At 59.8% G+C, this 57,671-nt stretch carries 53 protein-coding genes and 1 pseudogene (1 of these 54 running past the window's edge); 21 read left to right on the top strand and 33 right to left on the bottom strand.

Annotation, left to right across the window (positions count from 1 at the left end):
* On the bottom strand, positions 1 to 6 hold the 5' end (the start) of the coding sequence (locus AC1DNW_RS22525) for an acid phosphatase (protein WP_477854426.1). 1,899 nt of this gene lie to the left of the window's left edge; only the first 6 of its 1,905 coding nucleotides appear in the window; it begins with the start codon at positions 4 to 6; the stop codon falls past the left edge of the window.
* 180 nt (positions 7 to 186) lie between these two features.
* On the opposite strand from AC1DNW_RS22525, the gene AC1DNW_RS22520 reads away from it, so the two are divergent.
* Both AC1DNW_RS22520 and AC1DNW_RS22515 read left to right on the top strand, forming a co-directional pair.
* Positions 187 to 3,570: a hybrid sensor histidine kinase/response regulator gene (locus tag AC1DNW_RS22520; RefSeq protein WP_477854425.1), complete on the top strand. Its 3,384-nt coding sequence runs from the start codon at positions 187 to 189 to the stop codon at positions 3,568 to 3,570.
* A complete protein-coding gene (locus AC1DNW_RS22515; RefSeq protein ID WP_477854424.1) occupies positions 3,563 to 4,474 on the top strand; it encodes a response regulator in 912 nt (303 codons plus the stop codon). Before AC1DNW_RS22520 ends, AC1DNW_RS22515 begins: the two co-directional genes overlap by 8 nt.
* A gap of 20 nt (positions 4,475 to 4,494) precedes the next feature.
* Here AC1DNW_RS22515 and AC1DNW_RS22510 read toward each other — a convergent pair whose 3' ends face one another.
* The 7 genes from AC1DNW_RS22510 to AC1DNW_RS22480 all read right to left on the bottom strand — a co-directional run bounded on the left by AC1DNW_RS22510 (position 4,495) and on the right by AC1DNW_RS22480 (position 11,144).
* Positions 4,495 to 5,463: a 2-hydroxyacid dehydrogenase gene (locus AC1DNW_RS22510; protein ID WP_113311265.1), complete on the bottom strand. Its 969-nt coding sequence runs from the start codon at positions 5,461 to 5,463 to the stop codon at positions 4,495 to 4,497.
* Between the two features lie 159 nt (positions 5,464 to 5,622).
* Positions 5,623 to 6,747 (bottom strand): branched-chain amino acid ABC transporter substrate-binding protein, encoded by a 1,125-nt coding sequence (locus tag AC1DNW_RS22505; protein ID WP_477854423.1) that lies wholly within the window; start codon positions 6,745 to 6,747, stop codon positions 5,623 to 5,625.
* Between the two features lie 120 nt (positions 6,748 to 6,867).
* Positions 6,868 to 7,221 carry a DUF6867 family protein gene (locus tag AC1DNW_RS22500; RefSeq protein ID WP_113299774.1) on the bottom strand — a complete coding sequence of 118 codons (354 nt, stop codon included), beginning with the start codon at positions 7,219 to 7,221 and terminating at the stop codon, positions 6,868 to 6,870.
* Positions 7,222 to 7,246: 25 nt separating this feature from the next.
* On the bottom strand, positions 7,247 to 7,975 hold the full coding sequence (locus AC1DNW_RS22495) for an ABC transporter ATP-binding protein (protein WP_113299775.1): 729 nt from the start codon (positions 7,973 to 7,975) through the stop codon (positions 7,247 to 7,249).
* The gene (locus tag AC1DNW_RS22490) at positions 7,975 to 8,841 is read right to left on the bottom strand and encodes an ABC transporter ATP-binding protein (protein ID WP_477854422.1); all 867 of its coding nucleotides are present in this window, start codon (positions 8,839 to 8,841) and stop codon (positions 7,975 to 7,977) included. Before AC1DNW_RS22490 ends, AC1DNW_RS22495 begins: the two co-directional genes overlap by 1 nt.
* Complete coding sequence (gene livM / locus AC1DNW_RS22485) at positions 8,841 to 10,238, bottom strand: high-affinity branched-chain amino acid ABC transporter permease LivM (protein WP_477854421.1); 1,398 nt, start codon at positions 10,236 to 10,238, stop codon at positions 8,841 to 8,843. The genes AC1DNW_RS22490 and livM overlap by 1 nt, the downstream gene beginning before the upstream one ends.
* 3 nt (positions 10,239 to 10,241) lie before the next feature.
* Positions 10,242 to 11,144, bottom strand: coding sequence for a branched-chain amino acid ABC transporter permease (locus AC1DNW_RS22480; protein ID WP_477854420.1), 903 nt, complete (start codon positions 11,142 to 11,144; stop codon positions 10,242 to 10,244).
* Positions 11,145 to 11,636: 492 nt separating this feature from the next.
* On the opposite strand from AC1DNW_RS22480, the gene cysQ reads away from it, so the two are divergent.
* Together cysQ and AC1DNW_RS22470 are read left to right on the top strand one after the other, a co-directional pair.
* Positions 11,637 to 12,434 (top strand): 3'(2'),5'-bisphosphate nucleotidase CysQ, encoded by a 798-nt coding sequence (gene cysQ, locus AC1DNW_RS22475; RefSeq protein WP_477854419.1) that lies wholly within the window; start codon positions 11,637 to 11,639, stop codon positions 12,432 to 12,434.
* A gap of 688 nt (positions 12,435 to 13,122) precedes the next feature.
* Positions 13,123 to 13,839, top strand: coding sequence for a sugar transferase (locus tag AC1DNW_RS22470; RefSeq protein WP_113299780.1), 717 nt, complete (start codon positions 13,123 to 13,125; stop codon positions 13,837 to 13,839).
* Positions 13,840 to 13,863: 24 nt separating this feature from the next.
* On the opposite strand, the gene AC1DNW_RS22465 is transcribed toward AC1DNW_RS22470, so the two are convergent.
* Complete coding sequence (locus AC1DNW_RS22465) at positions 13,864 to 14,610, bottom strand: helix-turn-helix transcriptional regulator (RefSeq protein ID WP_113311263.1); 747 nt, start codon at positions 14,608 to 14,610, stop codon at positions 13,864 to 13,866.
* A 398-nt stretch (positions 14,611 to 15,008) separates the two neighbouring features.
* On the opposite strand from AC1DNW_RS22465, the gene sciP reads away from it, so the two are divergent.
* Positions 15,009 to 15,284: a CtrA inhibitor SciP gene (sciP, locus tag AC1DNW_RS22460; RefSeq protein WP_477854418.1), complete on the top strand. Its 276-nt coding sequence runs from the start codon at positions 15,009 to 15,011 to the stop codon at positions 15,282 to 15,284.
* A gap of 20 nt (positions 15,285 to 15,304) precedes the next feature.
* On the opposite strand, the gene AC1DNW_RS22455 is transcribed toward sciP, so the two are convergent.
* A complete protein-coding gene (locus AC1DNW_RS22455; protein ID WP_113311262.1) occupies positions 15,305 to 15,769 on the bottom strand; it encodes a paraquat-inducible protein A in 465 nt (154 codons plus the stop codon).
* Between the two features lie 103 nt (positions 15,770 to 15,872).
* On the opposite strand from AC1DNW_RS22455, the gene AC1DNW_RS22450 reads away from it, so the two are divergent.
* Entirely contained in the window at positions 15,873 to 16,151 is a 279-nt protein-coding gene (locus AC1DNW_RS22450) for a GNAT family N-acetyltransferase (RefSeq protein ID WP_113311261.1), read from the top strand.
* A 115-nt stretch (positions 16,152 to 16,266) separates the two neighbouring features.
* Here AC1DNW_RS22450 and AC1DNW_RS22445 read toward each other — a convergent pair whose 3' ends face one another.
* Entirely contained in the window at positions 16,267 to 16,617 is a 351-nt protein-coding gene (locus AC1DNW_RS22445; RefSeq protein WP_477854417.1) for a flagellar export protein FliJ, read from the bottom strand.
* A 435-nt stretch (positions 16,618 to 17,052) separates the two neighbouring features.
* On the opposite strand from AC1DNW_RS22445, the gene ctrA reads away from it, so the two are divergent.
* A complete protein-coding gene (gene ctrA, locus AC1DNW_RS22440; RefSeq protein ID WP_007815188.1) occupies positions 17,053 to 17,754 on the top strand; it encodes a response regulator transcription factor CtrA in 702 nt (233 codons plus the stop codon).
* A gap of 127 nt (positions 17,755 to 17,881) precedes the next feature.
* Here ctrA and AC1DNW_RS22435 read toward each other — a convergent pair whose 3' ends face one another.
* Both AC1DNW_RS22435 and chpT read right to left on the bottom strand, forming a co-directional pair.
* Entirely contained in the window at positions 17,882 to 18,244 is a 363-nt protein-coding gene (locus AC1DNW_RS22435; protein WP_113299784.1) for a response regulator, read from the bottom strand.
* A gap of 113 nt (positions 18,245 to 18,357) precedes the next feature.
* The gene (chpT, locus tag AC1DNW_RS22430) at positions 18,358 to 19,005 is read right to left on the bottom strand and encodes a histidine phosphotransferase ChpT (RefSeq protein ID WP_113311260.1); all 648 of its coding nucleotides are present in this window, start codon (positions 19,003 to 19,005) and stop codon (positions 18,358 to 18,360) included.
* Between the two features lie 181 nt (positions 19,006 to 19,186).
* Here chpT and AC1DNW_RS22425 point away from each other — a divergent pair, with 181 nt between their 5' ends.
* Together AC1DNW_RS22425 and AC1DNW_RS22420 are read left to right on the top strand one after the other, a co-directional pair.
* Positions 19,187 to 19,777, top strand: a complete 591-nt coding sequence (locus AC1DNW_RS22425; RefSeq protein ID WP_113299824.1) for an EipA family protein — start codon at positions 19,187 to 19,189, stop codon at positions 19,775 to 19,777.
* 129 nt (positions 19,778 to 19,906) lie between these two features.
* Complete coding sequence (locus AC1DNW_RS22420) at positions 19,907 to 21,064, top strand: hypothetical protein (RefSeq protein ID WP_113311259.1); 1,158 nt, start codon at positions 19,907 to 19,909, stop codon at positions 21,062 to 21,064.
* Between the two features lie 6 nt (positions 21,065 to 21,070).
* On the opposite strand, the gene AC1DNW_RS22415 is transcribed toward AC1DNW_RS22420, so the two are convergent.
* Entirely contained in the window at positions 21,071 to 21,895 is an 825-nt protein-coding gene (locus tag AC1DNW_RS22415) for a TrmH family RNA methyltransferase (protein WP_113311258.1), read from the bottom strand.
* 7 nt (positions 21,896 to 21,902) lie between these two features.
* On the bottom strand, positions 21,903 to 22,295 hold the full coding sequence (locus tag AC1DNW_RS22410) for a hypothetical protein (RefSeq protein WP_113311257.1): 393 nt from the start codon (positions 22,293 to 22,295) through the stop codon (positions 21,903 to 21,905).
* 43 nt (positions 22,296 to 22,338) lie between these two features.
* On the opposite strand from AC1DNW_RS22410, the gene AC1DNW_RS22405 reads away from it, so the two are divergent.
* A complete protein-coding gene (locus AC1DNW_RS22405) occupies positions 22,339 to 23,364 on the top strand; it encodes an RluA family pseudouridine synthase (RefSeq protein WP_113299789.1) in 1,026 nt (341 codons plus the stop codon).
* 12 nt (positions 23,365 to 23,376) lie between these two features.
* Here the strand turns inward: AC1DNW_RS22405 and AC1DNW_RS22400 are convergent, their stop codons facing one another.
* Positions 23,377 to 23,538 (bottom strand): entericidin, encoded by a 162-nt coding sequence (locus AC1DNW_RS22400; RefSeq protein ID WP_113299790.1) that lies wholly within the window; start codon positions 23,536 to 23,538, stop codon positions 23,377 to 23,379.
* A 268-nt stretch (positions 23,539 to 23,806) separates the two neighbouring features.
* On the opposite strand from AC1DNW_RS22400, the gene rpoH reads away from it, so the two are divergent.
* On the top strand, positions 23,807 to 24,715 hold the full coding sequence (rpoH, locus tag AC1DNW_RS22395) for an RNA polymerase sigma factor RpoH (RefSeq protein ID WP_477854416.1): 909 nt from the start codon (positions 23,807 to 23,809) through the stop codon (positions 24,713 to 24,715).
* Between the two features lie 93 nt (positions 24,716 to 24,808).
* Here rpoH and AC1DNW_RS22390 read toward each other — a convergent pair whose 3' ends face one another.
* Together AC1DNW_RS22390 and AC1DNW_RS22385 are read right to left on the bottom strand one after the other, a co-directional pair.
* A complete protein-coding gene (locus tag AC1DNW_RS22390) occupies positions 24,809 to 27,190 on the bottom strand; it encodes a hypothetical protein (protein ID WP_477854415.1) in 2,382 nt (793 codons plus the stop codon).
* A 60-nt stretch (positions 27,191 to 27,250) separates the two neighbouring features.
* Positions 27,251 to 28,549, bottom strand: coding sequence for an adenylosuccinate synthase (locus AC1DNW_RS22385; protein ID WP_113299793.1), 1,299 nt, complete (start codon positions 28,547 to 28,549; stop codon positions 27,251 to 27,253).
* Between the two features lie 188 nt (positions 28,550 to 28,737).
* Between AC1DNW_RS22385 and AC1DNW_RS22380 the strand changes: the two genes are divergently transcribed.
* The gene (locus AC1DNW_RS22380) at positions 28,738 to 29,655 is read left to right on the top strand and encodes a DMT family transporter (RefSeq protein WP_477854414.1); all 918 of its coding nucleotides are present in this window, start codon (positions 28,738 to 28,740) and stop codon (positions 29,653 to 29,655) included.
* Here AC1DNW_RS22380 and AC1DNW_RS22375 read toward each other — a convergent pair.
* Positions 29,652 to 30,500, bottom strand: a complete 849-nt coding sequence (locus tag AC1DNW_RS22375; protein ID WP_477854413.1) for a GNAT family N-acetyltransferase — start codon at positions 30,498 to 30,500, stop codon at positions 29,652 to 29,654. The genes AC1DNW_RS22380 and AC1DNW_RS22375 overlap by 4 nt on opposite strands.
* 268 nt (positions 30,501 to 30,768) lie before the next feature.
* Positions 30,769 to 31,107 carry a hypothetical protein gene (locus AC1DNW_RS22370; protein WP_477854412.1) on the bottom strand — a complete coding sequence of 113 codons (339 nt, stop codon included), beginning with the start codon at positions 31,105 to 31,107 and terminating at the stop codon, positions 30,769 to 30,771.
* A 265-nt stretch (positions 31,108 to 31,372) separates the two neighbouring features.
* Between AC1DNW_RS22370 and AC1DNW_RS22365 the strand changes: the two genes are divergently transcribed.
* Both AC1DNW_RS22365 and AC1DNW_RS22360 read left to right on the top strand, forming a co-directional pair.
* Positions 31,373 to 31,582, top strand: a complete 210-nt coding sequence (locus AC1DNW_RS22365) for a KTSC domain-containing protein (RefSeq protein WP_113311253.1) — start codon at positions 31,373 to 31,375, stop codon at positions 31,580 to 31,582.
* A gap of 188 nt (positions 31,583 to 31,770) precedes the next feature.
* A complete protein-coding gene (locus AC1DNW_RS22360) occupies positions 31,771 to 32,550 on the top strand; it encodes a DUF6030 family protein (protein ID WP_477854411.1) in 780 nt (259 codons plus the stop codon).
* On the opposite strand, the gene AC1DNW_RS22355 is transcribed toward AC1DNW_RS22360, so the two are convergent.
* Positions 32,551 to 33,084, bottom strand: a complete 534-nt coding sequence (locus AC1DNW_RS22355; protein WP_477854410.1) for a hypothetical protein — start codon at positions 33,082 to 33,084, stop codon at positions 32,551 to 32,553. It abuts the gene before it with no gap.
* A 268-nt stretch (positions 33,085 to 33,352) separates the two neighbouring features.
* On the opposite strand from AC1DNW_RS22355, the gene AC1DNW_RS22350 reads away from it, so the two are divergent.
* Positions 33,353 to 33,553 carry a KTSC domain-containing protein gene (locus AC1DNW_RS22350; protein ID WP_113299799.1) on the top strand — a complete coding sequence of 67 codons (201 nt, stop codon included), beginning with the start codon at positions 33,353 to 33,355 and terminating at the stop codon, positions 33,551 to 33,553.
* A 130-nt stretch (positions 33,554 to 33,683) separates the two neighbouring features.
* On the opposite strand, the gene AC1DNW_RS22345 is transcribed toward AC1DNW_RS22350, so the two are convergent.
* From AC1DNW_RS22345 to AC1DNW_RS22320, 6 genes and pseudogenes are all read right to left on the bottom strand, one after another.
* Positions 33,684 to 35,522, bottom strand: coding sequence for a bifunctional diguanylate cyclase/phosphodiesterase (locus tag AC1DNW_RS22345; protein ID WP_477854409.1), 1,839 nt, complete (start codon positions 35,520 to 35,522; stop codon positions 33,684 to 33,686).
* A gap of 103 nt (positions 35,523 to 35,625) precedes the next feature.
* Positions 35,626 to 37,410 carry an IlvD/Edd family dehydratase gene (locus AC1DNW_RS22340; protein WP_477854408.1) on the bottom strand — a complete coding sequence of 595 codons (1,785 nt, stop codon included), beginning with the start codon at positions 37,408 to 37,410 and terminating at the stop codon, positions 35,626 to 35,628.
* Positions 37,407 to 38,324, bottom strand: a pseudogene (locus tag AC1DNW_RS22335) (NAD(P)-dependent oxidoreductase); the annotation flags it as partial. The gene AC1DNW_RS22340 and the pseudogene AC1DNW_RS22335, both read right to left, overlap by 4 nt.
* Before the next feature lie 189 nt (positions 38,325 to 38,513).
* Positions 38,514 to 41,711, bottom strand: a complete 3,198-nt coding sequence (locus tag AC1DNW_RS22330) for an efflux RND transporter permease subunit (RefSeq protein WP_477854407.1) — start codon at positions 41,709 to 41,711, stop codon at positions 38,514 to 38,516.
* A gap of 122 nt (positions 41,712 to 41,833) precedes the next feature.
* Positions 41,834 to 43,024 (bottom strand): efflux RND transporter periplasmic adaptor subunit, encoded by a 1,191-nt coding sequence (locus AC1DNW_RS22325; RefSeq protein WP_477854406.1) that lies wholly within the window; start codon positions 43,022 to 43,024, stop codon positions 41,834 to 41,836.
* A 48-nt stretch (positions 43,025 to 43,072) separates the two neighbouring features.
* On the bottom strand, positions 43,073 to 43,885 hold the full coding sequence (locus tag AC1DNW_RS22320) for an alpha/beta hydrolase fold domain-containing protein (protein ID WP_477854405.1): 813 nt from the start codon (positions 43,883 to 43,885) through the stop codon (positions 43,073 to 43,075).
* 164 nt (positions 43,886 to 44,049) lie between these two features.
* Between AC1DNW_RS22320 and AC1DNW_RS22315 the strand changes: the two genes are divergently transcribed.
* Positions 44,050 to 44,961 carry a LysR family transcriptional regulator gene (locus AC1DNW_RS22315; protein WP_477854404.1) on the top strand — a complete coding sequence of 304 codons (912 nt, stop codon included), beginning with the start codon at positions 44,050 to 44,052 and terminating at the stop codon, positions 44,959 to 44,961.
* A 239-nt stretch (positions 44,962 to 45,200) separates the two neighbouring features.
* Here AC1DNW_RS22315 and AC1DNW_RS22310 read toward each other — a convergent pair whose 3' ends face one another.
* Positions 45,201 to 46,103 (bottom strand): SDR family oxidoreductase, encoded by a 903-nt coding sequence (locus tag AC1DNW_RS22310; RefSeq protein ID WP_113311245.1) that lies wholly within the window; start codon positions 46,101 to 46,103, stop codon positions 45,201 to 45,203.
* Positions 46,104 to 46,184: 81 nt separating this feature from the next.
* The gene (locus AC1DNW_RS22305; RefSeq protein ID WP_477854403.1) at positions 46,185 to 46,925 is read right to left on the bottom strand and encodes an SDR family oxidoreductase; all 741 of its coding nucleotides are present in this window, start codon (positions 46,923 to 46,925) and stop codon (positions 46,185 to 46,187) included.
* Between the two features lie 121 nt (positions 46,926 to 47,046).
* Between AC1DNW_RS22305 and AC1DNW_RS22300 the strand changes: the two genes are divergently transcribed.
* Both AC1DNW_RS22300 and AC1DNW_RS22295 read left to right on the top strand, forming a co-directional pair.
* Entirely contained in the window at positions 47,047 to 47,961 is a 915-nt protein-coding gene (locus tag AC1DNW_RS22300) for a LysR family transcriptional regulator (RefSeq protein ID WP_477854402.1), read from the top strand.
* 19 nt (positions 47,962 to 47,980) lie between these two features.
* Positions 47,981 to 48,301, top strand: coding sequence for a hypothetical protein (locus AC1DNW_RS22295; protein ID WP_113311243.1), 321 nt, complete (start codon positions 47,981 to 47,983; stop codon positions 48,299 to 48,301).
* Between the two features lie 21 nt (positions 48,302 to 48,322).
* Here the strand turns inward: AC1DNW_RS22295 and AC1DNW_RS22290 are convergent, their stop codons facing one another.
* Entirely contained in the window at positions 48,323 to 48,643 is a 321-nt protein-coding gene (locus tag AC1DNW_RS22290) for a hypothetical protein (RefSeq protein WP_113299811.1), read from the bottom strand.
* Between the two features lie 83 nt (positions 48,644 to 48,726).
* Here AC1DNW_RS22290 and AC1DNW_RS22285 point away from each other — a divergent pair, with 83 nt between their 5' ends.
* Entirely contained in the window at positions 48,727 to 49,341 is a 615-nt protein-coding gene (locus AC1DNW_RS22285; protein ID WP_113311242.1) for a DNA-3-methyladenine glycosylase, read from the top strand.
* 79 nt (positions 49,342 to 49,420) lie between these two features.
* On the opposite strand, the gene AC1DNW_RS22280 is transcribed toward AC1DNW_RS22285, so the two are convergent.
* From AC1DNW_RS22280 to AC1DNW_RS22270, 3 genes are read right to left on the bottom strand one after another with little or no spacing between them, the layout of a single operon-like run.
* Entirely contained in the window at positions 49,421 to 50,962 is a 1,542-nt protein-coding gene (locus AC1DNW_RS22280) for a DHA2 family efflux MFS transporter permease subunit (protein ID WP_113311241.1), read from the bottom strand.
* A 5-nt stretch (positions 50,963 to 50,967) separates the two neighbouring features.
* Positions 50,968 to 52,191, bottom strand: coding sequence for an HlyD family secretion protein (locus AC1DNW_RS22275; RefSeq protein WP_113299814.1), 1,224 nt, complete (start codon positions 52,189 to 52,191; stop codon positions 50,968 to 50,970).
* On the bottom strand, positions 52,184 to 52,648 hold the full coding sequence (locus tag AC1DNW_RS22270; protein WP_113299815.1) for a MarR family transcriptional regulator: 465 nt from the start codon (positions 52,646 to 52,648) through the stop codon (positions 52,184 to 52,186). Before AC1DNW_RS22270 ends, AC1DNW_RS22275 begins: the two co-directional genes overlap by 8 nt.
* A 490-nt stretch (positions 52,649 to 53,138) precedes the next feature.
* Here AC1DNW_RS22270 and AC1DNW_RS22265 point away from each other — a divergent pair, with 490 nt between their 5' ends.
* Complete coding sequence (locus tag AC1DNW_RS22265) at positions 53,139 to 54,314, top strand: efflux RND transporter periplasmic adaptor subunit (protein WP_113299816.1); 1,176 nt, start codon at positions 53,139 to 53,141, stop codon at positions 54,312 to 54,314.
* Positions 54,311 to 57,490, top strand: coding sequence for an efflux RND transporter permease subunit (locus AC1DNW_RS22260; RefSeq protein WP_477854401.1), 3,180 nt, complete (start codon positions 54,311 to 54,313; stop codon positions 57,488 to 57,490). The genes AC1DNW_RS22265 and AC1DNW_RS22260 overlap by 4 nt, the downstream gene beginning before the upstream one ends.
* The last annotated feature ends 181 nt before the right edge of the window (positions 57,491 to 57,671 follow it).

Genomic DNA, 57,671 nt, shown 5'->3' with positions numbered 1-57,671 from the left:
AGACATGGGCGACACCCGAAATCGTTGAACGAACGGCAGGAGAGTTAGAGCCCTTATGTGACGGACCGGTTTCAAAAATATTGCCGTTCTGTGAATCTGCCAGGGCTCCGCCTCTTGCCTTTCCCGCCCGTCCCGCCAAAAGTGGCATGGAGACGATGAGCCCAACCAGGATGCCGGAAAGAGGGCATGACAGCGCGCCAACGCATCATTCCGGTGAGACGCGAATATAATCGCTGGGTCGCCAACCAGACGCTGGAAGACTACGCGCTGCGCTTCACGGCCAAGAGCGCCCGGCGCTTCTCCTCCCAGCGCATCTCGCAGACGGCGATCGGCGCAATCTCCTTCCTGGCGCTGGAAGCGATCGGCGGCGCCATCACACTGTCCTACGGCACGACCAATGCCTTCTTCGCCATCGTCGTCGCCTCCATCGCCATGCTGGCAATCGGCCTGCCGATCAGCCGCTACGCGATCCGCCACGGCGTCGACATCGACCTGCTGACACGCGGCGCCGGCTTCGGTTACATCGGCTCCACAATCACTTCGCTGATCTATGCAAGCTTCACCTTCATGCTGTTTGCGATCGAGGCCTCGATCATGTCCGGCGCGCTGGAGCTGACGCTCGGCATTCCCTTGTGGATCGGCTACATCATCAGCGCCGTCATGGTGATCCCGCTCGTCACCCATGGGGTGCGGCTCATCAGCAAGTTCCAGCTGATGACCCAGCCTTTCTGGATCATCCTGAACATCCTGCCCTTCATTTTCATCGCCTTCCTGGACTGGGGCCAATTCGATGTCTGGCGCGCCTTTGCCGGCATCCGCCACGCCTCCGGCCCGCCCGGCACGGTCGCAGATTTCAACCTCGTCGAATTCGGCGCCGCCTCTGCCGTCATCCYGGCGCTCATGTCGCAGATCGGCGAACAGGCGGACTTCCTGCGCTTCCTGCCGCCCGACCCACAGCGCAAGTGGCGCCACCGCCTCGCCATTTTCCTCGCCGGCCCCGGCTGGGTCGTCATCGGTGCACCGAAGCTGCTTGCCGGTTCCTTCCTGGTCGTTTTGACCTTTACCTCGGGCGTGCCGCTCGACCGCGCCGCCGACCCGGCACAGATGTATCTGACCGCCTTCGGCTACATGATCCCCTGGCACAATGCCGCCCTACTGCTGATGGCTGCCTTCGTGGTCGTCTCGCAGCTGAAGATCAATGTGATGAATGCCTATGCCGGTTCGCTCGCCTGGTCGAACTTCTTCTCACGGCTAACCCACAGCCACCCCGGCCGGGTCATCTGGCTGGTCTTCAACGTGGCAATCGCGCTGTTGTTGATGGAACTCGGCATCTACAGGTTGCTCGAGGAAACGCTCGGCATCTTCTCGATCATCGCCATGGCATGGCTCTGCACGATCTCGGCCGACCTATTCATCAACAAGCCGCTCGGCCTTGCCCCTCCCGGCATCGAGTTCAAGCGCGCCCATCTTTACGACATCAATCCAGTCGGCCTCGGCGCCATGACGCTGTCTGCCGGCATCGCGCTGGTTGCCCATTTCGGCCTCTTCGGCTCGGTCGCGGCATCGCTTGCGCCTTACATCACACTCGTCATCGCGCTGATCGCCTCGCCCGCCATCGCCTGGGCAACCAAAGGCAAATTCTATCTCGCCCGCAAGCCGCGGCACGCCTGGAAGAAGCTGACTGCTATCACCTGCTCCGTCTGCGAACATCCCTTTGAACCGGAAGACATGGCCTGGTGCCCGGCTTATGCCGCGCCGATCTGCTCGCTCTGCTGCTCGCTCGACAGCCGGTGCCACGACATGTGCAAGCCGAACGCGCGTTTGAACGCACAGGTCGGCGCCGTCGCTAAGACCCTGCTGCCGGCAAACATCGTCCAGAAACTGACGACCCGCCTCGGCCGCTATGGCATCGCGGTGGCGCTTGCATTGACGGCCGTGGGCGCAATCCTTGCGATGATCGCGCATCAGGTCGCCTCGGCCTCACCAGAGACCGCCGAAGTCGTCAACCGCACAATTCTGATCGTCTTCTTCGTCTTTTCGGTCATCGCCGGCATCGCCTGCTGGTTCTATGTGCTCGCACATGACAGCCGCGTCGTTGCCGAAGAAGAATCGTCTCGCCAGAACACGCTGCTTCTCAAAGAGATCGCTGCTCACAAAAAGACCGATGCCGCCCTCCAGAGCGCCAAGGAAACGGCCGAGGCCGCCAACCGCGCCAAGAGCCGCTATGTCGTGGGTCTCAGCCACGAACTGCGCACGCCGCTGAATGCCGTCCTCGGTTATGCCCAGATCCTCGAACGTGATGAGACGATCCCTGCGCCGCGCCACTCTTCCATCAAGGTGATCCGCCGCAGCGCCGAGCATCTTTCCGGCCTCATCGATGGCCTTCTGGATATCTCGAAGATCGAGGCCGGCCGCCTGCAGGTCTATTCGAACGAGATCAATATCCAGGACTTCCTCGACCAGATCGTCGACATGTTTCGGCCGCAGGCGCAGGCAAAGGGCCTGTCCTTCATTCATGAGCGCTCGCAGGCCCTGTCGCAATTCGTGCGCACCGACGAGAAGCGGCTGCGCCAGATCCTCGTAAATCTCCTCTCCAACGCCATCAAATTCACTGACGAAGGCAGCGTCACCTTCGATGTCGCCTATCGCAGCCAGGTCGCGACCTTCACCGTCTCCGACACCGGTCGTGGCATCGCCGAGAAGGACCTGACGCGTATTTACGAGCCCTTCCAGCGTGGAGAGGCGGAAAGCGTGCGGCCCATGCCAGGCCTCGGGCTTGGCCTCACTATCACCCGCCTTCTGACCAACACGCTCGGCGGCGAAATCTCCGTCACCAGCGAGAAAGACAAGGGCTCCACCTTCCGCGTCCGCCTCATGCTGTCGGCAGTGATGCGTCCCGCAGCACCGCCGCAGGAGAAAAAGATCGTCAGCTATGACGGTCCGCGCCGCACCATCGTCGTTGTCGACGACAATGAGGATCATCGCGAGATGATGCGCGAAATCCTGGTCCCCCTCGATTTCATCGTGCTGACGGCGGCGACCGGCCCGGATTGCCTGACGCTGGTTGAAGGCATCGAGCCGGATCTGTTTCTTGTCGATATCTCCATGCCCGGCATGAATGGCTGGCAGCTAGTCTCCCGGCTGCGCGAGACTGGACGCACTGCACCGATCCTGATGCTGTCAGCCAATATCGGTGATGCCGCCGCACACAGCGACAGCGATGACAGCCACAATGATGCGATCGGCAAACCTGTTGATATCAAGCAACTGCGTGACAAGCTGGCTCTGCATCTCGGCCTGAAATGGCTTTATGCCGACGATCAGGCGCCGGCGCCGGTGATCGCCCCCATGCCGCTGAAGAGCCCAGGTGCCGCGCATGTGCATGAACTGCTTCGCCTCGGCGAGATCGGCTATATCAGAGGCATAGAAGCCAAGCTCGCCGACCTTGCCAAAGTAGAGGCAAATCAGCCATTCACAGAGAAACTCCATTCCTATGTCGCCGCCTTCGATCTCGCCGGCTTCATGGATTTCCTGCACAAATTCGAAGAAAAAGGTGAAACCGTTGGCTGAGCTTCCCCGCGACATCGTTCTGCTGGTCGATGATTCGCCGGAGGCTCTCGGCTTCCTGACCGATGCGCTGGAACAGTCGGGCTTTTCCGTGCTGATCGCCACATCGGGCGCAGCCGCGCTCAACATCGTCGAGCGCATCACGCCCGATCTCATCCTGCTCGATGCGGTCATGCCCTTGATGGACGGCTTCGAGACTTGCCGCCGGCTGAAGGCCAATGCCGCAGTCGCCCAGGTGCCTGTTATCTTCATGACCGGGCTGACCGAAACCGAGCATGTCGTGCATGCTCTGGAATCAGGCGGGGTCGACTATTTGTCGAAGCCGATCAACATCGACGAATTGCGCGCCCGCATCCGCGTTCATCTGCGCAATGCCCGCTCGGCACAGAGCGCGCGCGTGGCGCTCGATGCTGCCGGCCGCCATCTGCTCGCGGTGAAGGGCAATGGCGCAATCCACTGGTCCACGCCGCAGGCAACCCGCCTCGTCAACGCCGCCATGGGCAGCGATGACGGCATGGAAGTCGTCTCCCGCACGATCGGCAACTGGATGAAAGAGCGCGCCGCTGCCGCCCGCGATGCCCTCATCTCGATCGCACATGCAGGTCAAGCAGCGCTGCAACTCGCCTTCCTTGGCGCCATCGGCCCGGACGAGTATCTGTTCCGCCTGACGGCCGCCAACAAGCGCAACGACGACCAGGTCCTGCGCCAGCACTTCTTGCTGACGCAGCGCGAATCCGAAGTGCTCATGTGGATCGCCAAGGGTAAGGCTAACCGTGATATCGGCGAAATTCTCKGTCTCTCCGCGCGCACGGTGAACAAGCACCTGGAGCAGATMTACGTGAAACTCGGTGTGGAGAACAGAGCATCCGCCGCCGTGAAGGCGGCGCATGTGTTGCATGAAATGTGAGGGATAGCCGGCGCCGCGCCTTAAACCACGCGGTCCGGAACGTCTCGCCCCTCAAAGAACGCTGTCACATTCTCCACGACCTTCATTCCCATCGCTGTGCGGGTTTCCTCCGTCGCGCTGCCGAGATGCGGCAACAGAACGACATTCTCCATCCGCCGTAACGCTTCAGGCACATGCGGCTCCGCCTCGTAGACGTCGAGCCCTGCGCCGCGGATCGTGCCTTTATCAAGCGCTGCAATCAACGCTGTCTCATCGACCACGTCGCCGCGTGCCGTATTGATGAGAAAGGCGCCTGGCTTCATTGCCGCAAACCGCGCCGCGTTCATCAGATGCCGGTTTTCTGCTCCGCCTGGGCAATGCAGCGAGGTGAAATCGGAAGCCGCAAGCACCTCCTCCACCGAAGCAAGCTGACGTGCACCATAGCGAGCCGCCTCCGCCGGATCGACCTGTGAGCGGTTGTAGAACACGATGTCCATGCCGAAACCGAAATGGCAACGCTGCGCGAAAGCCTTGCCGATCCGGCCGAAGCCGATAATGCCGACGGTCTTCCCGGTCACCTTCGTACCGACCATATGCGTCGGGCACCAACCCTTCCATTCACCGGCGCGCACCTGACGCTCGCCCTCCCCGCCGCGGCGCGCGACKGACAGCAGGAGCAGCATGGCGATATCAGCCGTGCAATCGGTCAGGACCCCAGGCGTGTTCGTCACCACGATGCCCTTCGCCTTGGCACTGGCGATATCGATGTGATTGAAGCCGACCCCGAAATTGCCGAGGATTTTCGTACGGACATCCCCGGCAAAGACCGCTGCCGGCAGCTTGTCGGAAACGGTCGGGAGCACGGCATCATAATCCGCCAGCGCCTGACGCAATTCGCTTTCAGCAAGCGGTACATCATCTCTGTTGAGCGTCAGGTCGAAGCGCTCTGCGAGCACGGCCTCTACCGCGGCAGGCCAGCGCCGGGTGACGAGAATGCGGGGGTTTGGCATGAATCTGGATCCTCCATCCTTGCCTCTGGCTTAGGCCATGAAGGCCAGGAATGGAATGGCTTTCGAACCCGTAAAGACTGAGATCTTGAACTGCGGAGGCGAAACGAAAGAAGCCCGGTCGATGACCGGGCTTCCATAACAGGCATCACTGCCAGAGGCTTACTTCTCAGCCTTCTGGAAGTAGCTGTACTTGCCGTCGTCGCCCTTCTTCCATTCGTACATGACGTAGCCCGGAAGCTTCGGGTCGCCCTTTCCGTCGAAGGAGATGTCGCCGAGAACGGTCGGGAACGGACCCTTTTCCTTCATGGCCGCAGCAACGGCTTCAGCGTCCGTAGAACCGGCAGCCTTGGCAGCAGCAGCGATTGTCTGCAGAGCAGCGTAGGAATAGAGCGTGTAAGCTTCCGGGTTGAAGCCGGCAGCCTTGAACTTCGCAACGAGGTCCTTGTTGGCCGGGTTGACCGTCGGATCCGGGCCGAATGTGTTCAGCGTACCGGCAACTGCGTCACCAGCGATGGAAGCAAGTTCGTTCGAGACGATACCGTCACCCGAAACGAGCGCTGCCTTCAGGCCCTGGTCGGCCGACTGGCGGATGATGAGACCGGCTTCGGTGTGCAGACCACCCCAATAGATGATGGAAACACCGGCTTCCTTCATCTTTGCGATGAGAGCCGAGAAGTCCTTGTCGCCGACGTTCACGCCTTCGTACATGGCTTCGGTGACACCAGCGGCATTCAGAGCCTTCTTGGTTTCGTCAGCGAGACCCTGGCCGTAAGGAGTCTTGTCGTGAATGACGGCGATCTTGGCGTCCTTGAAGTGGTCGGCCAGATACTTGCCGGCAATCGCGCCCTGCTGGTCGTCACGACCGCAGGTGCGGAAGGTGTTCCACAGGCCGCGCTCGGTGAAAACAGGGTTGGTAGCAGCCGGGGTGATTTCGAGAATGCCGTTCTCGGCGTAAACTTCAGAAGCCGGGATGGAAACGCCCGAGTTGAAGTGACCGATAACGAACTTCACGCCGTCAGCAACGAACTTGTTGGCAACGGAGATGCCCTGCTTCGGGTCGGAAACGTCGTCGCCKAGTTCGATCTTGATCTGCTCGCCGTTGATGCCACCAGCAGCATTGATGTCGGCAGCTGCCTRCTCGGCACCCTTCTGCAGCTGTGCGCCGAATGCAGCGTTCGGGCCTGTGAGCGGGCCACCAACGCCGATCAGGATGTCAGCTCGTGCGATGCCGCCGAAAGCGACGATCGCCGTCAGTGCCACCGCTGACAAGAGAGACTTCTTCATATTGTTACTCCCAATTTTTGGGCGGGTTTCGTTAGAAGACCCAGCGCACTACCCACCATTGACTACGCCGGGAAAGCTGTTCCACTCTGGAGGCAATTCATGCCTAGTTTCAACGGGCTGTCAATGTTTCTCCTTCCACGAAAACGCGGAAGTTTTTTCGTACAGCCAGTAATAGTTGTTGACCATTTGATTGGTGCGGCGATAGCGGAACCCGGCTGTCGAGAAGATCAGCAGGGTGATGAAATCAATAATGTAGAAGAACGCGCTGAGCATCGGTCCGTCGAACAGCGCATGATGCAGGAACTGCATCGCCCAGGCCAGCAGGAAGGTATAGACGACGACCAGCGGATAGTTGCTCCAACCGTCCGCAACCGCCTTGCCGGCCCGCCATGCTGTCCAGAAACCGATGAGCACGACAAACGCGCGGATGACGAGCTTTACGCCGTTGTCGCTTTCGAAGAAAAGTCCCTGCATAGTCAAACTCTCCCTTCTGCAGCGATCAATGCCGCCCGCCTTCGAGATAGGCGGCGCGAACTTCCGGATTTGCGAGCAGTTCCTTGCCGCTGCCGCTCATCGTCACCTTGCCGTTGACGAGCACATAGGCGCGGTGCGACAGCTTGAGTGCTGCGAATGCGTTCTGCTCCACGAGGAAGACGGTCAGCCCCTCCTTCTCGTTCAGCACCTTGATGGCCTCGAAGATGCCCTTGACGATCAGCGGCGCAAGCCCGAGCGAAGGTTCGTCGAGAAGCAGGAGCTTCGGGCGCGCCATCAGCGCACGGCCGATCGACAGCATCTGTTGCTCGCCTCCCGAAAGCGTGCCGCCGCGTTGCGACTGGCGCTCCTTGAGGCGCGGGAACATTACAAAGACCTTCTCCACGTCCTCATTGAAATATTTGAGGTTGTCGAGGCCGGCACCCATCTGCAGGTTTTCCAGAACGGTCATGCGCGGGAAGATACGGCGGCCTTCGGGAGACTGCGCGATACGCAGCCGCGCAATCTCATGCGTCGGCAGCTTGGTGATGTCCTGGCCGTCGAAGATGATCGAGCCGGTGCGGGCCTGCGGGCTACCGCAGATCGTCATCATCAACGTCGACTTGCCGGCGCCGTTCGCGCCGATCAGGCTGACGATTTCGCCCTTTTTCACCTCGACATCGATCCCGGCGAGCGCACGGATATTGCCGTAATACGTTTCGACGCCCTGAACCTTGAGAAGCTGTTCCCCGGCCATTAGATTGCGCCCCCCTCTACGATCGCAATGACCTCTTCAACTTCTTCGTCTTCGACACCGAGATAGGCCGCGATGACCTTCGGGTCGTTCTTCACGTGGTCAGGGTTACCGTCGGAAATCTTCTGGCCGTATTCCAGAACGATGACGTGGTCGGAAATTTCCATGACCACCGACATGTCGTGCTCGATGAGCAGGATCGAGGTACCGGTCTCAATGCGGATGCCCTTCAGCAGCGCGTTGAGCGCTGCCGATTCGCGTGGATTGAGGCCGGCGGCAGGCTCGTCGAGGCAGAGCAGCTCCGGACCGGTGCACATGGCGCGGGCGATTTCCAGACGACGCTGAGCGCCATACGGCAGATCGCCGGCCGGATCGTCGGCGCGGTCGATCAGATCGGCCTTCTCCAGCCAGTAGCGCGCCAGCTCGATGGCTGCTGCCGCTTCCTTCTTGTAGGGACCGATGCCGAGAAGACCGAGCACGGTGAAACCCGAAGCTTTCATCAGCTTGTTGTGCTGGGCAACGAGCAGGTTTTCCAGAACCGTCAGGMCCGAAAACAGGCGGATATTCTGGAAAGTACGCGCGACCTTCGCTTCCTTGGTGATGCGAAAATCCGGCAAGCGTTCGAGCAGATACTGCTTACCGCTCTTCTGCGTCAGCGTGATCATGCCCATCGTCGGCTTGTAGAAACCGGTGATGCAGTTGAAGACGGTCGTCTTGCCTGCTCCGTTCGGGCCGATCAGCGCGGTGATTTCGCCGCGCTTGGCCTCGAACGAGAGGTCGTTGATGGCCATCAGGCCGCCAAACTTCATCGACAGGTGCTCGACCTTGAGCAAAGTGTCATTCGACATGGTGTTCTCGACAGGGCTCATCAACCATGGCCCTCCTTGGTAAAGCTTCCGGATATCGCCTTGCGCTCCTTGAGGAAGGCGGTCGGCTCACGCGAGCCGACGAAACCGCGCGGCTTGAACAGCATGACGATGACCATGGCGAGGCCGAAAAGCAGCATGCGATAGAGTTCCGGCGTGAATTCCGGTCCGAAGATGACCTTGAGGAAATCCATTTCACGCAGCAGTTCCGTGCCGCCGACCATGACGACGGCAGCGATCGCGATACCCGTCAGCGAACCCATGCCGCCCAGGACGACGATAGCGAGGATGACCGCCGATTCCAGGAACACGAAGGACTCCGGCGAGACGAAGCCCTGGCGGGCTGCGAAGAAGGAACCGGCGAAGCCGCCGAACATCGCACCGGTGGCGAAAGCCGTCAGCTTCGTCGTCACCGTGTTGATGCCGAGCGAGCGGCAGGCGATCTMGTCCTCACGCAACGCTTCCCAGGCGCGGCCGATCGGCATGCGGCGCAGGCGGATCGTCACATAGGCGGTGAGCATGCAGAGCGCCAGGATAACGTAGAACAGGAAGATCTTGTAATAGGCCGACGACGACGGCAGGCCGAAGACCTTGGCGAAATTGTTCGCCTTGCCGACATCGAAGCTCAGGATACCGAAGACCGAAGCCTTGGCGATGCCAGAGATACCGAAGGTGCCTTTGGTCACTTCGGTCCAGTTGATGATGACGAGGCGGATGATTTCACCGAAGGCAAGCGTGACGATCGCCAGGTAGTCGCCGCGCAGGCGCAGCACCGGGAAGCCGAGAATGACCCCCCAGAGAGCCGCAAAGATGCCGGCGAGCGGCAGCAGTACCCAGAAGGACAGGCCGAAATGGGCCGACAGCAGCGCGTAGGAATAGGCGCCGACCGCATAGAAGGCGACATAGCCAAGGTCGAGCAGACCGGCGAKACCGACAACGATGTTCAGCCCCCAGGCGAGCATCACATAGATGAGGATCTGGATGCCGAAATTGTCGACCCACTTCAGCGCGCCCTGCGGACCGAGGAAATAGGCCGTCGCCAGCGGATAAACCAGCAGGAATACGAGGGCGATCTTCAGGAAATGCGTCCGGAAAAAGCCCTTGTCCGTCGAAATCTCCAGATCGCCCCGGCGCGCCTTGAGAAGCTTGCGCTGGTCGAGATGCGGCTTGACGAAAACCACCATGATGAAACGGCCGATGGCGGCGACCAGCACGAAGACTGCAAGCAGACCCCAGCGCTGAACGATGATCAGCTCGTTGTTGATGTTCTGCTGCGTGCCGAGACCGACATAGAGAACGAACAGGCCAAGTGAGATGAGACCGGCGAAGAAGGCTTCCCTAAGCCCCTTCTGGACAAGCCCCGCGTTGGACTTGCCAGTGGAAGTGTCGATGTTTGCCATGACTTATACCTTCTCGACTTCCGGCCGCCCAAGAATGCCCGTCGGCTTGAAAATCAGCACGAAAGCGAGGATGGCGAAGGTGGCGACATCCTTGTACGCGATGGTGAAATAGGCCGACCACAGGGATTCGATAAGACCGATCATCAGCCCCCCGAGAACGGCACCCGGCAGCGAGCCGATGCCGCCGAGAACGGCTGCGGTGAAGGCCTTGACGCCCGGAATGAAGCCGTCATTGAACGACGCGACGCCATAATACATCAGGTACATCGTGCCGGCGACGGCTGCGAGCGCCGCCCCCATGACGAATGTAATGGAGATCGTCTGATCGACATTGACCCCGAGCAGGGCCGCCATCTTGCGGTCCTGTTCAGTAGCGCGCTGGGCTCGTCCGAGCGCCGTCTTGTTGACGATGTACCAGAAGGCCGCCAGCAGGACCACAGTGACCACGATAATGATGATCTGCTTCAGCGAGATCGAGAGACCCCCAACATTATAGACCGTGCGGACGAGCGGCGGGATCGGCTTGTTGCTCGGCCCCTGCGTGACCTGAATGAAATTCGACAGCGTGATCGACATGCCGATCGCTGTAATCAGCGGCGCCAGGCGGAATGAGCCGCGTAGCGGGCGGTAGGCGACGCGCTCGATCGTCCAGTTCCACAAACTCGTCATCAGCATCGCGACCACAAGCATCGCCAGCAGCAATACCGCTACCGGAAGACCTGCGAAGATGGATGTGAGAACGAGAAAGACGATAAGAGCAGCGAAGCCACCGAGCATGAAAATATCGCCATGGGCGAAGTTGATCATGCCGATAATGCCGTAAACCATCGTATAGCCAATAGCCACAAGGCCATAGATGGATCCGAGAGTCAGCCCGTTGAAGAGCTGCTGGACGAAATACTCCATATGTCATTTCCCCTGGATGCGAACCATATTTAAGTTGCATCTCTTATTGGTTTTATCGCCTGTGCTTTCACACAAGCCACTAGCTCGCATTGCATAGCGGTTTCATTGGAAATGTGAAGACAAAAAGGATTTACTGCGTCAGAATCTTGGGTAAACAGGCCTAAATGGCGCAATTCAAACCAAAATCCACACAAAAGCGGCATCGATTGGCAAATTTTTAGCCAGGGCGGAATTCACCAATTAATCTTAGATGCTAAACGAAGCCACGCTGGCCTTCTGCGTAAACTGTTCCGCAAGTTGACGAAATTTCAAGCTCGAAGATGCCGCTCATTGCAAATGCCAGTTTTCGAGCACTGCTCCTGACGAGCTTTGTGCAAACCGGCGAACCCATGCTAGTGTGACTGCATTCCGCCAAAGGGGTGCGGCAGCGCCGGGTATACACTATATAGTGAATGTGATCCCAAGACGAATTCGCAGACGAACGGCAGGAATATGCTGAGGACATTTGAACGCGCGGCACTCGAAGCCGGCAAGGTCATCATAGAAGTCTTCGACAACGGCTGCCCGGTGAGAATGAAGGCAGATGAAAGTCCGGTGACGATTGCCGACCAGGAGGCCGAGCGCATCATATTGGCGCATCTGGAACGCGATTTCCCTGAGATCCCCGTTATCGCCGAAGAATCGGTAGCTGCCGGCAAGGTGCCTGATATCGCCGGAAAGTCCTTCTTCCTTGTCGATCCGMTCGACGGCACCCGCGAATTCCTGGATAAGCGCCAGGAGTTCACCGTCAACATTGCATATGTGGAAAGCGGCGTTCCCATCGCCGGTATCGTCTATGCCCCGGCACTCGGAATCGCTTTTTCCGGCGAGCGCGCAAGCGCGGAGAAGCTGGTGATCGACGAGAACTTTGCGATAACGGAGAGAATGCCGATCAAAGTGCGCAAGCAGCCGGCAGAGAGTATGGCGCTCGCCAGCTTCAGGCATGACAGCCCCGAGACCAGCCTTTTTCTCGCCAGGCATGCGATCTCCAAATGTACCAACATCGGCTCGTCCCTGAAATTCTGCCTGCTGGCAGAAGGCAAGGCCGACGTCTACCCACGCTTCACCCGCACCATGGAGTGGGATACCGCGGCCGGCGACGCAGTGTTGCGCGCGGCCGGCGGATCGACCGTCACGATGGACGGCCAGCTGCTCATCTACGGCAAAACCGGTGCGGCTGCCGATTTCGACTTCGCAAATCCCCATTTCGTCTCCTGGGGCGGCACGAAGCCTGCGCTCGCACGGGCGTAGCGATCGCCGAAAGTTTCGCATCTTTCAGCTTTGTCGCAGGAATATCGCAACGGGGTGGTTTTACATCGGCGCCCTGATGCCCTTCCTCGGGAAATCACACTTGGCTTCGGTCTTCATTTTTGATTCGGAGGAGACGTCCTTCCGCTCGGACAGCGCGACCTCTCGCCGCAATGTCGCCACAATCAGGGCCGCCAGCAAGCTGTGACTTCGGTAACATCGCCGCAGCAAACAGACATAATAATGGAATATCCCGTAATTACGGAAACCCCGTTCCGCTGGATCGTCTCATTCCCACTCTGGCACAATAGGCAACAAACTCGACCCTGGCACAACCGAGATCGCCTCGACCCTGTAGGGGATGGAGCGTTTTGGTACGGTGTGGGTGCCTGCAATCACAACCGTCGTTTGCCGTCCCGAATCTGCCAAACACATAAAATTGCTAATAAAAACCCCGGTTGAAAAATAAAACTCCTGATTTTGCATTAACTTAACGCAACTGCGAAGTTTGCTGCGCTGCGAAATTTCTCTGGACTCGGTTAAACAAATGTCGCAAATTTAGGATGTAGTAGGGTTAAACGTCGCCTAACATTGTGGCGCCTTATTGTGGCGCTAACCAAACCTGCGAATGACACCGCCGAAAGCTTCAAAATAAAAGCTTCAAAATACAAAGGGTAGATCCTTGAGCGTCATGGACCTTAACAAAAGTATTTCTGAAGAGAGCTTTCGCGTTCCGCCTGTTCATCAGGTAAACGCGAGGTTCCCAGTTACCGCACTCGACAGCATCGTTCCGCCACCTGCCTCCATGCAGTTCGTGCTGAAGCGAGCCTTCGATATTTTTGCTTCGATCAGCGCACTCATCGTGCTTGCTCCTCTTCTTCTGGTCGTCGCCGCCCTGATCAAGATGGACAATCCCGGTCCGGTGCTTTTCAAGCAGACCCGCTGGGGCAAGAACTGCCGCTCCATCAAGGTCTACAAGTTCCGCTCGATGCGTACCGACATGTGCGACGTCACGGGCGTTGCCCAAACCGTGAAGAACGATCCGCGCGTCACCCGCGTCGGCGCTTTCCTGCGTCGTTCGAATATTGATGAGCTGCCACAGCTTCTCAATGTGCTGAAGGGTGACATGTCGGTTGTCGGACCGCGCTGCCATGCAATCGGCATGCGTGCCGGCGGCATGCTCTATGAAGAGCTGGTTCCGCAATATCATCATCGCCACGCAATGCGTCCCGGTATTACCGGCCTGGCTCAGATGCGCGGCCTGCGTGGTCCGACGGACCGTCCAGCCAAGGCGCGCGCCCGCATTGCCTCCGATCTCCATTATGTCGAGAACTTCTCGCTGGTGATGGATATCCGCATCATCTTCGGAACACTGATTTCCGAACTGAACGGCGGCAAAGGCTTCTGATTGAAAAAGAGAGGGTATCGGCTGTTAGAGCAGCCGATACCTGAATGCTCGGGCGACAGCCTGCATACGGTTGACCGAATCCAGCTTTCGCATCGCGCTCTTCAAATATCCCACCACCGTATGCGATGAGAGATCGAGAATGATCGCAATCTCATCGCTGCTCTTGCCCGCGGCTGACCAGCGCAGGCATTCGATCTCCCGCCGGGTGAGGCTTTCCGATGGCCTGTCTTCCGGCTTCTCGTCGCTCGGCAGTGTGTCCAAAAGCTCCATGCAGCCATAAACCAGCGCCGTCGCTTCCTCGCGAGAGGGCATGGCACGCGTACCGGAAAAAGCGAAGATGTATTGTTTCAGGTCAGCGTCGTGCAGCGCAAACGCGAAGGTATGCTGCAGCCCGTGCATCTGAAACATCGTGTTCAGACGGCGGTTTTCCTGATTCGCTGCATTGCCACCAAAAGACCCCTCCTCGCAGAAGACAGGCATGATCGTGCGCTTCATGACAGCGACCAGCTTGCTGCAATAGAAGAGGTCCGCCTCCTCGTAAAAGTTGACGAGGCTCTGCGGCCAGTTGCTGATCAGCTTGTTTTCCAGAAAGGCCGTCCGGTCCCCGCGYGGGAATACGGAAAACAGGTGGAATTCGAATCCGGCAGCCTTCGTCAGCTCGTCCAGGCGGCTTGCACCGTCGACGGCGGAAATGCCCGCAGGACGGGCTGCGAAGGGCGAAAATGCGGTATCATCGGCGCAGTCGCGGACTGCGCGTTCACGTCTCTTCATTCTCTTGTTCCTTCACGGGCCTGGCTTCGCCTCGGCCTCGCAACCGGCCGCGGATTGGACGCGCCGGACGATCAGGAAAGACGGCATTTGCCCCGCATCCGAAGGATACGAAGCATTCAAATGGCCATCTTTATTGATACTGCGAGAAGAACGGAGACGAAGTCTTTGCGCTCATGCTTATGTTGCAGCGCTTATAAGATTATCCGGGAAAAATATGTAACATTTATTCCGCATGGCTCCCATGCAGTCGCCTCAAATTGACGTAACGGCAGGCGATCCGCAAATCACCCCCGCTGGGCATCTAAAGTTGTTATCAAAGTGTTACGATGGGTTTAGGCAATTTTTAAATGTGGCAAGTTAGAGTGGCGTCCGTGGTCTTGCGTTGTGTAGAGAGTCCAATGACCGAAATGATACGTCCCCGAGTGAAATATGTCATCGGCCCCGATGGCAGCCCCCTGACGATTGCGGATCTTCCCCCGCCGAATACGCGGCGCTGGGTCATCCGCCGGAAGGCAGAGGTTGTCGCGRCTGTTCGCGGTGGCTTGTTGAGCTTGGAAGAAGCCTGCGAGCGTTACACGCTCACTGTCGAAGAATTCCTTTCCTGGCAGTCCTCCATCAACAGTCATGGCCTCGCCGGTCTGCGCACCACGCGCATCCAGCAGTACCGCCACTGATCCCATTCCATTCTAGTTGATTATTTCGGGCCGGACGCGTTTCCCTCAAGGGAATGAAGAAGGCCCGAAATCATTGCCGAGGCCGCGTAACACCAGAGGCCGGGCTGCGTAAACGCATTCGCAAGTCCCGTCGTCTTCGCCGCCGCAATCACGATCGCGACGAGCAGCACGTCCATCATGGACCACTTGGACAGATGCGGCACGACGTTGCGATAAAACAGGCTGCCGGTGCCGCCGGCAGCCATGGATCCCGCCGCGATCCCGATCATCTTCAGAACCGGCAGGACAATCGAGACGAGCGCAACGACTGCCGCAAGCGCCACGTCACCGCCATTCCAGAGCGAAGCCACGATTTCCAGGAGCGACGGCGTCTCGTCGAAGAACCAGAGCTTCTCGAAGCGGACGAGCGGCAGGACGAGGCCAAGCGCCAGAAGAAACGGCGCTGTCACCAGCAGAACGGGCCGAATCGCCGAAAGCCTGCTCAATTTGCCGCCTCTCCCTTGAACACACTGTCTCCTGCCACCACGRCTTGGCACGCCGGCGCCGCCATGTCACGTTCCCGATCACATAATTCATCAGGAGACGGACATGGATATCAGGATTGAGGAAAACACCTCCGGCGGCCGCTATGTTGCAGCCTTGGAAGGCCATGAAGCGGAGATGACCTATTCTCGCACATCGCCGAAACTGATCATCATCGATCATACCGGCGTGCCGGACGCTTTGCGCGGCAAGGGCGTCGGCCAGGCGCTCGCCCTTCACGCGGTCGAGGCGGCCCGCGAGGGCGGCTGGAAGATCATCCCGCTCTGCCCCTTCTTTAAATCACAGGCGCAGCGCCACCCCGAATGGAATGACGTGGTAAACTGAGGACGTCGCGCATACGATAGAAACACCAAAAGCCATGCATGACGGACACTGCGTCCGGCATGCATGGCTTCTGTGGTTATCCCCAAGGCGCCGGTACCGGCGCCTGCAATATTCGTCAGGCCCGGGCGCGAACTGCGCCGTCGCGCTCTTCGAGCGCCGTTGCCCTGGCATATTCCGCCTGCATTTCCTCTAGCGCCAGTTCCAGCGCCTCCTCCTGAACCTTCAGTTCCTTGATCGAAACCTGAAGATTGTCGGCGCGCTGACGTGCGGCCTTAGCGAAGGTCGGATATGCAAAGTGATTCGGGTCGGAAATACCGGACTTCTTTTCTTCTACGACGATMTGGCTCTCCAGATCCTTCGTCATCCGTTCAAATTCGGACATCATCATCTGCAACTGCTGCAATTGACGACGCTTTTCGTTAACCTGAAACTCTTTCAGGCGAACGAGGCTCTCTCGCGACTTCATACGCATTACTCCCGTGATGCGAGACCCCGGCTCAACTCTAAACTGCCCTTGCGCGCCGCTTTGACACGGTTTGCCGAAAAATTTCCTCCGATATTAACAAAAACCTACCGCTGGTAACCTTTCGTTTACGGGCATCGTTAATGATAGGTCCGATGATTTAAGGGTCGGTAAACGCCAATACAGGAAACCGAACCTTTTCATTAGCGAGTCAGATGAATCACTTAGCGCAGATTCTTAATGTCGAAGTTGAGATTTGTGGTTTGAGATTTCCATTGGAAAACATAGAAATGGAAAAATTATTTAATAAATTCGATACTCCTTGCCAGAGTGAATTAGAATTTGTTAACCATTTCGTGGCAGCTTCCAAATCACGTAGCTTATTCGGTATCGCGTAGGGGGCCAGGCCACCTTTCGGCGGCGGTAAAGGGGATAATTATGCGGGTACTTCTCATCGAGGATGATAGCGCTACGGCGCAGAGCATCGAACTGATGCTCAAATCTGAGAGTTTTAATGTTTATACGACGGATCTCGGCGAAGAAGGCGTGGATCTGGGCAAGCTGTATGATTACGACATCATCCTTCTCGATCTGAACCTTCCGGACATGTCCGGATATGAAGTGCTGCGCACTCTCCGTCTGTCGAAGGTCAAGACGCCGATCCTTATCCTCTCGGGTATGGCTGGCATCGAAGACAAGGTTCGTGGCCTCGGCTTTGGCGCCGACGACTACATGACGAAGCCGTTCCACAAGGACGAGCTCGTCGCCCGTATCCACGCCATTGTCCGCCGCTCCAAGGGTCATGCCCAGTCGGTCATCATCACGGGCGAACTTATCGTCAACCTCGACGCCAAAACCGTCGAAGTCGGCGGCCAGCGCGTTCATCTGACGGGCAAGGAATACCAGATGCTGGAGCTTCTCTCGCTCCGCAAGGGCACCACGCTCACCAAGGAAATGTTCCTGAACCACCTCTATGGCGGCATGGACGAGCCGGAACTGAAGATCATCGACGTCTTCATCTGCAAGCTGCGCAAGAAGCTCGCAAATGCTGCCGGCGGCGCAAATTACATCGAAACCGTCTGGGGCCGCGGCTATGTGCTGCGCGAGCCCGATGGTGCCGAATACGCCGAAACCGCCTGATCCGCCGAATCCCCTTACCGAAGAAAAGTCCCGCCTCTCCGGCGGGACTTTTATTTTGTCGGCAATGTCCGGAAAAGAAAAAGCCGCCCCACAAGGACGGCTCGCGTTAACGATTTGCGCGACCTCTTCAGGCAGCGATTGCGCGATTTCCGAACACGGCGGTGAGGATCTTGCGGTCGAAGGGCTTGAGCAGGAAGTCGGTGGCCCCTGCCCGCTTGCCGGCCATCAGCTTCTTCAGATCGGCCTCGATGACACAATAGTAGATCTTGACCTCTTTGCCGCCGTCCATGGCGCGGATATTGGCGATGAGTTCGAGCGCGCCTTCCATACCCGAATCGACGATCAGATATTCGGGTAGCTCAGCCTGGCAGCGCTGCAGCGCCTCTTCGGCATTCGAAGCTTCGCTGACCAGAAAATCGAGCTCGGAAAGGATTCGCTTGCCGACCTTGCGAACGATGTCCGAACTATCGGTGATCATGAATCTCTGCATGGCGGCTCCTTATCCCTCGCGCTGTCTCCGTCGAGGGCCTTCCTAACCTTCGAGGATAGGTTCATCAGGCTAAGGAATCGTTACTGCGCCCGCCTCGATCAGCGATCGATGAACTAGGCTGCGGCCACCTTGGCAGTGAAGACGATCTCTTCGGCGCTGGCCGAATAATCCAGAATCATGCCGCATTCTTCCGCCAGCAGCACAGTATAATAAGGCTGGATCGAATGCGCATCGATCGCTTCCTCGACGGTACCGGTGGCGATTTGGACGAATTTCGGCGGCATGCGCATCAGCTTGCCCTTCGCCACGAGCTTGAAACTCGCGTCGAATTCCGGATTCTCCAGCGTAATATCCAGATTGCCGCCGCGCGGAATGGAAGAATATGCGACGAGGAAGAGGTTCAGGAGCAACTTGACCCGGTTCTTGGCGACAATCGCGCGCGGGCCGCTCCAGCTCAGCTCGGTCTTCTTCTCGGCCACGGCAAAGTCCTTGGCTGCACGTTCGGCCTCGCCGGTATCGATCGAGGCGCCGACGGAACCGGATGCACCGAAGGCAAGGCGTGCGAATTTGAGACGAACTGAAGCATTGAGCGCACTGGTGCGGATGAGATCCATCGCGTCCGAATCCGCTCCGCCTTCGTCCAGAAGCTCCAGACCGTTATTGATCGCGCCGACGGGCGAGATCACGTCATGGCACACACGACTGCAAAGAAGTGCGGCCAGGTCCGGGCCGGATAGAGTGAGATTCGGGTTCTTGGACATCATCGTCTCCTGAGGGCGGCAGTATCATTCCACCCGGTAGTGTGCCTGATCAAAATTGCGCGAAGTTTGCGACCGTACTTGCCGCCATAATGACACCATATTTGGTAAACCGATTGTTAAGACGATCGGAGCAAAATGCATCAAATGCCAATGCCCCCGACAATGACGAATGGATGACATCATGCGCCTCCAATTTCTCGGAAGATTTATCGGCTTCTGCAGGTTGCTGACCGCTATCATGGTATCGTCGGTGATTGTTGCTGGACAGGCCGCTGCCCAGCAGAACAATGGCCAGTACACGGTGCAGGAAATCGTCGATGCCGGTCACTCCTTCTTCGGCGAAACCAGCGGCGGCCTTGCCAAGGTCGTTGAAAGCGCCTTCCAGAAATACGGCCTGCCGAACGGCTATATTCTCGGCCAGGAAGGCGGCGGCGCCTTCATCGCCGGCCTCACTTACGGCGAAGGCCAGCTCAACACCAAGAATGCCGGCGAGCACCCGCTTTACTGGCAGGGTCCGTCTCTGGGTCTCGACTACGGCGGCCAGGGCTCGCGCGTCATGATGCTGGTCTATGACCTGCCCTCCATCGACTCTATCTATGCGCGCTTCGGCGGCGTCAGCGGCTCTGCCTATGTCATCGCCGGCTTCGGCATGACGCTTCTCAAGAACAACAATGTCCTGGTCGTGCCGATCCGCACGGGCGTCGGCGCCCGCCTCGGCATCAATGTCGGCTATCTGAAAGTCACCCCGAACCCGACCTGGAACCCCTTCTGAAAAGCCCAAATCACCGCTAATATCCTTGGGAATATGGTCTTGCCTGTGCTCGCAGCCTTGCCGCTGCGGGCTCTGCGTRCTTAATCAGGCGGACTGACCCGTATCAACCTTCGAATCGATGGCCGCGCCGTGATCGAATATGCTCTCTTGTTCGGATTGGGCTTCCTGACCGCGGCCTTTCTTGTCTTTCTGGTCTCGCCTGCCGTCCACCGCCGCGTCGTCTGGTATACCGAAAACCGCCTGAAGGCGACCATGCCGCTGAGCCCGCAGGAAGTGCGGGCGCAGAAGGACATGGTGCGCGCCCTCTATGCCGCTGAAAACGCCCGCACCGCACAGGACCTGCACCGCGAACGCGAAAAGTCGCTCTCCCTCCAGCTGCGCCATGACGCACTCGCCGTCGATGCCGGCAGGCTGGCCTCGGAGGTCAACGAGGCGCGTGCACAGATCGGCGAGATGCAGGTCGAGGCTGCCGAGCATCGCTCCCACCTGCGCAAGGACGAAAACTATATCAGCCAGTTGAAGACCAGCCTGCACATTGCCGAACAGGCGGGCTCCAACAAGGATAGCGAATTGGAAACTCTGCGCGCGCGGCTTTCCAAGATCACGGAACAGACCAACAACCTGAAGATCGACCTTGCTGCGCGCGAGACCGAGGCCGAAAATCTGAAATTCCGCACCAATGCCCTGCGAGACGAACGTGATACGATGCGCCAGGACATAACGGTGGCACAGAAGCGTGCCAAGGATGCCGAGCAGAAGCTCAGCCAGCAACAGCACATGGTCATCCGCCTGGAAGACAAGGCCGCCCGCGAGGCCGCTTCTGCCGCGGACAAGGAAGCCCTGCTCGGCCGCCGGCAACAGGAGATCGCCAAGCTGAAGGATCAGGTGAAGGCTGCCAATGCCGAAATCCGCAAGGCCGCAAAGGCGCTGCGCGATGCCGGCCTCTCCAAGGCGATTGCCGATCTGCCAGCCGAACCCGCCGGCGAGACCGAGCCCGCCACGCTGGATGTGGCGGCCATCACCGCGCAGATGGGCGATAATGTGCGCCGGCGTAGCGCCGCACTTGCCGACCATCTGCAGAAGGCAAGAAACAATACCGGTCGTGACGGCGCCCTTCGCGAGGAGATCGCCTCGATCGCCGCCAACATGGTAGCGCTCACGGCGCTCGATGAAGGCCCGTCCTCTCCGATCCTGCCCCTCCTGCCCGGCAGGGAGAAGAAGGGACCGAATGAACGCGTGAACCTCGCCGACCGCGCGGCTGCGATCATCGCCGATCCGCAGCGCTGAACTTATTCAGATCCGCTCCATCGCCGAGGATATGGCAAAGAGCGCAATACCTGTGGCCGTTGCCACATTGAGACTGTCCAGTCCTTCGGACTGCGGAATGCGCGCACTGCGGAAACGGGAAAGCACCGCCTCCGGCAAGCCCTCGCCCTCGGTGCCGACGACGAGCGCCATGCGATCGGAGGCTGGTATCTGCCGGATGTCAGTCTCGCCGCGTGGCGAAAGCGTCCAGATAACAAAGCCCCGCTCGGCAAGGCTCACGAGAAGATCGAGCGCATCGCCGCCGCGACGATAGGGCATGCTCAGAACAGAACCGACGGAAACGCGCAGCGCCTTGCGGTAGAGCGGGTCGCAGCAGGTTTCGTCAAGGAGGATCGCATCCGCCTTGAAGGCAGCGGCATTGCGGAACATCGACCCGGCATTGTCGTGATTGGAAATGCCGCAACCGACGAGGACCAGCGCCTGCTCGGGCAGCGTATCCAGAAAGACGGTTTCCGTGGCCTGCTCGCGGCGACCGAGCGCAAGCACGCCGCGATGCATGTTGAAGCCGACGATACCATCGAGAACATCGGCGTCGGCCACATAGACAGGTACGTCTTTGGGAAAGCGGTCGAGGATCTCCGCCACGCCGTCGAGCCTGTTGCGAAGCAGCAAGATCTTTTCGGCAGAAAATCCTCTACCCGCCGCATGCGCATCGGCGAGCATACGCAGCACGACGGTACCTTCGGCTATGAAGCGGTTCTGTCGCCCCGTCAGGTCGCGCTCGCGGATATCGCGAAACTCCGCGATCCGCGGATCGTCCGGGGTTTCGATCGTGAGAGGCTTTCCGGCCATGCCGGTCTCAATTGCCCGACAATGTGATTTCGGCCACGATGCGGCCCGCCTTGATATCGAAGACCAGCGCCTTGCGCTTGCCGTTGACATCGGCGCCGTAAAACAGGATCTGTCCGCCCGAAAGCGATGTCTGCTCGATCTTGAAGCCGAGTGGCAGCGAGGCCGTCGAATTCACCGGCGCGTCGGAGGGAACACCGGAAGAGCCTGCGGACGCTGTAGTCTGCGAAGGTTCCGTACGCGTCACCTTGTAGACAACAGCGCCGAAGACCGCCATAAGGCTCACGAACATGATGGCGCCCGAGACGATCTGCAGGCGAACCATCTTGCGCCGGACACTTTCCATAGCCGGATCAAGGGGCTTTTCTTCCTGCTCATCGTCGGCTGGCTCGAATTTCGTCATCTATGGCGTCCCGTTCTAAAAAATACGTCGGAGAAGAAGCGTCTTGAGCGACCCCTTTAAACAAGCAGATGACAATAGAAAAGTCCTGACCGCCGATGAGACAGCCGAAGGCCGCCTCGACGCCTGGCTGACCGCGCAGGTCGGCGAGGAGTTTTCCCGCAGCCGCATCAAGGCGCTGATCAAGGATGGGCAGGTCTTTTTGAAGGGCGCACCGATTACCGATCCCCAAAAGAAGGTGCGAGCCGGCGACAGCTACGAGATCATCCTGCCTGAACCGGAAGACCCGGCGCCGAAGGGGGAGGACATTCCGCTCGATATCCTCTACGAGGATGAAGACGTCATCGTCATCTCCAAGCCGGCTGGTCTCGTCGTCCATCCGGGTCCCGGCAACTGGACCGGTACGCTCGTCAATGCGCTGATCTACCATTGCGGCGACACCCTCTCCGGCATCGGCGGCGTACGCCGCCCCGGTATCGTGCACCGCCTCGACAAGGATACGACCGGCGTCATGGTCGTCGCCAAGAACGATATGGCTCACCGCCACCTCTCGCTGCAGTTTGCCGACCACGGCCGCACCATGCCGCTGGAACGCGCCTATCAGGCGATCGTCTGGGGCCGTCCGCGCTCACTCTCGGGCACGATCGACGCACCGCTAGGCCGTGACACCGGAGACCGTACCCGACGTGCCGTCAAGCGCCCGGACAACGAGAACGCCGACGAGGCGATCACCCATTACCAGGTGCTGGAGCGTTTCCATGAAAGCCCGGATGCGAGCGCGCTCGCCTCGCTCGTCGAATGTCACCTGGAAACGGGCCGCACGCACCAGATCCGCGTCCACATGGCTCATATCGGCCATCCGCTATTGGGTGATACCGTCTACGGCGCCGGCTTCAAGACCAAGGCCAATCTTCTGCCCGACGAGGCCCGCAAGATCGTCAAGGCTTTCGGCCGCCAGGCGCTGCACGCCTTCATGCTGCAATTCGAGCATCCGCGCACTGGCGAGGTGATGCACTTCGAGGTGCCGCTGCCGGATGATATGGTGGAACTCGCCGACGCCCTGCGCGCATAAGAAATGCCGCTGCTATCTCTTGGCGCCGGCACCCAGGACCCGATGCGTGGCATTGTCGAGAGCGTGGCTGGTGTCACGCCCGTCCTGCGCCAATCCCCTTGCGGTATTTCCGCAGGATGAAAGGGCGGCCGAAAGCGTGAGCAGCAGAAGGGCGGCAAGGGCTGGTCTGATCATCTGTTTCCCCTCATGGAATCGGCGGGCGAGAGTGCTACCGTCACTGGAAAAATGCAGCAGTTGTCCGTAAAATCAATGCCTCCAGCCGCCACTGGCAGAGGCCGGATAACGCCCTCGTGAACGCCGAGACGACCTTGAATCCCTGTTTCGCCATACTTATCTGTACATAGACTTATTGCGGGCTTGGAGAGAGCCGCATGTCCCGGTTTGCCTTTAACGCAAGGGCGCGTTCCATCGGGAACCGGAATCCATATAAGGAGGGTGCATTATGGCCCGAAATAACTTGCCGTCCATTACCGCCGGCGAAGCCGGTCTCAATCGTTACCTCGACGAAATCCGTAAATTCCCGATGCTGGAGCCGCAGGAAGAGTACATGCTCGCCAAGCGTTACTCCGAGCACGGAGATMGCGACGCGGCACACAGGCTCGTCACCAGCCACCTTCGCCTCGTTGCGAAGATCGCCATGGGCTATCGCGGCTACGGCCTGCCGATCGGCGAAGTCGTGTCCGAAGGTAACGTCGGCCTCATGCAGGCCGTTAAGAAGTTCGATCCGGAACGCGGTTTCCGCCTTGCCACCTATGCTATGTGGTGGATCAAGGCCTCGATCCAGGAATATATCCTGCGCTCGTGGTCTCTGGTGAAGATGGGCACGACCGCCAACCAGAAGCGTCTGTTCTTCAATCTGCGTCGCCTGAAGGGCCGTATCCAGGCCATTGATGAAGGTGATCTGAAGCCAGAACATGTGACCGAGATCGCCACCAAGCTGAACGTCTCCGAGGAAGAGGTCATTTCGATGAACCGCCGCCTGTCCGGCGACGCTTCGCTGAATGCTCCGATCAAGGCTTCTGAAGGCGACAGCGGCCAGTGGCAGGATTGGCTCGTGGATGACCATGAGAGCCAGGAAGACKTGCTGATCGAGCAGGATGAACTCGATACGCGCCGCCGCATGCTGTCCAAGGCCATGAGCGTGCTGAACGACCGTGAACGCCGCATCTTCGAGGCACGCCGGCTTGCTGAAGATCCGGTAACGCTGGAAGACCTTTCGTCCGAGTTCGACATCAGCCGCGAGCGTGTCCGTCAGATCGAAGTCCGCGCCTTTGAGAAGGTGCAGGATGCGGTCCGCAAGGAAGCGCTTGAACGCGCCAAGGCAGTGCGTGTGGTCGAAGCCACCGCATAAGCCGGTTGTCTTTATGATATGAAAAAGGCGGGTCCTTGCGGCCCGCCTTTTGCTTTGCACGATTTTGATGCGCCAGGGAAGCGCCGGCCTTATTTACTGGCTGGTCGAAAGGTCCCCGAGGGCCGTCCATTCCTTGATCGCCGAGGTAAAGGCAGTTCCTCCGGTGGCGCCCTTCTGCATAGTCAGCAGCGCCCGGCGGCCATTGCGATAGGTGATCGGAATGTCGATCCAGTCGCGAGTGCCGAGCAGGTCCAGATTGGCCTTGCGCGCATCCGGATAGTCGTTGAGCGCGATCATGTGGAAATCGTCGGTGATCTTGGCCGGCACTGCAATCAGCGGATCGCCGCGATCCTGCTCCGTGCGCTTCATCGAGATACGCTGAACGCTGTCGATGCTGCCGCCCTCGAAATTCGGCGGAACGGAAAAGACGATCTCGACGAGATGGCTTGCCGGCAGCGACGGATCGGAATTGCGCTTGAAGGTCAGGAGCGCTGAGAGGTTGCGCTCCGGCACGGTGACGTTACCCTGCACGGTGGCTTCCTGGCGGCCGTCCTGCCCGGCTTCATGCTGCATCGTCCAGACAACCGAACCCTCGATTGCGGTCGGCGAGCTTTCGCCGATCCGCTCCTCGTAGAGGAACATCTTTTCCGTAGCGCCAACAGGCACATTCTGCGCCGGTGCGGCCGCGGGGCCGTTCGGCGTCAAGTTTTCGGCAGGCGCTGCATCGGACTGGACGCTCGGTGTGCTGGTATCGGCTGCCGCGACATTCTGCTCGGCGACCGACTTGCCTTCTGCCGTCGGCGTGCCCGGCACTGCCGCAGCGCCGTTATCGACTTCTGTCCCATCGGCGAGCAGCCGCTGGGTGAACTTGGTATTGGCGGCTGAACCGTCCAACGAGGCAACTTGCTGGTTGGGTCGCGTCGGCAGTGTCGCAGCACTCGGATTTGCCGGCGGGGTCGTGGCCGGCGTGCTGCTCTGCTGTGCCGGAGGCGTTGTCGTCGACGTGGCCGTCTCGTTGCGCACAGCCTGTGACGGTGCGGAGCTGACGAGGCCGTCCACCATTTCCATCACCGCATCGCGGTTCATCCAGCCGGCATAGGCGCCACCACCGATAATGCCCAGCGTGACGAGGATCGCCAGAATGGTGCCGATGCCGAAGCGTCGGCGCTTGGGCTCCATGCGGAAGCTCTTGCCCTGCATCTTGGAAGCGACGATCTGGTCCAGATCCATCGGCGGGTTGCCGTCGTCGTCATCGGCAACAGCATTGCGTCGGTCGTAGCCGCGCAGCGCACGCGCCTCACGCCAGTCTTCGCTGGGGGCGGCGGGTGTGGGAGTCGCGGAGCCTGAACCATTGCCGGCATGCACTTCCGCAAAGATATCGACATCGTCGAAATGCGCGGAAGTCGGTGTTTTCTTGTCCGTGCCAGCCTCGATCGGTGGCAGGTCGTCGAAAGCGGCCGCTTCCCAGGAGAGATTCTCCTTGGCAGCCGGCATGACGGCCGGCGATGCGCTATTGCCGAGCGTCGAGATGACCTCATCGAAAGCGCGCGCCGAAGCATCGGCGGGAACGGCGGGAACCGCCTCTGCATAGGACTCGAGCTCTTCGCGCGCCCACTCTGTCTCGGCTTCCTGCGGCGCAGGGGCCGGCGTTTCGGCAGCCGGTTCGGACCACATGCGATCGAAATGCGCCGCCGCATCTGCAGCAAGCGGTTCCTCGCGTGCATGCTCGACGAATTCCTCGACTTGCGGCTGCGATTGCGGCTCGAAATTGGCCATCGGCTCGACGAGCCGATTGGACGCACGGTCTATGCCGCGCGGAGCCGGCTGATGAACCTCCTCGTGCTGAAGCTCTTCTTCCACCTCATGGGCGGTTTCAGCTACCGGCTCGGCAGCGACCTCATCCAGCCGCGGCTCTTCCGGATAATGCTCTTCTACAAGCTCAGGAAGCTGCTCGGGCTCGGCATGAACCTGCGCCTGCTCCGGCGCACGCCATTCTTCGGCAGGCGTCTCTTCCTCATGAGGCGGATGCCACTCGGCATGCTCGGGCACCACCTCTTCGGCGGAAGCGGCAGCCTGAACGACCTCTTCCGGCTCGGCAGGCTGCTGCTCGTTGACAGGATGTTCTGCTTCCTGCTGCTCAGGGCTTTCAGGGACAGGGGCCTCAGCAGCAGGCGCCGCCTCTGCGACAGGCTCCTGCTCTAGAGCAGGCTCTTGATGGACCTCGGGGGCCGAAGCGGCCGCAACCGGCTCCTCGACATCAGTGGCCTCTGCATGCTCGGTCTCGACTTCACGGATTGCGGCCTCAAGCTTATCAAKCTGACGTTGCAGCATGGCTTCCGGCGGACGCGGCTTCATGTTCTCGAGCTGCCGCTGCACAGCGCCGCGCGCACGCTCGTAGACCTTCACCCGCATTTCGGGCGTATTTTCAGACAGGCCGTCGACTGCCCGCCGAATAACTGCAATAAAATCCGCCATCAGTACTTTCTCAAGAAGTCCGGCACACTCCCGAACGGTCGCCCTAAGTGACCCGCGACATTAATCCTCAAACGGATCGGTCACAAGTATGGTGTCGTCACGCTCAGGGCTTGTGGAAAGAAGCGCGACGGGCGCACCGATCAGCTCTTCGACCTGGCGAACATACTTGATCGCCTGCGCCGGCAGATCGGCCCAGCTGCGGGCGCCAACCGTCGATCCCTTCCAGCCTTCCAGCGTGATGTAAATCGGCTCGACTCGAGCTTGCGCCGCCTGGCTTGCCGGAAGATGGTCGATCTGTTCGCCATCGAGCATATAGCCGACGCAGATCTTCAATTCATCGAGGCCGTCGAGCACATCAAGCTTGGTGAGCGCGATGCCACTGATGCCATTGGTCGCGACCGACTGGCGCACGAGTGCGGCGTCGAACCAGCCGCAACGGCGCTTACGGCCCGTTACCGTGCCGAATTCATGACCTTTCTCGCCGAGGAACTGACCGATCTCATCCGTCAACTCGGTCGGGAACGGACCTTCGCCGACTCGCGTCGTATAGGCCTTGGTGATGCCGAGGATATAGCCGAGCGAACCCGGACCCATGCCCGAACCGGCAGCGGCCTGGCCGGCCACCGTGTTGGACGAGGTCACGAAGGGATAGGTGCCATGATCGATATCGAGCAGGCTGCCCTGCGCACCTTCGAAAAGGATGCGGGCGCCCTTGCGGCGTTCCTTGTCGAGGAACAGCCAGACTGTATCGCGGAAGGGCAGCACACGGTCGGCGATCGAGGTCAGCTCATCCATGATCGTCTGGTGGCTGACTTCGGCAACACCGAGGCCGCGGCGAAGCGCGTTGTGATGGGTCAGGATGCGATCGACCTTGCCCGGCAGGGCTTCAAGGTCCGCAAGGTCCATGACGCGGATGGCGCGGCGGCCGACCTTGTCTTCATAGGCCGGGCCGATGCCGCGCCGCGTCGTGCCGATCTTGGTGCCGCTGTTGGAAGCTGCATCTTCGCGGAAAGCGTCCAGTTCGCGGTGCAGGGAAAGAATGAGGGTCGCGTTGTCGGCGATACGCAGGTTTTCCGGCGTGACCTTCACGCCCTGGGCTTCCAGCCGGCCGATCTCCGCAATCAGCGCATGCGGATCGACGACGACGCCGTTGCCGATGACGGCCATCTTGCCCGGGCGCACCACGCCGGATGGCAAGAGCGAGAGCTTGTAACTCGTGCCGTCGATGACGAGAGTATGACCGGCATTGTGTCCGCCCTGATAGCGCACAACGATATCCGCACGTTCCGAAAGCCAATCGACAATCTTGCCTTTGCCTTCGTCACCCCATTGCGAACCGACCACGACTACGTTCGTCATCAAACTCTTCCTGTTACCGGCGGAGAACCGCACACCTGCTCAAACCCGCGCATCTATAAAGCTTTGTTTTTGGGAAAGCGACCCTGTTGTCACAGCAGATTCGGCTTTTTACGTGACAAATCAGCCGTCAGCAGGCTAAGCCCGATCGAAAAAGCCTCCCAGAGACGGCAAGACGGGAAGATCAGCCTTTGCAAGCTACAGCCTATATCTGCCTCGTCATTGCAACTCTCTGCTGGGGCGGCAATGCCGTTGCAGGCAAGCTGGCGCTCGGCCATGTCAGCCCGATGATGCTGACCTTCCTGCGCTGGTTCCTGGCCGTCATGCTGATCGCCGCCGTCTCGCTGCCGCAGTTGAAGAAGGACTGGCCGGTCGTGCGCAAAAACCTGCCCCTGCTCTTCTTCTACGGCGTCATCGGCTATACGATCTTCAACGCCATGCTCTATTCGGCCGTGCAATACACGACTGTGATCAATGTCGCCATCGAGCAGGCCGGCATTCCCATGCTGATCTTTCTCTTGAATTTCGCCTTTTTCCGAACCGGTGTTTCGCTGGCGCAGGTCGTCGGCTTCGGCATGACGCTTATCGGCGTGGGGCTGACGGCAGCCCACGGCGATCTCGCGACGCTCCTGCGGCTCAACCTGAACCGCGGCGACGGCCTGATGCTGATCGCGGTGGCGGCCTATTCCGTCTATACGATCTTTCTGCGCTGGAAGCCCATCGTCGACTGGCGCACGCTGATGGCGATCCCGGCACTCGGTGCGGCCCTGACTGCCCTGCCGCTGCTCTTGTGGGAGGCCTCCCGCGGCGCGGCTCAATGGCCCGATGGACAAGGCTGGGCGATCGCCTTCTATACGGCAATCTTCGCCTCTCTGCTGGCGCAGATACTTTATATCAGAGGCGTCGAGGAAATCGGCGCCAATCGCGCCGGCCTGTTCATCAACCTCGTCCCGGTTTTCGGTACGCTGCTGTCCGTCGCCCTGCTCGGTGAAACGCTGCAGCTTTTCCATATGATTGCGCTGGCGCTGACGCTCGTCGGCATCGCCATCGCCGAAAAGGGACGGCCGAAGTCGGCTGCGCCCACCGTGCCGGCTTCGCCTGTCGACTAACCAAGCTCCAGCGTCGTCACGCCAAAGACGTTCTTCAGCGGGATTTCCGGCGCCGGACCGCGATACATGCGCGCGGTCTCCATGACCKGCTCAAGCCCCGCGCTTTCGGCAAGCGCAATCGCCTCGGCATTGGCGGCGGGGATATCAATATAGATCGACGCACCGTGCGCCTGGGGAATGAGGCCGGCCAGAAGGGCGGCAGCGCTGTCCGCCTCAGCGGCGAAAAGCGGGCCGATCTTGTAACCCTCATAACAGCGGCGGATCGTGCCGTAACCGCGGATCTTGCCGCTCTTGCGCACGACAACAGAACTTCGCCCCTTGCGGCCCGTGCACCAGGCAGAAAGGAAAGCCGGACGGGGCTGCGGGAAAATGCCGCTGTCGTAGCGCTGCAGGCCTTCGAGCCGCGCATCCGGAACCGGTTGTGCGACGAGCGAGGATTGCGGCACGGATGACGGCACGCCGCCATAGCGGATCGTGTTGTAGGCAACCTCGAAACCGGCCTTCCGATAGGCTGCCTGCTGCGCAGCAACCCCGTCGAGACCGATCGTACGGTTTCCCGCAGAAGCGATGCCCGCGTTCCAGATCGCCTTGCCGAAACCTCGGCCGCGGAAGTCGGGGTGGACAATGTAGAGGCCGAGGAAGGCGAAGTTGTCGCCATATTTGACGACAGAGATAGAGCCGACCGGCACCTCACCGATGGCGCCAACGAAAAATCCGGAAGGATCGGCTTCATGGAATGCGATCGCATCATCGAGGCCGGGATTCCAGCCCTCCTGGCGTGCCCATTCCAGCGCAAGCTCCAGTTCGCCGGGCCGCATGGAACGAACGACAAATTCCGAATTCATGCAACCTTCCCAGATTGAAATCAGCAAGTCCATTCGGTGATGCACCAAGCAATCGTCAAGTCGATTGTCAGTGCGCTCGGACCGGTGATGATGAACTCGCGTTCACGGCTTGAACGATGCGTATCGTCGTTTTGAAATGCAATGCAAAAGAACTTCGATCTCGCCTTACCATGAAACAATGCAATTGCAATCTCAAGAAAATTACTGCGCCCGCAGGATCCTTCCGGCGGGCGCAAATCGAAAGACGGCAGTATCCAATATTTAAGTGTTAACGCAGAAACGGACCCAGCGCTTCGGCAGCACCGATGGTCTGGGCAGCCTGGCTGAGAACGCTGTCGAAAACGAAGCCGACGACGACAGTCAATTGGTGCGAATAGGCCTTCAGCTTATATCCTTCGCTGTCGACCTGTGCCGGAGCACGCAGAGCGAAGGGCATGTTCGGACGAACGAAGCCGGCGCTCGTCGTCAACGGCTCCTCAGGCAGATGGCCGATGGCCGAGGTGTACATGAGATCGCGACCGAAGCCACCAGGGCCAAAGGCAAAAGCCGGCTGKCTTGCAGCCGATACGGTGATTGCGAGCGTCGCGGCGAGAAGAAGTCTGCTCATCTTGAAGTCCCCGTTTTCCAGTCGGCCCGACGATTTCCGCCTGGCCGCAGCGCCGGTCGCATCTGTCCATGCCCGGCCGCTTTCATGAGGGTCACTCTACATGTCGGTATTTGCAGGCCTTTTAAGCCGATCCGTACAATTTTATTGAAACGCGATTTTTTAGACTGTCGCTCTTCAGGCGGAAAACAATCTTTACCATACGCCTTGACCGTATCTTCGCATCCTTACTTCTAAGGTGCCCCAAAACAAAACAGGGCCGAAAACAATGCACGAAGTTCCAGTCAAATCCAGGATTATCCAGAACGTCTATTTCAGCCAGGAAGACGGGCGCCTGCGCATCTGCTTCCGCAACGGTGAAGAGCGTCTGTTCGAAGGCGTGCCGGTCGATGACGTCAATACCATGGTGGCCGCGCCCTCGCCGGGCCAGTACTATATCGACCAGATCAGAAAACGTTATCGTCGTATCGCGGCTTAAGGCGCGTCGATACTTTCACCGGCGCGGCTTTAAATCGATTGCCCCATGCTCCGGATGAGATCGATTGCCACATTGGTCCGAGCCTTATAAATGATGACTTCCGTTGTCCGAGGTCTCGCGAACTGACGATGCAGTCGTCCGATCAGAATATGAAACTAGCGCCGCAGCCGCGAAGAGGCCGCGCCGTCATGTGGCTTCTGATCATTCTCTCCTTTTCAATTGTCGCCGCCACTGTGCTGCTGTCGAATGACATGCGTCACCTGAAGTCGCTGGCTCACTACTTCGGCATAGAACTTTTCCCGCCGGAGGYACCCCCGCCTCCCCCGCCGCCTAAGGTTTTCCGCCGAACCGAACCAGTCAGCATCAAGATCGCGCCGCGAATGTTCGACCCGCCGCAGCCGGCTCTTGCGAGCGTTTTTCTGCGGACCTGGCGCATTTCCGGTCCGGCCATGTGCGAGGCGCTGCGTTCTGCCGGCGTCCAAACAAGTGATTGGACGGCGACCGCCTTCAATTCCGATACGTTCGAATGCTMGTACGAACAGATTTTCAAGAAAGAGAAGGAGCACATCGCCAGCTCGCTCTTCCTCGTCGTTCGCGGCAACGGCAATGGCACGATATCAAGCATGCGGGTGAAACTCGTCGGCCCGGCAACCAACAATGACGGGCAGCTCGACGCTGGCACAATGCGCATCTTCGAAACCATGCTCACGCAGCCGGCGTGGCTGGATTTCCATGATGCGCTGGCAGCAATCCGTAATCTCAGGGATGTGAAGGACGAAGGCTTCGGCTCGCTGATCAACTTCACCCAGGAACATTCGCGTCCGGGCAGCTTCAATTTCACGCTCCTGCTTCAGGAGACCTCCCCCCAACAGCGCCGCACGAAGGATTATTTTTCCGCGAAGACCTGGCTGCCTGCGCCCGATCCCTCCTGGCTGGTGCCGGAACTCATCTTCTGGCGACGCGCCTGATCACTTCGCGCTGGCAACAAGCTGCGGCCTTGACGTGTCGTTGAGCACGCCGGCAAGATCCTGACCGTCCCGTCTGCAACTGACCATGAACAGCTTCGGCGCCAATTCCTTGCGGCTGCATTCGATGAAACTGCGGCGCAAGGCAGTCCGCAGCGCGCCCGCTGCATTCTGGCCGCAGGCAAGACGGCGCCCCTGCACATCGACACAGAGCGCCTGCGGGGCGATGCGCGATACACCAGCAATGACGAACGTGTCGCCATTAAGGGAAAAGGTCGCATTGTCGATGACCTTCAGGGACCGACCGGCGGAGAATTTGAAGGGATAGCGGTCGGGCTCGCGGTCATAGGGCTGATGGCCCGGATCGATATGAACCRGTACAGAGGTCCAGATCGCTCCACTTTCCGCATCCATCCGCGGCGTCGCATCGACCGGAGAGGCAATCAGATAGGAGGCAAAAGCCATCGCACCCGCCACGGCCACAAGCGCGCCGCAGACGCGGCCGAAAAGAATGAGCAGCTCTGCAATCACTCGCAAGAAATCACCGTGCCTGAGGCTAGATAGAACGTTTTTTGAACGCTCACCGGCGGACGATGGTTCCGTGAAGGGCGCGCTCCATTTTCCATAGTGCGCCCGGCCTAATTTAGGGCGTCAAACTTCAGACGCATTTAACTCAAAATAGGTGCAGCCAAACTCTTTCGATCCTTGACTTGAATCGACCAGGGATTAGCTTTGACGCTGTCTTGAACCGCTCGTCGGATCCAGCAGCCACCTCTCTCGCGCGAAACACATCGGGGAGTACCGCATGGAAACTAGACTGCAGTCCAAACTCATTGAAGCGATTGATTATAAGCGCGAAACTCGACACCTCACGCTCTATCTGACCAACGGCCAACGCCGTCATTACGAAGATGTCCCCGAAGGCATCGTCGTCGGACTTGCCGCAGCAGCTTCTCCTGGCGACTTCTACATGAGCCAGATCCGGGGCCGCTTCCGCACTACCTGAAAAATACGGCACGCACCCAAGGCGTGCCGTGTCGGTGCACTAGGAACCAACCTAAATTGTTCACCGATTGGACCGTTCATACCGAGATCGGCCTCGCATCCCTCCATCGACTAGACTTCAGCCTCAAATCTCAGCCGGCCACACTTCGCGATTTGTCGTCGTGGCCGTTTGATGCAAGAAGGCGTCCCGTATCGGCAGCGCTCGAGGGATAGCCGAGCGCAAAGCCCTGCAGGCTGTCGCAGCCGAGCCATGACAGCGTCACGGCATGAGCCTCGGTTTCCACCCCTTCGGCGATTACTTCGACATCGAGAGCCTTGGCGATCTCGACGATCGATCCGACCACGCGCCTCTGCTCGGCCGATTCCACGACATCTGTAACGAGCTGGCGGTCGATCTTCAGCCGTTTCGGTTTCAGCCGCACAAGACCGATGAGCGAAGCATGGCCGGAACCGAAATCGTCGATCTCGATATCGATGCCCATTTGCTTGATGAGGTCGATATTGGCGAGGAACTTATCATCGCAATCGTCGAGGAAGATCGTTTCCACCAGCTCGAAGACGATGGCGCCCGGCGGAATGGCAAGCCGGCGCAACTTGTCCAGCAGAGCTGGATCGGCAAGACGCGCAGGAGAAATATTCACGGCGATGCGAGGTACGCTGCAGCCCATAGCCTGCCAGACAACGCGATCTTCGAGCGCACGCTGCAGGATCGCGGCATCGATCTCTGCCGAAAGCCCATACTCATCCGCAATGCGGAGGAAGACGCTCGGCGCCAGCAAACCCTTTTCCGGATGGTTCCAGCGTGCCAGCGCTTCCAGCCCGGTGATCTCGCGAGTGCGCGCATCGAGCTGAACCTGATAGTAGGGAACGATCTGGCCCTGCTCCAGAGCTTGGGCGAGCTCCTCGGCGAGGCGGCGTTTGCCGCGCAGGTCTTCCTGAAGCTGTCGGCTGAAGAATTCGATGCGGTTGCGGCCGAGCTTTTTCGCCTGATAAAGCGCCAGATCCGATTCGGCGAGCAAATTGCGCGCCCGCCTGTTGCTGCTCCAGGATACCCCGATCGACGCACCGGATTGCAGCATCTCCTGCCCAAAACGAATTTTCTTCCGCAATCGCCGCTGCACATCCTCGACAATCGCTTTCAGTTCGGCGAGGCCGGCGAAGTTGATCAGAACGATGACGAATTCGTCGCCGCCGACACGCGCGGCCATGCCACTTGCAGGAATGGCAGCTGCAATTCTGAGCGATGCCGCGCGCAACACGGCATCGCCAGCCGTGTGACCATGGCTGTCATTGATCTGCTTGAACTGGTCGAGATCKAGGTGCAGAACGGCAAGCATGGATACGCCCCTGTCGGTCGGCAGTTCGGCAAGCCGCTTGTCGAGCAGACGCCGGTTCGGCATGCCGGTCAGGTAGTCACGGTCGGCTACATGCTCGATCCGCGCATTGCTTTCCTCAAGTGCGAGCGCCCGGGCCTCGGCCACTATCTTCTGCTTGCCGAGTTCGGCATTGAGCAGCACGTCGGAGGTCACGTCCCATTCCGCGCCGATGAAGGACGGGGCCCCCCCCTCATCGACATAAAAATGCGCCCGCGACCTCAGATGGCGGATCTCACCGCTCGGCAGGATGATGCGAAACTGGGAATTATAGGCGCCACGGGCGGCAACCGCTTTTTCGAAGTCTTGCTCGGCCCGTTCCCTATCCTCTGGATGCAGGGCATTCGACCAGATCCAGGTCGGCACCTCCCGGTTTGTCTGACCGGTTCCGTAGAGGCGGTGCATCTGCGCATCCCAGAGAATGGCATTCTTATTGATACTGTGCTCCCACACACCGATCTGCGAAGCGTCCAGCGCAAGCTCCAGTCTCCGGAGAAGATCCTGGAACTCTCGCTMGGATCGCGTTGGTTTATTCTCGGGCAATTCGGTTTCAGCCTCGAAGCCTGCAAAAACTCTAATATAGTCGCAAGCCCTCATTAATGAAGCCTTTTTGTAAGTACCGAACTAGTTACTAGGTGAACTGTTCGTTACGACTGCCTCCTTTTCGATCAGTATTGCTTTAGCCAGACAATTTCTTCAATTAGTGATTGTGACGGGGCGAATTCTTGGCAATCTGGCGGAAGTCCGCCGCACCCTCGATCACCGCACCGTCCGAAAGCTGTGTGACCGAACTGCGGTATAGGCGCTGCCAGGGCGTCGCATCGGCCGGCACAGGCGGAATTCCGTCCCCCTTGCGCCGCTCGATTTCGGCATCGTCGACGAGCATGTCGCAGCGCCCCTGGTTGAAATCGATGCGGACGATGTCACCCGTCCGCAGCCAGGCAAGCCCACCGCCGGCAGCACTTTCGGGCGAAGCATTGAGGATCGAGGGGCTGTCCGACGTGCCGGACTGGCGCCCGTCGCCGATCGTCGGCAGACTCTTGATGCCGCGCTTCAGGATATGATCCGGCGGCTGCATGTTAACGACCTCCGCCGAGCCCGGCCAGCCGAGCGGACCGGCGCCGCGGATGGCAAGGATCGTGTTCTCGTCGATACCGAGGCCCGGATCGTTGATGCGCTTGTGGTAGTCTTCCGAGCCATCGAAAACGACAGCCTTGCCTTCAAAGACGCCTTCGCGGCCTGGCTCCTGCAGGTATCGCTTGCGGAAGTCCTCGGAGACGACGCTCATCTTCATGATGGCGAAATCGAAGAGATTGCCGTTGAGCACGAGGAAGCCGGCGCGTTCCTTCAGGGGCTCGTCATAGGGCTTGATGACATCGCGGTCACGCGCCTCACGCCCTCTCAGATTGTCAGCCATGGTCCTGCCGGTGACGGTGCGACAGTCACCGTCGAGCTTGCCGGCCTGCAGCAATTCCCACATTACCGCGGGGGTGCCACCGGCACGGTGGAACTTCTCGCCGAGATAGGCACCTGCCGGCTGCACATTCGCCAGTAGTGGAATGTCGAAACCATGGACCTGCCAATCCTCGGGATATAGCTCGACTCCTGCATGTTTCGCCATGGCGGCAAGATGCGGCTGGGCGTTGGTCGAGCCGCCGATGGCCGAATTGGTCTTGATGGCATTGAGGAAGGCTTCGCGCGTCAGGATATCCGACGGCTTCAGGTCTTCGAGTACGATTTCGACGGCGCGCCGGCCCGTGCGATAGGCCATCTGGCCACGCTCGCGATAGGCAGCCGGGATATTGCCGCAGCCCGTCAGCGACAGGCCGAGCGCTTCGGCCAGTGCATTCATGGTCGAGGCCGTGCCCATCGTGTTGCAATGACCGATGGAGGGTGCCGAATCGAGCGCCGTTTGCAGGAATTCCTCTTCATCGATCTCGCCTGCCGCCAGCTTCCGGCGCGACTGCCAGATCGCCATGCCGGAACCGGCGAGCTTGCCTTCGTGCCAGCCGTCGAGCATCGGCCCGCCCGAGAGAACGATCGCCGGAATATCGACCGTCGACGCCGCCATGATCGCCGACGGCGTGGTCTTGTCACAGCCGGTCGTCAGTACGACGCCATCGAGCGGATAGCCGTAGAGGATTTCAACGAGGCCGAGATAGGCAAGGTTGCGATCAAGTGCTGCCGTCGGGCGCTTGCAGTTCTCGAAGATAGGATGCGTCGGAAACTCGATCGGGATGCCGCCCGCATCGCGGATGCCGTCACGCACGCGCTTGGCAAGCTCGATATGGACGCGATTGCAGGGCGTCAGATCGCTGCCGCTCTGGGCAATACCGATAACAGGCTTGCCGGACCGCAGCTCCTCCGGCGTCACACCATAGTTCATGAAGCGCTCCAGATAGAGCGCCGTCATGTCGATATGATCAGGATTGTCGAACCAGTCCTGTGAGCGCAGGCGGCGCTTGCCGGTCTTGCTGTCGGTCATTTCTTCCCTCCCATTCGGGCATTCGTATCTTCGAGATGGAGCAGCAAGGCACTGTGATCCGTCTCGCCGTTGCCTTTGCCAACAAATTCTGTGAATTCGGCATGCACCGCTTCTGTCAGCGGCAAGGTCAAAGACAGCGTCTTTGCCATCGCCATGACGGCGTCGAGGTCCTTCAACTGATTGGCCGAAGAACCGCCCGGTGCAAATTGCCGGTCGATCATGCGCTTGCCGTGGATCTCCAATATGCGACTGTCCGCAAAGCCGCCACGCACGGCATCCCGGAAGGCCGCCGGCGAACCCCCGCCCGCCTCGATCAGCATCATCGCCTCGGCAACGGCGCCGATCGTCACGGCCACGATCTGCTGGTTTGCGAGTTTGGCAAGCTGCCCTGATCCACTTGGCCCGACATGTGTAGCACGCCCCATTGGCGCGAAAACTTCGGCGAGTTCGGCAATGACCGCAGCATCCCCGCCCGCCATGATGGCAAGAGTACCGGCCGCCGCGCCGACCGTGCCGCCCGAAACCGGCGCGTCGATGTGACGGATGCCGCGCGCGGACAGTTTTTCCGCATGCTCCCGTGCAAAAGGCGGGGCGATGGAACTCATGTCGAAGATAGCCGCGCCCGGTCTCATGGCGTCGGCAACGCCCAGATCGAACAGAACCTGCCCGACGGCCTGTGCATTTGTCAGCATGCAGATGACGACATCGGCTGAAGAAACGGCTTCAGCTGGGGATGCGGCGATATCGGCACCATCTGCGGAAAGAGCCTCAGCCTTGGCGCGATCACGGTTCCAGACGGTGACGGCAAAGCCTGCGCCAAGCAGGCGCCGCACCATCGGCGCTCCCATGAGCCCAGTGCCGAGAAAGGCAATCTTCGGCTTTCCAGTGTTTCCCGATGCGTGTGTCATCCAGCCCTCCCGAACCGTTGCCTGCCTTTGATACCCCCCTTACCTCAGCATGCAACCGTTTTGATGGACGTAACGCATTTTTGTCGCATCCCGCGACATCGCCCCTAAAATCGAATTCGATCGAGTGTACTTCACCTTAAAAACGAAACGGGCGAGGACCGAAGTCCCCGCCCGGTTTACCCGACRAAGGAGAGGTTATTCCGCAGCGACGCTCATATGGTCGTCCTTGTCCTGCGGATGATTGTCGTTGTGCTGGACGAGCGGACGGTTGCCCGTCATCCGGCGCAGGAGCACGTAGAACACCGGCGTCATGAAGATGCCGAAGAAGGTGACGCCAATCATGCCCGAGAACACCGCGACACCCATGGCGGCGCGCATTTCCGAACCCGCGCCGGTCGAGGTGACGAGCGGCACGACGCCCATGATGAAGGCCATGGAGGTCATGAGGATCGGCCGAAGACGCATGCGGCTGGCCTCGATCGCGGCTTCACGCGGCGTCCTGCCTTCGAACTCCAGTTCGCGGGCAAATTCCACGATGAGGATCGCGTTCTTGGCCGATAGACCGACAAGCACCACTAGGCCGATCTGCGTGAAGATGTTGTTATCTCCACCGGTGAGCMAGACGCCGGTCAAGGCGGCTAGAACACCCATCGGCACGATCATGATGATCGCAAGCGGCAGTGTCAGGCTTTCATACTGGGCAGCGAGCACCAGGAAGACGAGCAGCAGGGCGAGCGGGAAGACGACGATGCTGGAGTTACCGGCAAGGATCTGCTGATAGGTCAGATCCGTCCACTCGAACTCGATGCCCGCAGGCAGCGTCTCGTCCAGGATCTTCTCGATCGCTGCCTGCGCCTGCCCGGACGAGAAGCCCGGTGCCGGACCGCCGTTGATATCGGCAGCGAGGAAGYCGTTATAGCGGTTGGCACGCTCCGGACCGGTGCTTGCATCCACCTTCAGGAGAGCTGCAAGCGGGATCATCTGGCCCGATGCCGAGCGGACCTTCAACTGGCCGATATCTTCCGGCTGGGCGCGGAACTTTGCATCGGCCTGCACGCGGACGCTGTAGGTGCGACCGAAGGCGTTGAAGTCATTCACATAGAGCGAACCGAGATAGATCTGCAGCGTCTGGAAGACGTCGGTGACGGAKACTCCGAGCTGCTCGGCCTTGGCGCGGTCGAGGTCGGCATAGAGCTGCGGCACGTTAATCTGGAAGCTGGAGAACAGCCCCGCAAGTTCCGGCGTCTGATAGGCCTTGGCAAGCACCGCCTTCGTGGCTTCATCAAGCGCCTGGTTGCCCAGACCCGCACGATCCTCGATCTGCAGCTTGAAACCGCCCGTCGTGCCGAGGCCGTTGACCGGCGGCGGCGGGAACATGGCGATGAAGGCATCCTGGATGACGCCGAACTTCTGGTTCAGGGCCATCGCGATCGCCCCGCCCGAAAGGTCGGGCGTCTTGCGCTCATCGAAATCCTTCAGCGTCACGAAGACGATGCCGGCATTGGACGAGTTGGTGAAGCCGTTGATCGACAGGCCCGGGAAGGCGATGGCGTTGGCAACACCCGGCTGGGCMAGGGCGATATCGGTCATGCGCTTGATAACGTCTTCCGTGCGGTCGAGGCTTGCGGCATCCGGCAACTGGGCAAAGCCGATCAGATACTGCTTGTMCTGCGACGGCACGAAGCCGCCCGGAACCGTATTGAAGATACTGTAGGTCGCACCAACAAGCACAAGATAGATCACCATGACGATGCTCTTGCGCGATACCAGACCGCCGACGCCCTTGCCGTAATAGTTCGAACCGGCACCGAAGGCGCGGTTGAAGCCACGGAAGAACCAKCCGAAGATCGCATCCATGAACCGCGTCAGCCAGTCCTTGGGCGCATGGTGACCCTTCAGGAGAAGAGCGGCAAGCGCCGGAGACAGCGTCAGCGAGTTGAAGGCGGAGATGACGGTCGAGATTGCGATCGTCAGCGCGAACTGGCGATAGAACTGACCCGACAAGCCCGAGATGAAGGCGAGCGGCACGAAGACCGCAACAAGAACCAGCGCGATCGCGACGATCGGGCCGGATACTTCCTTCATGGCCTTGTAGGTCGCAGCCCGGGGACTGAGGCCGCTTTCAATGTTGCGTTCGACGTTTTCGACGACGACGATCGCATCATCCACGACGATACCGATCGCCAGCACGAGACCGAAGAGGCTGAGTGCGTTGATCGAGAAGCCGAACATATACATGACCGCGAACGTACCGATGATCGATACAGGAACGGCGATCAGCGGGATGATCGATGCGCGCCATGTCTGCAGGAACAGGATGACGACGAGAACGACGAGCGCGATCGCTTCCAGCAGCGTGTCGATGACCTTCTCGATGGAGGCGCGAACGAACTTCGTCGTATCGTAGACGATCTCGTACTTCACGCCTGTTGGCATGGCGAGTTGCAGTTCGTCCATGGTGGCGCGAACATTGTCGGCAATCTCGATTGCATTCGAACCCGGGGCCTGGAGAACGGCGACGGCGACAGCCGGCTTGCCGTCGAGCAGCGAACGCAGCGTATAGTCGGCGGCACCGAGTTCGATCCGGGCAACGTCGCGCAGACGGGTGATCTCGCCATTGGCGCCCGTCTTGACGATGATGTTGCCGAATTCCTCGGGCGTACGCAGACGGCCCTGGGCGTTCACGTTGAGCTGAAGGTCGACGCCCGGCTGGCTCGGCGAAGCGCCGATGATGCCGGCGGCGGCCTGAACGTTCTGCGAGCTGATCGCATTGCTGATGTCGCTGGCGGCAAGATTATGCTCGGCAGCCTTCTGCGGATCGATCCAAACGCGCATCGAATAATCGCCGGCACCGAAAACCTGCACCTGGCCGACACCGGCGATACGGGCGAGCCGGTCCTTGACGTTCAGTGTCGCGTAGTTGCGCAGATAGGTGATGTCATGGCTGTTCCCGTCGGAGACGAGATTGACGACCATGATGAAGTCCGGCGAGCTCTTGACGGTGGTGATGCCGAGTGCACGAACTTCCGCCGGCAGACGGGGTTCTGCCTGCGAAACGCGGTTCTGAACCAGCTGCTGCGCCTTGTCCGGGTCGGTGCCGAGCTTGAAGGTCACGGTAACGTTCAAGGCGCCGTCCGACGTCGCCTGGCTGGACATATAGAGCATGCCCTCGACGCCGTTGATCTGCTCTTCGAGCGGCGTCGCAACAGTTTCGGMGATGACCGACGGGTTTGCGCCGGGATAGGTGGCGTGCACGACGATCGACGGCGGCACGACCTCGGGATATTCGGAGATCGGCAGCGCCTGGAGGCCGATGAGGCCGGCGACCACGATGAGGACCGAAAGAACACCGGCAAACACCGGGCGGTCGATAAAGAATCTGGATATGTTCATTTTAGAGCCCTCTCCGGGGTGAACATGGATGCAAAGTCCCTCTCCGGTGGCCTGAAAAGCCCACCGGCAGGTCATGTCTTTTAGGGTAGCGGCCTCCTCCCCGAGGGAAGGAGGCTCAGATCTTACTGAGCGGTCGCGACTTTCTCTTCCATCTGAGGCGCAACGACTGCACCCGGACGGATACGCTGCAGGCCGTTGACGACGATCTTGTCGCCGACCGCAAGGCCGTCTTCAACCACGCGCTGACCGTCGAACAGCGAACCGAGCTTGATCTGCCGGTAACTGACCTTGTTCTCACCGTCGACGACGAAGACGAACTTCTTGTCCTGGTCGGTACCGACGGCGCGGTCATTGATGACGATCTTGTTCTCGGCCTTCGGCTGGCCCATGCGCACCCGTACGAACTGGCCGGGGATCAGCCTGCCGCCGGGATTGTCGAAGACTGCCCGCACTGCAATGGTACCGCTTGCGGCGTCGACTTCGTTATCGACGAGCTGCAGCTTGCCCTTGATCGGCGTCCCGTCATCGGCAAGCGTGCCGATCTCGACCGGGATCTGCTCGACGGCCTGCAGTGCCGCGCCGGTTTCCGGAAGCTCGGAGAGCGCCTTCGTGACCATCTCTTCGCTCGCATTGAAGCTTGCATAGATCGGATCGACAGAGACAAGCGTCGTCAGCTCAGGAGAAGCCGAGCCGGCCGCGACAATATTGCCGACCGTGACCTCGATCTTGCCGATACGGCCGGAAACCGGCGCTTGAACCTGCGTATAATCGAGATCGAGCTGCGCGGACTGGAGAGCCGCCTGTGCCGAACGCAGGCTTGCCTGGGCTTCAGCTAGCGTGCTCTGGCGTTGGTCGAGGTCGCTCTGCGAAATCGTCCGGTTATCTGAAAGACGGTGGCCGCGGTCGAGTTCCGTCTGCGCCAGGCTGACCTTGGCTTCGGCCGAAGCGACCTGACCCTGCGCTTGGGAGACGGCCGCCTGATAGGGAGCAGGATCGATGGCGAAAAGCAGATCGCCCTGCTTGACCAAAGCGCCCTCACGGAAATGCACTGATTGAATGGCGCCCCCGACGCGGGGACGGATCTGCACACGGTCGATGGCTTCCAGACGACCGGAGAAATTCTCCCAGTTCGTCACATCACTGCTGGCGACGACGGCAACCGTCACCGGCACGGCGGGAKCCTGCGCAGGTTCGGAGGCGGCCGTGGCGGTTGCACTCATCGGCAATTCGAAAAAGATGGCAGCGGCCGAAACGGACGCAGCAACACCCAGACCGGCGCCCACTAGGGCCCAGCGCTTATTTCTGGACGTCATTGGTACTCTCCTTGCGGCCCTGAATGGCCGTAAAAAATCAGTTCGTCTTCAATGCAATTGTGGCTCAACGCTCACGTCCTGAAGGAAATCTCCGAAATGGCGGCTGACGTTGCCCTGCCACGTGGGAGTTCCCTCAGATTTCCCGCCGTAAATGGATGGCCAACCTGTCCCGGCGGGAAGAACATGCTGGCGCACACCAACGCCTGCCTTCTTCAGGCGAGCGGCGTAACCGATGGTTTCGTCGTGCAGCGGATCGTCCTCCGCCGTAAAAATCAGTGCCGGTGCAACACCTGATATACGCGAACACAGGCAAGGCGCAGCATAAGGGTGGCAGCCGCCGCCGCTCAAATAATGGCTCCAGCCTTCCGTCCAGCGCTGGCGCATGCCGATCTTTTCCGCCTTGCGGATCGAGGACGTACCCATAAAAGGATCGAGAAGCGGAGAAAGCAGGATCTGGCCGTCGAGCGCATCCGGCATCTGGTCACGCGCCTTGAGCGCAACACCGGCAGCGACATTGCCACCCGCCTCTTCGCCGGCGACGAAAAGCAGCGACTTGCGGTCGCCGAGGCCGGCCTTCTTGAGGGCGAGATAGGAAAAGATCGAGAAGGAAACTTCGAGCGCCTTCGGAAAGACATTGCCCGAAAGCGTGCTGTAATCTGCGCAAACAACGATCGCGCCTGCCTTGGCGAGGCTGCTTGCGATCGGGCGGTCGGCCTTCGGATCGCTATCGAGAAATGCCCCGCCATGCAGGTAGAGCAYGATCGGCGGACCCTTGCCAAAATCAGCGCCCATATAGACGCGCGCAGAAACGGGGCCTGCGGCMACCTTTTCCAGCACCATGTCTTTGATCTCGGGCACCATCGTCTCTATCTCTTCGCTGCTTAGCGATGGACGGACAACGCCCGCCTCTTGCATTTTGAACTAAAAAGATATTGTTATTCAAATCGGGGAATAAGAAGCGATATCGCGATAACACTATTCCAAATCCCGAACAATGTTGCAACGCAAACTGCGGAATTGAACCGATGGATCAGCTCTCGGCAATGCGCGTCTTCATCCGCGTGGTGGAGACGGGCAATTTCACCCGCGCCGCCGACATGCTCGCCATGCCCAAGGCGACGGTGACCAATCTCATTCAGGGCCTGGAAGCGCATCTGCGCACCAAGCTCCTCAACCGCACAACGCGCCGGGTCATGGTGACGACGGACGGTGCCCTCTATTATGAACGCGCCGCACAGATCATTTCCGAACTGGAGGAACTGGACGGCAGTCTTTCAAATTCCCAAAGCCTGCCGACGGGACGGTTGCGGGTAGAGATGGCCGGCGCCTTTGCCGACTCCATCATCGTGCCAGCGCTTTGCGATTTCTACCTGCGTTATCCCGATATCCGCATCGACCTCGGCGTCGGCGACCGCACCGTCGACTATCTCGCCGAAAACGTCGACTGCGCGCTGCGTGCCGGTACGCCCGCCGACCAGTCGCTGATTGCAAGACGCGTTTCGGAGATCGAAATGATCACCTGTGTCGCACCCCTCTACGTCGAGAAATTCGGACTGCCACAGCGGCCGGAAGAACTTGAAACGGAACATTATTCCGTCAATTATTTCCGAGCTCAGAACAATCGCACGGTGCCTTTCGAGTTTCGCAAGGACAATGAGGTTGTCGAGGTAAATCCGCGATACATCGTCTCCGTCAACGACAGCCGCACCTACATGACAGCGGCACTCGCCGGCCTCGGCCTCGCCCAGATCCCGATCTTCATGGCGCGTGGACCGCTCGCAAACGGCGAACTGGTTCAAACCTTGACGGAATGGACCCGCGAGTCGCTGCCGMTCTACGTCGTCTATCCGCCGAACCGGCACCTCAGCAACAAGGTCCGCGTCTTCGTCGACTGGCTGGTGAAACTGCTGGCGGATGCGAATCTCAACGCCCGTTGAAAAACTCACCCACAAAAAGAAAGCGGCCCGTGATGGGAGGGATAACCATCACGGGCCTTGATCTGATGTCTGAAACTGAAGGCCTGTCGCGCGCAGGGAAGGCGCGGCAGGCCCTGGAGTGGAGGTCAGGAGGCTGGCGGCAATCTGCCGTCCACCTCCGTCTAAGCTGATATAGGTGCGCTTAGCCGGATAGTAAGGGGCAGCGCCCAAGAGATCGTTCACAACTTTGCGACAGCCGGTTATCTCTTGATAGCAGGCTTCAGCAGATCCTCGATGCCGATGCGGCGGAAGAGTTCCGCACGGACACGATCGGCGACGCCATTGACGATCTCCGCACCGTCTTCCGTTGGATCGATATGGGTGCGGAACGGCCGCTTGCCGAAGGGCATATTCACCACATCGACGATGGCGGTCGCGACGGAGTCGGCATCCGCATCGGCAGGTTCGAGAGAGGCGAGGCCATTCAGCGCCTGTTCCGGCAGCCCTTTGTAGGGACCGTCGTCATATTCGGCGGCGCGAGCCTTATCGGCCGGCGAGCCGGAATGGGCGAAGTGGTTCGTGCCCTTGGTGAAGGCGCCGGGAACGATGATTGCCGTTTCGATGCCCCAGCGGGTCAGTTCACTCGCATAGGAGACGGCAAGCGAGTCCATCGCCGCCTTGGCTGCGAAATAGGGAGCAAGGTACGGAGGCGTGCCGCCGCGGGTGCTCGAGGAGGAAACCCAGACAACCAGGCCTTTGCCCTGCTTGCGCAGGTGCGGAAGCACAGCGCGGTTCACCCGCTGGGTCGACAGCACGTTGATATCGAAAAGCTCGGCATATTGCTCCGGCGTGAAGGCTTCGGCCGGGCCGAAGGACATATGGCCGGCATTGTGGATGATCGTATCGATATGGCCTTCGGCAGCGATCACCCTGGCGACGCCGGCTTCGACGGAGGCATTGGAGGTGACATCCAGTTCGACGGCTTTCAGTTCTACGCCGTTTTCCTTCGAGAAGGCTTCGACTGCCTCGACCTGCGGCCTGTTGCGGCCTTCGGTTTCGCGCATCGAGGCATAGACAGTGTAGCCGGCCTTGGCGAGCGCGCGGGCAGTAAGGGCGCCGAAACCACTGGAAGCGCCGGTGATGACGATGACTTGCTTGCTCATGATCCTGTTCCTTCTGGAAGAATTGGGTTGCTTGAAAGAATACGGGGAAGAGCGTGGCGGCGCGCCGCCACGAAACCTGTCTCAGACCATGCCGCCATTGGCGCGCAGCACCTGACCGTTGACCCAGGCGCCATCGGGCCCGGCGAGGAAGGCAACGACAGCAGCGATATCCTCTGGCGTACCGAGACGTTCGAGCGGGTTTGCCTTTGCAAGGCGGTCGATCAGCTCGTCGGACTTGCCGTTGAGGAAGAGATCAGTGCCTGTCGGGCCGGGAGCGACCGAATTGACGGTGATCTGGCGGCCGCGCATCTCCTTGGAAAGGATGGCGCTCATCGTTTCGACGGCCGCCTTCGTAGCGGCGTAGACGCTGTAGGTCTCCGGCTTCAGCCCGACGACCGAGCTCGAGAAGTTGATGACCCGGCCACCGTCACGCAGGCGCTTGGCGGCCTCGCGCAGGGTGTTGAACGTGCCCTTGAGGTTGACGCTGATCTGGCGGTCGAACGTGGCGTCATCGACATCGGCAAGACGGGAAAGCAGCATGATGCCGGCATTGTTGACGAGCACGTCGACACCGCCGAAAGCGGCCTCTGCGGCATCGAACATGCGGCGCACCGCGTCCGCATCGGCGACGTCGGCCTGTGCCGTCAGCGCCTTGCCGCCGGCCTTTTCGATCTTCTGGGCCAGTTCTTCAGCAAGAGCTGCATTGCCCGAGTAGTTGATGACGACGGTAAAACCGTCCTTTGCGAGACGTTCAGCGATCGAAGCTCCGATGCCGCGGGAAGCGCCGGCAACGAGAGCGACCTTGTTTTGATTGGCAGACATTTTTCTTTTCCTTTGCTTCGGCGCCGCAGCGCCCCTTCGATGAGAAGAAGATGCCCCTTTCTATCGCACGGATAATCAGCCATTATTCGGCATCACTATCCGGGAAATACGAACAAATAAAATGGACAGATTCGATGCCATGCGGGTTTTCTCCCGCGTCGTGGAGCGCCGCAGCTTCACGCTTGCGGCCGAAGATACCGGCCTGCCGCGCTCGACGGTGACGGATGCGGTCAAGCAGTTGGAGGCCCGCCTCGGCGCGCGCCTGCTTCAGCGCACCACGCGCCACGTTAGCCCGACGCTCGACGGCGAAGCCTATTACCAACGCTGCCTGTCGATCCTCGCCGATATCGAAGATGCCGAAGGCGMCTTCGCCGGCGCCAAGCCGAAAGGCCTGCTGCGGGTCGACGTCCACGGCACGCTTGCAAGGCATTTCGTGTTGCCGAGCCTGCCCTCCTTTCTGGAAACCTATCCAGACATCGAATTTTACATGAGTGAGGGTGACCGGCTGGTGGATCTGGTGCGCGAAGGCATCGACTGTGTGCTGCGCGTCGGCACTCCGCAGGACAGCGACATGGTTGCGCGTCGCGTCGCCATGCTCGACGAGGTCACCCTCGCCTCACCGTCCTATATCGCCGCTTTCGGCACGCCCGACCATCCCGACAGGCTGGACGCGCACCGCATGGTCGGCTTCCGCGCATCCGGCAGCGCAGGCCCGCTGCCCCTGGAATTCATCGTCAACGGCAGTGTCCGCAATATCAGCATTCCCGCGACTGTGACCGTCAATGCCGCGGAAAGCTACATTTCCGCTGCCCGCATGGGCCTCGGCATGATCCAGATCCCGCGCTACCACGCCGAACAGGATCTTGCCGCCGACACTCTTGTTGAGGTGCTCGCCGATTTTCCGCCCACGCAGACACCGGTCTCGCTGCTCTACCCGCGCAATCGCCAGCTTTCGCCGCGCGTACGCGTCTTCATCGACTGGCTGGTCAAGGTCTTCGCTCGACAAAACCCCGAAAACGCGGTTCACTCATATTAGCATTTTCGGAGAAAGAAATATGGCAGTTAGCGATATCATCGTCTACCAGACGGATGAGGGCTTCGTCGTCGAATTCGGTGGCGAGGGGGAGGACAGGATCGCAGTCACACTGCGCAATGCCTCCGATCTCACACATGACAATGCTATCGCAAGGGCGAAGGCACTTCTCACCTCCGCATTCGAGCCTGCTCACGGCGACGGCGCCCGCAACAAGGATGCGGCATTGCTCGAAGAAGAACTCCAGGAAGGTCTCGAGGACTCGTTTCCCGCAAGCGATCCTGTTTCCGTCACCGTTTCCTCCATCCCGATGCGCGACCCGAAGGCCGGTCACAAGATGTGAGCATCAAGAGGCTGTCCTCGGTCAGACCTGTGTCGAGATGATATTGTCGACCCGGACCTGGCCGCGCACGACGCCGCGCTCGGTGATGTCGGTGCTCGGCGCTTCCTCGATAACGGTGTAGAGTTTCTCGTTGCGAAAGGCGCTCGCCATCTTCGTCGACTTGTCCTCTGCCGGCGAACCGTCGATTTCCAGAAAATCGAGCTCAGCCTCCGCCGCCACGACACGTGCATCGCCGGACGTCAGCGCGGCGACGACGACCTCTCCGTGGGAAGGTGCGAGATCCCAGTGGGGGTCATCAGGGGCAGCGGCCGGCACCAGCCGATAAAGCTTGAGACCGTCCATGTTCCATCTCCTTGCTATTGTTGGCTTGCATCCGAAACGCCGGCCGGCGAACCATTGTTCCGGGTGGCGGATCGGCAAAGGGGATGATATCGGCAATTCCCATGACGACAGAAATGATTGACGGCACGATCGGCGCCGGCCCGCTTGCCGGGGAGAGCCTGCGCCATTTCTTCGAACGCGATGCGATCGAGGTCGCCCGCGACCTGCTCGGCTGCCACCTCACGGTCAACGATACGGGCGGGCGGATCACCGAGACGGAGGCCTATTATCCAGACGACGAAGCCTCTCACAGTTTCCGCGGCCCGACGAAGCGCAACGGCGCCATGTATGGCCATCCCGGCAACGTCTATATCTACCGCATCTACGGCATGTATTGGTGCCTGAACTTCGTCTGCACACCGGGTTCGGCAGTGCTTATCCGCGCGCTGGAGCCGGAAATCGGCCTGTTCGGGATGATCGAGCGACGTGGGACCGATGTCCTGACCCAGCTCTGCAGCGGCCCCGGCAAGCTCTGCCAGGCGCTTGATGTCGACATAACCATCAACGACCGGATGCTCGACCATCCGCCCTACGCGATCTCACCGTCTGCGCCCGTCCCCATCGTCTCCGGCAAACGTATCGGCATAACGAAAAATGCCGAAGCACCGTGGCGCTTCGGCATTCAGGGATCGCGATATCTGAGCAAGCCGTTTCGTTAGAGCAATTGCAGCAAAGTTTGCAGCGGTTTTGCGTCCGGAATTGCGTGAAACCGAGAGCTCTGGACGAAGGCGTGCAAACTCATTCCATGACGGCACTGTGGTCGATTGCCGGCGCGGCCCTCGGCTTGCGCAGCAGCAGCACCAGCGGCATGACGGCAAGCGACATCAGCATCAGCAGTTTGAAGTCATCCATATAGGCGATGATGGTCGACTGCAGCGTGATGACGTCGTTGAGCGCCGCGCGGCCGACCGCCGTCAGTGGGCTGAGGCCTTGTGCCGCCGTGGCATTGAAAGCGTGGTTGAACGGCGTCACATAGGCGGCGATCGACTCATGATTGCTCTGCGTATTCTCGACGATCAGCGCCGCGACGATGGAGATGCCGACCGAGGAGCCGATGTTTCGCGACAGATTGTAGAGGCCGGTTCCGTCGCCGCGCATCTGGGCCGGCAGCGTCGCAAAGGCGATCGTCGTCAGCGGCACGAAGAGGAAGCCGAGGCCCGCCCCTTGGATGAAGCCGACCGACACGATCGTCCACTGCGAGACGTCAGGCGTCCAGCCGGTCATGTCGTACATCGCCCAGGCCGTCAGGCCGAGGCCGAGCAGCAGCAGCCAGCGCGTATCTACCTTGCCGATCAGCCGACCGACGATGAACATGCAGAGCATGGTACCGAGGCCCCGCGGTCCCATAACGATGCCCGCGGTGATGACCGGATAGCCCATCAATGTCTGCAGATAGGGCGTCATCAGCGCCAACGAGGCGAGATAGGTGATGCCGATCACGAAGATGAAGATCATGCTGACGGTGAAATTCTGGTCGAGGAACAGCCGCGGATTGACGAAGGATTTTTCCGCCGTCAGCGTGTGCACCAGGAGCAGGTAGAAGGCGGCAGCACAGATGATCGCCTCGACCACGATCTCCCCGGAGGAGAACCAGTCGAGCTGTTCGCCGCGGTCGAGAAAAAGCTGCAGCGAGGCGATGAACAGGCTCATCATCCCGAAGCCGAACCAGTCCAGCTTGGCGAGCACATCCCTCTTCGTCTCCGAGACGAAAATGACAATGCCGGCAAAGGCGAGCGCGCCGATCGGAATGTTGATGTAAAAGACCCAGCGCCAGCTGATATTGTCCGTCAGCCAGCCGCCGATGACAGGACCCAGAACCGGCCCGACCATGACCGAGACGCCGAAGAGGGCCATGGCCGAGCCGCGCTCCTCGACTGTATAGATGTCGAGAAGGATGCCTTGGGAAAGTGGGACCAGCGAAGCGCCGAACAGGCCCTGCAGCAGGCGGAAGGCGACAATCTGTGGCAGCGACTGCGCCAGACCGCAAAGGATCGAGGCGATGACGAAACCGACGATCGCAGTCAGCAGCACGCGCTTGCGGCCGAACTTGGCAGCAAGGAAACCCGACGGCGGCGTCATGATCGCGGCCGCGACGATGTAGGAGGTCAAAACCCAGTTGATCTGGTCGGCGGAAGCCGAAACACTGCCCTGGATATAGGGCAGCGCCACGTTGGCGATCGTCGTATCCAGCGCCTGCATGATGACGGCCAGGATGACGCAGGCCGTGATCGCGCCGCGATTGGCAACCGGGGTTGCCGGTGATGCAGGAGCAGTACTCATGGCCGTTACTCGGGGCTCTTGCCGTGGCCCAGAAGGTTGTTGACGAAATCAGGCAGGCCGCGCGCATGGCCGGTATCGACGTCGACGACTGTGCTCATGCCGACGCGGAGCGGCGGCTTGCCCTGAGAATCGTCGATGCTGACGCGCATCGGGATGCGCTGCACGACCTTTACCCAGTTGCCGGTCGTATTCTGTGCCGGCAGCAGCGAGAAGGAGGAGCCCGACGCCGGGCTGATGCTCTCGACCTTCCCCTTCCACATCACGCCCGGATAGGTATCGACGTAGATATCGACCGACTGGCCGGGCTTGACGTAAGTGAGCTCGGTTTCCTTCGGGCTTGCGGCGATCCATAGATGCGAGGTCGAAACCAGTGAGAAGGCCTGCTGCGAAGCCTGGAGGTAGGAGCCGACCTGCAGCGCGTTCACGTTGGTGACGATACCGTCGAAAGGCGCCTTGACGACGCTGTGGTCCAGCTCGCGCTGGGCGTTGTCGACCTGAGACTTGGCCTGCAGGTAAAGCGGATTTTCCTCGACCGGCTGGTCGGCATTGCCGCCGAGCTGGGCAAGCGTCGTTGCGGCTTCCGCCTTGGCGACGGAAACCTTCTGCTGCGCGGCCTCGAGATTGTGCTTGGCTTCATCATAGGCCGACTGCGTCGCGCTGCCATTGTTGACGAGATTTTGCTGCCGGTCGAACTGATCCTGATAATAGGGCAGATCGGCTTGCGCCTGCGTGATCTCGGCAAGCGACTGCTGGTAGCTGGCCTTGAGGTTCATGATCTGATTGCGCTGCGCTCCAAGCTGCGCCTTGTCGCCATCGAGCGCGATCTTGAAGGAATCCGGTCGCAGGCTGAAGAGCACCTGACCGGCCTTGACCTGCTCGTTCTCATGCACGTTGATTTGCTCGACAAGGCCGGAAACATCGGTCGTGATGCCCACCATGTCCGCCTGGAGATAGGCGTTGTCGGTCGACATGATCTGACCGCCATTGACATAGTAGTAGCCACCGACGGCGAGCGCCACAGGCAGTAGGGCAAAGAGGACGGGTCGGGTGAAGCTGCGCCGGCGGCGGACCTTGTTGCCGCCAGGCGCAGCCACCGCGGCAGCCGCGGGCGCTGAATTGGATGAAGGCGCCTCAGCCACCGTTTCCGGTTGTTGGGGAATTTCTTTTTCTTCGACAGGGTTCTTGGCGTTCGCGTCGGACACGACACGCAGGGGGGATTGGTCAGCCATGTTTCGTCTCATTATCGGCGACCGGAGACCGGCACGCCTGCACCAGGTTCGTCTTCATTATGGATAGGGTGTGGAAAAGCTGCTCGCGCTGTTCGGGCGTGACGCTTTCCAACGCTTCGCCGCGCGTCACGTCGCCGATCTCACGCATTTCGGCGAGAATCGGATGAGCTTCCTCACGCATGTAAAGCAGCCAGATACGCCGGTCCGTGGGATGCTGACGGCGTTCGACCAGACCGCGCTCGGCAAGCTTGTCGAGGATGCGGACCAGCGTAATCGGCTCGATTTCGAGGATTTCGGCAAGCCCGCTCTGATGGATGCCCTCATTGTTGGCGAGATAGGCAAGCGTCTGCCACTGAGACCGCGTCAGCCCAAGGTCCTTTGCGCGCTGCTCGAACCGCTTGCGAAGCAGGCGGGCAACGTCGTGCAGAAGAAAACCGAGTGTTGGATTGTTGGTCATATACCTTCGCCGGTAAGTAATAAGCATCCTTATGATATCGGTAGATATATTGAGCACGGGCGTTGCACAAGGATGCACCCGCAAGATTCCGCATCTGCGGCCAAAATGCCGCAGCCCACGATAAGCAGAGCTTTCGATATGGCTTTTGAAAGATTGAAAGGTGATCGGAGGTTTGCTTGACCAACACCCGGAAGCAAGCTCCGGTGAAAGCTGATGCCTGGAAACCCAAACCRGTTCAATCAATTGGCATTTGCAATTTTTTGATTCTCCCGTTTATAGTCTCTCTTCAGAGGGTTACGGAGAAGCAGATCTCTCCCTCCGGTTGTTTTCGGGGTGCTGACTTGCACCTGTCATCTTACGGCAGCCGCACATGGGTAAGTTCGGACTTAGGACGAAGGCTCGGTGCTTTCGTCTCCACAGCAGGCATGGACAGCGCATTCAAGCATAGGTTCAGGCGGCTGCGATATGCCGCCCGCAACGGGGGACTGGCATGGCTAATTCGCTTCGACAGACATTGGCGCTCGGCTGCTTTGCGGCCTTCCTGCCGCTCATCGCTCAGGCGCAGCAGGCGGCCGCTCCCCCGCCCGTCACCGTTGCCAAGCCCGTCATGCGCGACGTGGTCGACAATGATGAGTTCATCGGCCGTTTTGAACCGGTCGATGAGGTCTCCGTCCGTTCGCGTGTCGGTGGCTACCTTCAGGAAATCGACTTCACCGACGGCGCTCTGGTGAAACAAGGCGACCGGCTCTTCGTCATCGATCAGCGACCCTTCGTAACCGCGCTCAATCAAGCCAACGCCGCGCTGGAAGCGTCGAAATCGGCTCTGGTCTTTGCCGATGCGCAATATAAGCGCGCCCAGTCGCTTGCTTCGAGCGGCAGCCAGTCGGCGCAGACGCTGGACGATCGCCGCCGCGAATTCGATTCCGCCCAGGCCAATGTCCGCGGCGCACAGGCTGCATCCGATCGTGCTACGCTCGACATGGAATATACCGAGATCACCGCGCCGCTCAGCGGCCGTATCGATCGCCGCCTGATCTCCGCCGGCAACCTCGTGCAGACCGACCAGACCGTGCTCACGACGATCGTTTCACTCGACCCGATCGATTTCTATTTCGACGTCGACGAACGCCGCCTGCTGAATTTCGCCGATACGGCACGCAAGCTGGGCAAGGATCTCCAGCAGGGCGGCGGCGGCCTTGATGTCATGGTCACCATCTCGGATCCCAATGCCAAACCTTTCAAGGGGAAACTCGATTTCGCCGAGAACCGGATCGACAATGAGAGCGGCACGATTCGTCTGCGTGCCCGCTTTCCCAATCCCGATCTCGTCCTTCAGCCCGGCCTCTTCGGCCGCATCCAGGTCGAAGCCTCCAACACCTATCAGGCCATTCTCGTCCCCGACGAAGCCATCGGCTCGGACCAGAATGAGCGCGTCGTTTACGTCGTCGGCGCAGATGGCACGGTTTCGACCAAGCCCGTGAGGCCCGGTCCCCGGCTCTACGGCTACCGCGTCATCCGTGAAGGCCTCGACGGCACCGAGACGATCGTCGTCAACGGCCTGATACGCGCCCGGCCCGGCGCAAAGGTCACGCCTCAGATGACCGAACTGCCGAAGGAGCGGACGGACGCTCCGCCGGAAACCGCTGGTGCGGAGAGCGGACAATGAGATTTGCTCATTTCTTCGTAGACCGGCCGATTTTCGCGGCCGTCATCTCGATCGTTCTCCTCGTCGTCGGCAGCATCGCCTATACGCAGCTGCCGGTCTCCCAATATCCGGAGATCGCGCCGCCGACCATCGTCGTGCGCACCTCCTATCCGGGCGCCGATCCGCAGACGATCGCCGATACGGTTTCGACCCCGCTCGAACAGCAGATCAACGGCGTCGAAGACATGCTCTATATGTCTTCCTACTCCAGCGCCGATGGCGCCATGTCGCTGACGATCACCTTCAAGCTCGGCACCGATCTCGACAAGGTCCAGGTTCTTGTCCAGAACCGCGTTTCCATCGMCCTGCCCCGCCTTCCCGAGGAAGTCCAGCGGCTCGGCGTGACCACCGATAAAAGTTCGCCTGACCTGATGATGGTGGTGCATCTGCTGTCGCCCTCGCACCGCTATGACCAGCTCTATGTCTCGAACTACGCCCGCAACCGCATTCGCGACACTCTCGTGCGCCTTGATGGCGTCGGCGACGTGCAGCTTTTCGGCGAGCGCCAGTATTCGATGCGAATCTGGCTGGATCCGGAAAAGCTCTCCGCCTACGGCATGACTTCGGATGACGTCGTTGCCGCGCTGAGAGACCAGAACGTCCAGGTATCGGGCGGCAAGATCGGCGCCCCACCTGTTACCGGTAAGAATGCCTTCGAATATACGGTGCGAACGGACGGACGCTTCTCGGACGTGCGCCAATTCCGCTATGTCATCGTGAAATCGACGACCACCGGCCGGCTTGTGAGCTTGCAGGATGTCGCTCGCATCGAGCTTGGCGCGCAGGACTACGTCACCAACAGCTATCTCAACAATGACCCCGCAGTCGCGCTCGGCATCTTCGCCCGGMCTGGAACCAATGCGCTGGATACGGCCCATCAGATCCAGGGGATCATGAAGGACCTGTCGCAGAATTTCCCGCAGGGTCTGGAGTACCGCATCGTCTATGATACGACCGAATTCATCTCGGATTCGATCAATGAGGTCTACAGGACCATAGCCGAGGCGGCGATTCTCGTGGCGATCGTCGTCCTCGTCTTCCTGCAATCCTGGCGAACTGCCCTCATTCCGATCATCGCCATCCCCGTATCGCTGATCGGCACCTTCGCCGTGCTGCTCGCCTTCGGCTTTTCGCTCAACATGCTCACCTTGTTCGGTCTCGTGCTGGCGATTGGTATCGTCGTCGACGATGCGATCGTGGTGGTGGAAAATGTCGAGAGAAACCTGGCGCGGGGCATGACCCCGAAACAGGCCGCGCATGTCACGATGGACGAAGTCGGAACCGCGGTCGTCGCCATCTCGCTGGTGTTAATCGCGGTGTTCGTGCCGACGGCGTTCATCCCAGGCATTTCCGGCCAGTTCTACAAGCAGTTTGCAGTGACGATATCGGTCACGACGGCAATTTCCGCATTGAATTCACTGACCCTTTCGCCTGCGCTCGCAGGCATTTTGCTCAAAACCCATGATCATGAGAGCAAGCGCAAGAATATCTTCTCCCAGCTGGGAAGCGGTCTTGCAAACGGCTTCAACCGTGGCTTCGATCGAATGAGCTCCGGCTATTCCTGGATCGTCCGGCATCTGGTCAGCAGCTGGGTCGGATTGACCTCTTCGCTCGTCGTCTTCGCCTGCCTGCTGGGCGCGACCTGGTATATGGGGCAGAAGGTTCCTTCCGGCTTCATCCCCACCATGGACCAGGGTTACGCGATCATCGTCATCCAGCTTCCGGACGGCGCATCGCTTGCGCGTACTGACGCCGTCGTTAAGCAGGTGGGCGATATCGCCCGAACGGTGCCCGGTGTCGGCAATGCCGTGCAGTTTGCCGGCTTCAGCGGGGCAACCTTCACCAACGCCTCGAATGCCGGCGTCGTTTTCGTCCCGTTCAAATCCTTTGCCGAACGTGAGGAAGGCGGCGAGACCGCCAACAAGATCATTGGCGAGCTTTACGGCAAGCTGCAAAGCATCCAGGAAGCCTTCATCATTGCCATCCCACCGCCATCCGTGCGTGGCGTCGGAAATTCAGGCGGCTTCAAGATGCAGATTTCGGATCTTGAAAACGCGGACATGACACGCGTCCTTGGTCTGGCCCGCCAGATGATGGGTGCCGCTGCAACGACCGAGGGGCTGACCGGCGTCTTCACCACGTTCTCGGATGCAAGTCCGCAGTATTTTCTCGCAATCGACCGCGACAAGGCACGTTTCCTCAACGTGCCGATTCCCAATATCTTCAACGCACTTTCCATCAACCTCGGCGTCGCTTACGTAAACGATTTCAATGCGTTCGGGCGCGTCTACCAGGTTCGTGCCCAAGCCGACCGACAATATCGCATGGACAGGGATGACATCCTCGCGCTGAAGGTTCGATCGGCAACCGGCGCGCTGGTTCCGCTTGGCACCCTGATGGATATCCAGGATTCCAGCGGTCCGGCGCTTGTCCAGCGCTACAACATGTATGTCTCGGTACCGCTTCAGGGTAATCCCACACCCGGCACATCGACCGGCGACGCAATCAAGAAGATGGAAGCGCTGGCGGCGCAGATCCTTCCGCCGGGAACGACGTTCGAATGGACGGAGCTTGCCTATCAGGAAACCCACACCGGCAATACCGCCGTCTACATCTTCGCCCTGTCGGTGATCTTCGTCTTCCTTGCGCTTGCGGCACAATATGAGAGCTGGGTCCTGCCTCTGGCGATCATCCTTATTGTCCCGCTCGCAGTGCTCGCCGCGTTGATCGGCGTGTGGCTCCGGGGAATGGACAACAATGTCCTGACGCAGATCGGACTTATCGTGCTGATCGGCCTTGCTGCCAAGAACGCCATTCTGATCGTCGAGTTTGCAAGACAGGCCGAGGAAGAAGGAAAAAGCGTCGTGGATGCCGCAATCGAGGCAAGCCATCTTCGTCTGCGCCCGATCCTGATGACGGCCTTCGCTTTCATTTTCGGCGTACTGCCGCTAGCCATCGCCACCGGTCCCGGTGCTGAAATGCGCCAGTCGCTCGGCACCGCCGTGTTCTCCGGCATGCTTGGTGTAACGATCTTCGGCCTGTTCCTGACGCCGGTCTTCTACGTCGTGCTGCGCCGTTGGCGCAAAAAGCCGGCAGAAGTGCCGGCTCAAGCCGATGCTGAGGAAAATGCCGCCTAGAGCAATTCCAGCAAAAGTGCATTGCGGTTTTGCGTCCGGAATTGCGTGAAAACAAAGAGATAGAGTATTTTCATGTTTCGAAGAAAAACGGAAATACTCCAAGGCTCAGGTGGAGAAGAGGTGAACCTGCCCCTGCCAGAAGGCTCAGGTGGAGAAGAGGTGAACCTGCCCCTGCCAGAAG

Source organism: Rhizobium sp. 05L429 (genome assembly GCF_056397645.1).
The sequence above is the reverse complement of the archived record's forward strand: the minus strand, read 5'-3'. Positions and strand labels throughout refer to the sequence as shown.

What these genes read in the sequence shown, in the direction of transcription:
- AC1DNW_RS22415 (WP_113311258.1), bottom strand. Translation starts at nt 21,895, where the DNA reads ATGGCCGGAAAGCCTCTCACGATCGAAACCCCGGACGATCCGCGGATC.
- AC1DNW_RS22480 (WP_477854420.1), bottom strand. Translation starts at nt 11,144, where the DNA reads ATGGAGTATTTCGTCCAGCAGCTCTTCAACGGGCTGACTCTCGGATCC.
- AC1DNW_RS22435 (WP_113299784.1), bottom strand. Translation starts at nt 18,244, where the DNA reads ATGCAGAGATTCATGATCACCGATAGTTCGGACATCGTTCGCAAGGTC.
- AC1DNW_RS22450 (WP_113311261.1), top strand. Translation starts at nt 15,873, where the DNA reads ATGGATATCAGGATTGAGGAAAACACCTCCGGCGGCCGCTATGTTGCA.
- chpT (WP_113311260.1), bottom strand. Translation starts at nt 19,005, where the DNA reads ATGTCCAAGAACCCGAATCTCACTCTATCCGGCCCGGACCTGGCCGCA.
- AC1DNW_RS22350 (WP_113299799.1), top strand. Translation starts at nt 33,353, where the DNA reads ATGGAAACTAGACTGCAGTCCAAACTCATTGAAGCGATTGATTATAAG.
- AC1DNW_RS22340 (WP_477854408.1), bottom strand. Translation starts at nt 37,410, where the DNA reads ATGACCGACAGCAAGACCGGCAAGCGCCGCCTGCGCTCACAGGACTGG.
- AC1DNW_RS22425 (WP_113299824.1), top strand. Translation starts at nt 19,187, where the DNA reads ATGCGCCTCCAATTTCTCGGAAGATTTATCGGCTTCTGCAGGTTGCTG.
- AC1DNW_RS22275 (WP_113299814.1), bottom strand. Translation starts at nt 52,191, where the DNA reads ATGGCTGACCAATCCCCCCTGCGTGTCGTGTCCGACGCGAACGCCAAG.
- AC1DNW_RS22270 (WP_113299815.1), bottom strand. Translation starts at nt 52,648, where the DNA reads ATGACCAACAATCCAACACTCGGTTTTCTTCTGCACGACGTTGCCCGC.
- AC1DNW_RS22310 (WP_113311245.1), bottom strand. Translation starts at nt 46,103, where the DNA reads ATGAGCAAGCAAGTCATCGTCATCACCGGCGCTTCCAGTGGTTTCGGC.
- AC1DNW_RS22305 (WP_477854403.1), bottom strand. Translation starts at nt 46,925, where the DNA reads ATGTCTGCCAATCAAAACAAGGTCGCTCTCGTTGCCGGCGCTTCCCGC.
- AC1DNW_RS22495 (WP_113299775.1), bottom strand. Translation starts at nt 7,975, where the DNA reads ATGGCCGGGGAACAGCTTCTCAAGGTTCAGGGCGTCGAAACGTATTAC.
- AC1DNW_RS22295 (WP_113311243.1), top strand. Translation starts at nt 47,981, where the DNA reads ATGGCAGTTAGCGATATCATCGTCTACCAGACGGATGAGGGCTTCGTC.
- AC1DNW_RS22265 (WP_113299816.1), top strand. Translation starts at nt 53,139, where the DNA reads ATGGCTAATTCGCTTCGACAGACATTGGCGCTCGGCTGCTTTGCGGCC.
- AC1DNW_RS22470 (WP_113299780.1), top strand. Translation starts at nt 13,123, where the DNA reads ATGGACCTTAACAAAAGTATTTCTGAAGAGAGCTTTCGCGTTCCGCCT.
- AC1DNW_RS22410 (WP_113311257.1), bottom strand. Translation starts at nt 22,295, where the DNA reads ATGACGAAATTCGAGCCAGCCGACGATGAGCAGGAAGAAAAGCCCCTT.
- AC1DNW_RS22500 (WP_113299774.1), bottom strand. Translation starts at nt 7,221, where the DNA reads ATGCAGGGACTTTTCTTCGAAAGCGACAACGGCGTAAAGCTCGTCATC.
- AC1DNW_RS22400 (WP_113299790.1), bottom strand. Translation starts at nt 23,538, where the DNA reads ATGATCAGACCAGCCCTTGCCGCCCTTCTGCTGCTCACGCTTTCGGCC.
- AC1DNW_RS22385 (WP_113299793.1), bottom strand. Translation starts at nt 28,549, where the DNA reads ATGACGAACGTAGTCGTGGTCGGTTCGCAATGGGGTGACGAAGGCAAA.
- AC1DNW_RS22365 (WP_113311253.1), top strand. Translation starts at nt 31,373, where the DNA reads ATGCACGAAGTTCCAGTCAAATCCAGGATTATCCAGAACGTCTATTTC.
- AC1DNW_RS22285 (WP_113311242.1), top strand. Translation starts at nt 48,727, where the DNA reads ATGATATCGGCAATTCCCATGACGACAGAAATGATTGACGGCACGATC.
- AC1DNW_RS22280 (WP_113311241.1), bottom strand. Translation starts at nt 50,962, where the DNA reads ATGAGTACTGCTCCTGCATCACCGGCAACCCCGGTTGCCAATCGCGGC.
- ctrA (WP_007815188.1), top strand. Translation starts at nt 17,053, where the DNA reads ATGCGGGTACTTCTCATCGAGGATGATAGCGCTACGGCGCAGAGCATC.
- AC1DNW_RS22290 (WP_113299811.1), bottom strand. Translation starts at nt 48,643, where the DNA reads ATGGACGGTCTCAAGCTTTATCGGCTGGTGCCGGCCGCTGCCCCTGAT.